Genomic DNA, 49,422 nt, shown 5'->3' on the forward strand with positions numbered 1-49,422 from the left:
AAATTTAATTTTCCTTCAAGGTATAAGGTAATGGAACAAAAAATATTAGTCGTTGAAGATAGCCGACCATTCCGACGAGTTATCGAAAACGAGCTAAGAAAAGCGGGTTATACCCCAGTTCTAACCGATACGATTGCGGGAGCAGAAAGAATTTTAGACGAAGGAACTGATTTTCTATGCGCGATTCTTGATTACTGTTTACCCGACGGTCAAGATGGCGAAATTATAGATCTTTGCCTTTCTGTTGACGTTAAAGTGATAGTCTTAACCGCTTTAATGGATGAAATAACACGTGAACGCGTGCTCGCTAAAACGGTTATTGATTACATCCCAAAAGACAGCCCAAGCTGTATTACTAGCATCATCCCTATATTGAAGCGACTCGAAAATAACGGTGATCACAAAGCACTCGTGGTTGATGACTCGATAACGGCTCGTAAGTATATTCGTAGCTTACTTGAGCGCCAATATCTTACCGTCATTGAAGCCAGTAATGGTAACCAAGCTTTAGATATTATAACGAAAGAAAAAGATATCTCTTTAGTGATCACAGACTACTCGATGCCTGAGCGTGACGGTGTTAGCTTAATTAAAGAACTCAGAAAGCGCTTTCGTCCAGGTCAACTCGCGGTTATTGGCCTATCGGCGAGTGACGAAGCTTCGCTAACAGCTCGGTTCTTAAAAGCAGGTGCAAACGATTTTTTAAAAAAGCCATTCAACCAAGAAGAGTTCTACTGTCGTCTACACAGTACCTTGAATATTCTGGATTCTGAACGCAACCTTTACCTGCTCGCCAATAAAGATTATCTCACCCAATCTTGGAACCGCCGCTATTTCTTCGAGCAGCCACTGGTAAAAACGTATAAAGGCCCGCGATGTTTAGCATTAATTGATATTGATAACTTCAAGCTACTCAATGATACATATGGCCACCATATTGGTGACATCGTGCTGATCGAGTTATCAAACACGTTAAAACGTTACTTTCCAGATGCATTGGTTGCTCGATTTGGCGGCGAAGAGTTTTGTATTCTTTATGGCAATTCATTCCCCATTTTTAACCAACGCTTACAAGCACTGCTTAACGATATTGCCGAGACTGAATTAACCATACTCAGTAACAAAATAAAATACACCATTAGCCTTGGTGTGGTGAATGCCGATGCCAACATTCATGAAATGATCCGTCGTGCCGATGCATGCCTTTATCAAGCCAAAGCCAAAGGCCGAAATTGCCTCGTTGGGGAAAATGAATAGATTCATTCGTTGCTTGCTAACTTAATACGCCAGCAAGCAACCTTTTATTTTCAACGAACCCTATATTTTCAACGAACCCTGGCTAGATAATAGTCACTAGCGGCTCTTCTAGACCTTGCCACTCTACATCTGCAATAAATACTTGGGCGGCTGCATCAGCACTTTCAGCAGTTGTTATAACCATTTGTTTACCGTCTTCACCACCAAATGCCACCATCGTTGGGCTTTCTGCTGGTACAGGTACTTTATGCGTCACTTTGCCTTCTGGACTGATCCGTAAAACAGAACGTCCACCATACATTGCCACCCAATAGCCCCCTTCGCTGTCAACACTGGCACCGTCTGGACGGCCATCGCTTTCGGTCAAATCACAGAAAACCTGACTTTCGCCATATTCCCCTGTTTGAGGATTATAGTCTGCTCGGTATACCAAGCTTGTCCCGGTATCAGCCCAGTATAAATAATGCCCACAAGGTGAAAATGCCAGACCATTACACGTCCATGCATACATCGGCATCGGCTGAATTTGGCGATCCGCAGTCAATTGATAAAATTGCCCTTGATCGCCGACTTTGGCACCGTTACGCGTTCCAGCAACAAAATGTCCACTTGGTGCAGCACGACCATCATTAAAACGCATACGTGGATATTCAGAAATAAGTGGTGCCACCAGCTGACGTTCACCTTCCCAGCAATCGAGACTATATACCCCTGATTTTGCAGCAAGGATAAAACCCTCATCACGCCACATAGCGAAACAACCTAGCTGCTCATCCCAACCACGAACGTCTAACTGATTGTCGCGGTAACGCCACAGCTCTCCATTCGCAATATCTACCCATAGCCATGCCTTATTTCGCCAATCCCAGCGCGGACACTCCGCCAACTTGAACGGCTTATCACTGATAGGTGTCAAATTTACTGATAACAGCTGAACAGATTCCATGATTAATCCTTTTATATCGACTTTCCGTAATCCTCTTGAGCATAAGAGGAATTATACTATGGCTATTTAAACAAAGGTTACCCGTAACATCCAGCCAAACATGCGGTGAATAATGATAAAGAAGCAACTCACGATAAAGACAGCTCTACCGACATTTTGAAATAAGCAACGTCACCTTTATAGAAGCGATCTCCTTGGGGCTTCATACCAAAGCGAGAATAAAAACTTAACGCTGATTCTCGTGCATCACACCAGAAATACGTAACATTACTCTTCGTCAGCTGTTGTACGATTTCCGTAATTAGTGCAGTTCCTATACCTTGTTGCTGATAATTTACTAAGGTCGCGAACTTTCTCAACCTCGCAGCCTGACCTTCAATAAACACTGATGCCACGCACACTAACTGTTCATCGATATACACACCGTAGTGTTGACCGTTATCATCGCCTGATACTCGGCAAAAATCCTCATCATGATTTGGCCAAAGTACCTGGTGACGAATGGGCAATGTCTGTTCTGATTCTATTTGTACAATCTTCACCGTCTCTAACGCTCCTCTGTGTTCTGGTGCAAGCTAACAAGCAGTATTAGGCATAAATAAAAAAGAAATAGGTCTTAACCAACTCTCTGTAGAAATGTACAATTGTTATTCAATAGTGAGACTCAAACACTGTGGTTAAAACTAGAAACCGCTGCTTCTGACAACAGCTAGCTCAAAACAACATCATTCCTCTTTTATTTACCATGGTGCTGATACCCGCAAAGTATTGGCTATTTTGCCAAAAACATTAGTTCGACTGGAACCATCATTTTATGTACAAACGTTTCGAAAAGCTGTCATCAGCATTTCCCCCCCATGAACCTGAACAGCCGCCAAAAGGCTTATTTGCTTTTTGTCGCTACTATACCCGCGGCTTTGAGTTGCCGTTAATCGCGATGTCGATCCTCAGTGCGCTTATTGCCATTGTCGAAGTCGCCTTATTTGGTTTTATGGGACAACTCGTTGATTGGTTAAGCGTTCATAACCCCGAGACCTTCTGGGCTGAAGAAGGGGGCAAGTTAATCGGCATGGGCTTACTGGTCGTCATTGTTGTCCCAATACTGATCACGCTACATTCACTGATTGTTCACCAGACGCTATTGGGGAATTACCCCATGTCGATTCGTTGGATGGCTCACCGCTACCTGTTACGTCAAAGTGTTTCGTTCTATCAAGATGAATTTGCTGGCCGAATTGCCACCAAAGTGATGCAAACAGCACTCTCAGTACGTGAAACCGTGATGAAATTACTCGACGTATTGGTCTACATCATCGTGTATTTCACCTCAATGGTGGTGATGATTGGTCAGTCTGATTCTCGGTTGATGATCCCTATGCTGCTTTGGCTTGCCGCTTATATTGGTATCCAACTCTACTTCGTACCTAAGCTGAAGCATGTCGCAACAGAGCAAGCAGATGCACGTTCAACGATGACTGGCCGCATTGTCGACAGCTACACCAATATTTCAACAGTAAAACTGTTTTCTCATACTAACCGCGAAACCGAATATGCCGAGCAAGGTATGTCGGGATTTATGAATACCGTCTACCGCCAAATGCGCCTAGTCACCGGATTTAATATCTCGGTAGAAGCCATTAACTACCTTTTGGTCTTTGCCATTGCGGGCTTATCTATTTGGCTTTGGTCAAGTGCAGCCATAACCATTGGCTCGATTGCCATTGCCGTTAGCCTTGCATTACGTATCAACGGTATGTCGAAATGGATCATGTGGGAAGTGGGCGGTTTATTCGAAAATCTTGGTACTGTTGTTGATGGCATGAAGACCCTGTCTCAACCGGTTGCGATTAAAGATAAGCCCAATGCGCCAACACTTAATGTAACCCAAGGTGGCATTGAATTTGATAATGTCAGCTTCCATTACGGTGAAGGTAAAGGCGTTATCGAAAAGCTTAACCTCAATATTAAACCGGGTGAAAAAGTCGGATTAGTGGGTCGCTCTGGCGCGGGTAAATCCACCTTGGTTAACTTGTTAATGCGTTTCCACGATGTTGAATCTGGTGCGATTAAAATTGACGGTCAGACCATTTCAGACGTTAAGCAAGATTCTCTTCGTGGTCAAATCGGTATGGTGACACAAGATACTTCCCTGCTTCATCGCTCTATTCGTGAGAATATTTTATACGGCCGGCCTGATGCATCAGAAGAAGAATTACTAACCGCAACCAAGCAGGCGCACGCTCATGAGTTTATTGAAACCTTAACCGACCCCTATGGTAACTCGGGTTATGATGCCCAAGTGGGTGAACGAGGCGTAAAACTGTCTGGTGGACAACGCCAGAGGGTTGCCATTTCCCGTGTGCTGCTTAAAGATGCACCGCTGCTTATTCTCGATGAAGCTACTTCCGCGTTGGATTCAGAAGTTGAAGCCGCTATTCAGGAGAGTTTATATGAGCTAATGGAAGGTAAAACGGTTATCGCTATCGCGCACCGTCTATCGACTATTGCCGCAATGGACCGCCTGATCGTGTTAGATCAAGGCCAAGTCGTCGAGCAAGGCTCACATCAAGAGCTACTCGAACACAACGGTATTTATGCTCAGCTATGGGATCACCAAACCGGTGGATTTATTGCGAGTGAGGTTGAGGCACAAGAAGCTTAAACCCAAGGCCCGATAATATATTGAGTAACAAAGGCTTCTGCATGTACCTATACTGGTCAGCAGAAGCCTTTTTCTATCGTTTCGCCCGTCTTTCGCTTCAATTTAACGCACAGCCTTCTGTTCGATCTCCAGAGTACCTTCAGCAGCGTTTACAGCGGCATGATACAAAAACTGCTGATCGCCATAATGTTTGAAAGTAAAATGATACTGCCTAACTGATTCTAGTATCACTTCATTCTCGACAGACATAAGCTCATAGCCATCTTGCTGATAAAGCTCAGACGCCATAACTTTACCCATCGCACGACGTTGCTCACTCTCACGCTCAAACACAGGTTGTACTGACGGGTTGGATGGGTACGCATTACCATCATGCATTAATTGACGATATGCGCCATTACTCCACACTATAATATCGCGCCAACCGTTTTGTTCTGTATCTGCGACAAGAATAGGCATTTTGGTCACACTCATCTGTGATAACACATTACCGTCACCATCAAAAATATAGGCAGTACAGCCACCGCTACCGCAGAAGTAACGATCTTGCATCAAGACAAAAGCTTCATGTTGACCATCACCATTTAAGTCTGCTTTGCCCTGTTGATAACCAATATTATCTTTTGCAAGAGATAACCCTTCCGGCTGTAGAATCTTTTCATCGACCAATTCGGCAATACTTACATCACTTAACCCAGTGCTAGACAACGGCATAGTGAGATTAAGGTAGTTGTTGTCAGGGGTAAATTCTGACGAACTTTCGCACCCAGTAAGCATTAATATTCCGACACCTGAACATGCGTATAATAATGACGCCTTGTAATTCATTCCCTCTCCTAAAAGTGCGCTAAAACTATCAATATATAGCCATATTAAACACAGCTACCGCATTTTTGACAGCATGTGCCACTGTTTTGACTCACTTATGATACCGATCAACAAAAAGACAACAATAGAGGTGGGGAAGTAGTCATTTAACAACAACAGTGTTATTACATTAGCCGTGTTTTATTTCCTTACCGTGCTTAATTATTCAAGCCAAACCTAAATGGATACACAGCAAGAAAATGAAACATCTGTAAAAACAATTGCATAGATGATTTTCTAGAATGCTAATTGATACAAAAAGCAGTACCGCTGACAAGGGGTCGGCGGATTAACAAGGAGTAATTACAATGCTTTGCCCTGATTGCAAACAGCCAATGATTAAAACTAACACCAACGATAATCATTGTGTCGACATTAATTGCCCACCTACTCGCACTCAATGCCCAAAGTGTGAATCAGACAAGACTCAAATCACCAGTAAGAGTATTAGTGACGTAGCGCTAACCTGCGATGACTGTCACGAAGAGTGGGTCGTTTCACGTAGCTAGATATTCGCCCTAAACGATAGCGGCCATGCCGTGAGTGATGATGACTGTTTATTACATCACAAGGTTCTATAAAAAACCCCTGTTCAGGAAAGAACAGGGGTGAAATTTGATGATTTACTCAGTTACACCGCTTTAGCGTCAGGCCAGTGTTCGAAGTAAATATGCTTCGCTTGCCAGTCTACTTTATCAGGGTTATCAGCAAGTAGCATTTTAGCCACAGTGAAAGAAAACTCGAAACTTACACCAAGCCCCCTTCCGGTAATAAACTGATCAGACACTACCACCTTACGCTCAACATATTCGCCATCGTCGAATTTCTCGGCCAATTTGTCACCAGTGGTATAAAGACGACCTTCTAACAAGCCATGTGCAGCAAGTACTTTTGCGCCTGATGAACACAATGCACAGATATATTTCCCATCGCTAATATGTTGCTTTAGGAACTCAATCACCATTGGGTTGGCAGTAAGGTTATCAGTACCTTGCGGACCTCCCGGCATCATGACAGCGTCATAACGCTTATCTAAACAGTTGATAAGTGTATCGTCAGCCGTAATCCGTGTTTCAAAGTAGGTCTTTAATGCCGTTGTCTCCATGCACGAAAGTACGTCGACCTTGATATCTAGGCGGCGCATGATATCAATAAATACAACAGCTTCACCTTCTTCAAAGCCATCAGCTAGTAGCACAGCAACATGTTTTTCTGTCATCACTTCAGTCTCATCACTTGATTCAAAATGGAACGCATAAAACGCTGCACCTGCTACTTGGGGGGAATCGCGCAGGTGCAGCGAAGGTAAGGCACAGAGAGGACACCTTACCCATAATCATGTGCAACGTTATAGCTGACCAGCACTGCCACAAACGGTAATTTTTTCCATCACTACTTTCTTCATCGCTTCTTTACCAGGAACAATATAGTGGCGAGGGTCGTTAGCGTTCGGGTTTTCAATGAAGTACTGTTTTACGGCATCTGAAAAGGCAATTTTCAGCTCTGTAGCAACATTCACTTTGGTAATACCAAGTTCGATACAACGGCGTACATCTTCATCTGGCACACCAGAAGCGCCATGTAGTACCAATGGCACATCTGTTTTGCTACGAATCAAACCTAGGCGATCGAAATCTAAGCGAGGCTCTTCTTTGTACATACCATGTGCAGTACCAATAGCGATAGCAAGCGAATCAATACCAGTACGGGTAACAAATTCAAGCGCAGCATCAGGATCGGTATACAAAGCGTCTTTGGCATCCACAATCAGATCATCTTCTTGCCCGCCTAGACGACCAAGTTCTGCTTCCACCGAACAATCCCAGCGATGACAGAAACTCACCACTTTCTTAACTAACTCGATATTTTCTTCGAAACTAAAGTGTGAGCCGTCAATCATGGCCGATTTGATCCCGGTCTCCACTTTCTGCTGAATATCAGAAAATGATTCATGGTGATCTAAATGCAATGAAATAGGTGTTTTGTATCGCTTGGCCGCTTCCTTACAAATACCAACCAAATAGTCAGTTCCTGCATATGAATACGTGCCAGGTGTACCAGCAAGAATAACCGGAGAGGCCATTTCAGCCGCCGTTTCAAGTACCACTTGAACTGTTTCCAAGTTATGAATATTAAAAGCAGGGACAGCGTAACCGCCTAGCTGCGCTTTATGGAGCATTTCGCGAGAAGAAACCAGAAACATATAAAACCTCAAAACCTTCGTTAGCTTTCGGTTTAATCATATTCGAAAACAAAAACAAAAGAAAAGATCTAGATCACATAAACACTTTCAAAGCGAAAGATTATGAAATCAAAAGAAATGATACATTTTCGATGTGTAACATGTGATTCCCTTCCTAAGCAGGTTATTCTTTGGCCTTTCCGCTCTACCAAGTAACACTTCCAGCGTTTTATGCCGAATAGTTTGTTTTTCCAGCCTTCTAGATAGTGGGGTTTGCTCTTGGGTATAATCTGAATGGAAAATAACCACAACCTCTTTCGTTTTGAAAGTGCCTAATACGCTGGCATCAATCGAAGGGATCGAAACGGAAAAATCTCCGAATTCTACTTCAAAAGGCTGGCATTCAGTGTCCCATAGCCCAGTTCGTTCACCGCAAAATAGTGCAATATTCAAAGCTCGTAATGACCAAAAGCTACTCGCAGGCCCACTGTAGTTATCAATAAGACGAGGATCTTCAGCAAACACCCCCTGAGTTGGTGCGCCATTTTTTAATGCACCTTGCGAAATGAAATAGCGGAGGCTACTTTGCAATGCATGTTTCGCTTCGCCGACGGTCAACTGCGATGGGTATGCTTCATCAACCCCTATGCCCAAATCAACCGCTGCCAATTGTGGCGCAGATACCGCCAAGCGATAACATGCACTACGACCAAAGAAAGGCAGACCTTGCGGGGTAAAGAAGTAGCGATAGCCATGAATGAACTCAGATAAGCTCTGGCGGATAAACTGAGGATCAAATTCAGGATCAATTTGCTCAATCCAATACAGGGAATAGAAGAAACCCCACGCATTATAATAGTCATAATTGCCTTTCGCCCCGTCGCGAAACCAACCATTGCCGACATAAAACTCTTTGATCCGCGCGTAGCGGTCTAACTCTACGGTATCTTCCCCTGTTAATGCCTTTACCACGAGTTGAACCGTTAACGGAAACAGGTGCCAATTATTATCGACCGTTTGGCAGTGATTAACTTGCTTGAACCAAGTGATCACTTGTTGTTGCTGGGCGGCTGAAAATTTCTGCCAGACCCAATCTCGACTCAGCCACAATGCCAGGGCCAAATCGGCACTTTCGCAAATACGCTGATCATAGTCGTGCAGCTCCCCCCAATAACCTCGGTGAGAAGGATCGGTTCCTGCAACAAAAGCCTTCGCTAAAATATCAGCAACATCGATAGTATTACCATTTAGCCCTGTTAGATCTGATCTACCTTTCTGCTGATATAGCCAAGCGCCCAGTGTTGGCAGCACCCGACTGCACCCTTCCATGGCATCGGTTCTAGCACTCTGCTGGCTAGGACGGCCCGGATAATAGGCATGGGTATAATCCCACACTGCATAATGGTCGAACGCCTCAGCAACATACTGAACCAATAAATCACATTGTTGACGTATTGAGTATTCGGAGGTTGAGAATGCCTGTTTGATCCGTTCATCATGCTGTTGATAGGCGCCTTTTTTATGGCGTAGACGAATAAAGTTTTCCTTGCACAATTTAAGATACATCGCTGCATCTGGGTGTTCATAGGGGATTTTCGGACGCGGCTTGGCTGTAATAGTCTTTTGCATGTGGTTAACTCAACTTAAAACAGAAAGGCCTCCGAAGAGGCCAATATGGAAGGTTATTTTGCTGACTCCGTTATGATTTCATAACGATCCTGCCCCCATGCAATTGGCGCAGGCTTATCTTTAACCCAGTTATAGAAAGCGGTTCTCAGCTCTTTCACTTTCTCAGGGTGTTTATCAGCTAAGTTAATTGATTCTGCAGGATCTTCTGCGTAGTGGTACAGTTCGAATTCTGCATTGCCATCATCGTAATAGTGCAGTGACCAGTTTTGATCTTTAATTGCCCACTCACCTTTAGAGTGGCGCTCGATGTACGGGCTAGGAATGAATTCCTCTTCTTCGAAGGTGATCCACTTCCAGTAATGATTCCAGAAATCACCACTTTCTGGTGAATAGTGCAACGCTCGAGGGCCTGCCCAGTAAAGGTACTTATGCGGTTCCTGCTCTTCACCCATAAACAGCGGCATAATGTTCTGGCCATTTACATTCATTTCAGTTGGGACGTCAATGTTCGCGGCTTCTAGCGCCGTTGGCAGGATATCCATCGCTGAGATCATCGTATTATTTACTTGACCTTCAGGGAGCTGTCCCTTCCAGTGAGCAATAAACGGTACGTGAACACCACCACGGTAACGAGTTCCCTTAAACGCACGATCCATGCCGTTCATCGGCATTGGCGACTCAAATACTGCTCCGTTGTCCGATAGGAAGAAAATAAGGGTATTTTCATACTCGCCCATCTCTTTGAGCTTATCGACAATTTTACCGATACCTTCGTCCGATGCGTTTACATGGGCGTAATACTTATCGACTTCAACATTTCCGGTATTGAAGCGATCCATATACTTGGCTGGTGCCGGATCTTCTAATGGAATGTGCGGCACACTATAGGCAAGGTTAACAAAGAAAGGCTTATCATCTTTATTTGCCTGCTCAATAAACTTCACCGTTTCATCGGTAAGATTGTGAGTAATATAACCAGGTGCAGGAACATTTTCGCCATTGCGGAATATCGCCGGAGAATCATATAAGGCAACACCAGAAGCGTAGAAGCTGTAAGAGTAATCAAAACCACGCTCTTCTGCGCCAAAACCTTTTTCAGCAAATGGGATCTCATTCTCATGGTAGTCACGAGTACGTACATCTTCAGGGACTAATTTTTTAGTCACTGGCGCATTGTGCCATTTACCAATATTAGCCGTTGCATAACCGTTGTTGGTAAATAGCTCCGGTAGCAAAGTGATGTCCTGAGGGATACCAAATTTCGCATCGTCGTTACTGTATGTACCAAAACTATGTGGGTTACGACCAGTCATCATTCCCGCACGAGAAGGGCCACACACAGGTGTCGCTACATAGGCGTTGGTCATTCGCACGCCTTCGTTTGCTAACTGGGTAATATTAGGCATTGATCGCTTGGCTGCATCATACAGCTTGTCAAAGTCGCCATCATAACGTTCAGCAACAGGACGTTTTTGCAACTCTGCTTTATCAATGGTATCCATTGCAAAATCAAGCTGCGCTGTGCCGAGATCATCCATAACGATCAATAATACGTTTGGTTGCTCAGCTGCTTCAGCCGCAATAGAAATTGCAGGGGCTGCAGCACAAGCGGCTGCAACAAGACCAGCTAGTACCGTCTTCTTCGATGAGGACAGCTTCATGGTTTACTCCTTTACTCGTAGGGTCAGTTAGCCTTCATTCGGGCTAAAAGTGGCATTACATTAGCGGCATTGCCGCCTTGTTGTATTTCTTGAGCCATTAAGTGCATCGCTGGCGCTGTATGGCTAAAAATTCTTTGGTAAGAAGTACATAAGTAGTTATGCTTCTGACGTTCTCCCTCAACCGCTTGAATACGATGTTTCGGGCAGCCACCAAAACAAAGTGCTTGGTAGTCACACTGCTTGCATTGCTGGGTAAGCCTTGATGATTTGGCGCTACCAAAACGACGCTGCTGTTTACTGGTTGCCAGAGTTGCGATATTGGTTTGACTGATGTTGCCAAGCTTATTGGCAGGATAGACGTAATGATCGCAGGAATAGACATCGCCATTGGCTTCAATCACCATTGCTTGCCCACACTCACGCGACTGCACACACACTGAGGCTGGATAGCCCATCCACGTCGCTAGCATGCTGTCAAACATACGGACGTATACTTGACCAACGTCTTCTTTAATCCACTCATCAAACACATCCGCCATAAACTGACCGTAACCATGAGGTGGCACTGAAAACGGTGCGAGTGTATTTTCCTCACTACCCAGCTGGGTATAGTGACCTTTATTAATGGTTTGGCATTCGGGCTGTAGCTCTACAATGGGAATAAACTGCAGATGCTGCGAACCGAGGGCTTTCAAAGCGCGATAGGTTTCCCGGCCTTTGTGCCAGTTCTGGTCGTTAATTACGGTTAGGGTGTTGAATGGCACCCCGTTCTCTATAAGTAATTCAATGGCTCGCTTAACACGCTCAAAGGTAGGACGGCCATTGACTGAAATACGATATTTATCGTGCACTTCTGAAATGCCATCGATCGACACTCCAATTAAAAACTGATGGTCGGCAAAAAACTGTGCCCATTGCTTGTTGATAGCCACCGCATTGGTCTGGAAGCTATTAGTAATATTTTTTCCATCTGCATATTGCTGCTGGTACTTCACTGCTTGCTTATAGAAGTCAATGCCAGCAAGGGTCGGCTCACCGCCCTGCCACGCGAAATCGATATCATTGCTATCCTGCGAGCGGATGTAATCACGAATGTAGCGCTTAAGCATGCCGTCGGTCATATAATCCGACTTTGGCGCTGGTGCCACAGGCAAGGAGTTTTCTTTTTCAAGGTAGAAACAATAATCACACTTCAAGTTGCAGTGAAAACTGGTTGGCTTTGCCATCATATGGAAGCGTGCTTTTTGTGTTTGGCTCATTTTCTACCTTTCTTTTTCTCGAAGAACTACGAAAGATAATACGAAAGCAAACGAAGAAAACAAGTGATATAAATCACAGTAAAATAGAATAAAAAACAAACAAAAGGTAGTTTAATTGATTATCTTGAAGAAAAGCAAAAGTGAAAGTGGCGTCGAAAGATAAGTGAAAGAGTAAGTTACACCAGAAATAGTAGGTTACCATCTTCTTTCATTAGTCACTGTTCTACACAGATGGTTACAGGATTATTTTATATATTGTAGAAAGATTTTAATACAAAACTATAAAATAAATAGTGTTCATGAGGAAGTAACCATGTCTAGCTTTAAAATCACCCATAGGGCCGCAACAAAAATCTCCGAAAAGATCGCCTATAAAATTACTCAGCTACTCAAATTTATGCTCAATATATTCTACGGAAAAAAATATGCGAAACGAGCTGTGATACTCGAAACCATTGCCGCGGTTCCTGGCATGGTGGCAGGTATGTTCAACCACCTGAAGTCACTGCGCAGAATGAAGGATGATGAAGGTTGGATTCGAGAGTTGCTCGACGAGGCTGAGAATGAGCGTATGCACCTTATGATTTTCCTCGATATTGCTAAGCCAAGCTGGGCTGAAAGAATGCTCGTTTTACTGGGGCAAGGCGTATTCCTTGTTGTGTACAGCTTAATTTACTTACTTTCTTCAAGAACAGCCCATCGAGTCGTGGGTTATTTCGAAGAAGAAGCATGTAAAAGCTACACCGAATACCTTGAGAAAGTGGACTCGGGCGAGGTCGAAAATACGGAAGCACCCGAAATTGCGATTAACTACTACAATCTACCAGCGAATGCGAAGTTAAGAGATGTCATTCTTCGTATACGTGAAGATGAAGCTGGCCACAGAGATCGAAACCATGCCTTTGCTGATGCCTACGAAAGCAAAACGTTACCTGCTCATCAAAATTAATTGATAACTGAATAAAAGCAGTAAGCTCCCCCCAATAATAGAGAATAGATTATTGGGGGGATATCAAAGCAGTAAAGCCCAACAAGCATAGGGCAATTCAAGCTCTACCAGTCGAATTACTTAACGCTCGATTCTCGGATCTTTAATTCTGTACGAACAATAACTTGTGCGTACTCATCACTTTTTAACAACGATTGAACGGTATCATTTGCCATTTGTTGATAGTTTATCGCGACAGATGACAGGCTAGGATGTTGATAGTCGTTAAAGGAAATATTTTCAAAACCAATCAGTCCAATATTATTTAACCTTACGTTATCGGTTTCCCTCATTCTTCCGATAAAGCCATGTGCAATGGCATCTGACGCACACACTACAGCATCAATTTCAGGCAATTCAATAAACTTATTGACCGCCAGAGAACCTAGCTTTTCAGAGTAGCCGCAACCTATGACTATAGGCGTCATACCATTCTCTAAGATGGCTCTTCTGTACCCTACCTCGCGATTTCTGGCCGATAACTTTGTTTCATCGCCACCAATGAAAGCGATGTGAGAAAACCCAGAATCAGCCAAATGTTTCGTTGCCTCATAAGAGCCACCTTCATCATCTGTCGTTACATTAATGGCTAAATAATCTTCCGAAACACACCTGTCTATTGAAGCAATGTTGTAGCCAGATTCGACCAAACTATCGATAAATACAGAATTATCAGTTAAGCCAACAAAAACGGCCGCACATATCGACTTCGAATTGAAATTGTCTCTTATCCGCGCTTCAGCTTCTGCTAAATCTTCATCCTCATGGAGCATCTCCACCAGCAAGGAGTGGTCGTGCAGTTTAGTGGCCATTATGAAATTAGACACCACCCCCATCACATAAGACGAGTCCAGATTATTCATATGACCATCGGCGGTATCGTTAGTTGTCGTATGAATATATAAAGCAATAACTTTCTGCGGGATCCCCTTTAGGACTGAAGCAAAACGGTTAGGCTTGTAGTTATGGTCAGATATCGCATCCAGCACCTTTTTTCGGGTCTTTTCGGGGATATCAGGGTAATTATTGATGACTTTAGAGACGGTGCTTCTCGAAACCCCAGCAATTTTCGCAATCTCACTACTATTGATGTTTCTATTACTGCTCATGGTCGATCTTTTTGTGAAGTGTGCCAGTAGAATACCGAAATTATCCCCTATTTAAAATTCAAATTATCGAATTGATCACAAATCACGAACAGCTGTTAGTGATAACCTTAACCCCAACGAACAGCTGTTAGTGAATTTTTAAGTGTTTACGAACAGCTGTTCGAAATAATAATATTTCAACTCCAATAACGTAGGTTCTCAATGAACAAGCAATTTAGTGTCGATAGCTGCAAGGTTTCTTTTGATGTCTCTAAGCCGACAGAAAATCTAATGTGTGAAGTATCCCACCAACAGATAGAAGATGCTGTTTTCATCCATCTAACGATGAAATCAGAAACACCGATCGAATTCCCTGAATGCCAGTTAGATATCACCTTTCCTTTAGATGATATGCACTCCTTGTGGACCCCTTGCGTACACGGTCATCCAAAATCGCTTAGAAACAAAGGGATCCCAGAAATATGGACCAGCTTTTCTAGTCATATAAGCCATGTATCGCCTGTCGGTTGTTTCTATAACCTTAATGGTAAAAACAAAGTTGCGTTTGCGTTCTCTGACATCAAGAATATTGTCAAAGTCCAAGCAGGGGCATATGAAGAAGAGAAAGCTGCGAAAATAATCATGAGCCTGTTCACGGTCAAAGCAGAACCAATGACCGAATACACAGCCACGCTTCGGTTAGACCGAAGCGATATTGGGTATCATGACGCGATTTCACGTATGACCAAATGGCACGAGGATCTCCTCGATAATAGCCAAATGCCAGTTCCACCAGCAGCATTAGAGCCGGTCTATTCAACCTGGTATTCCTTCCACCAAAATCTTGATCAAAAAGAGATTGAAGACCAGTGTGAAGTTGCCTCTAGCCTAGGGTGTAAAACGATCATTTTGGATGACGGCTGGCAAACTGATGACAACAACCGCGGTTACATGTTTTGTGGCGACTGGGATGTATCCAATAAACGATTTCCTGATATGGCTGAGCACGTCGCAAAAGTTCAGTCGATGGGCATGAAATACATGCTTTGGCTAAGCGTCCCATTCGTTGGCAAAGGCTGCAAAGTATGGGATGAATTTGAAACAAGCCTGCTTTTTTATAGWGAACAAAATGCCACGGGAACCCTTGATCCAAGATACCCAAAGGTTCGAGAGTTTCTTGTTTCAACGTACTGCCGAGTCGTCTCAGATTATGGCTTAGATGGCCTTAAATTAGATTTTATCGATGAGTTCGATATGACCTACGCAACAGGCAAAGCGCTGCTACCTGATCCCGACAGAGATACGGAATCGCTACCAGAAGCAGTCGATCGCCTAATGATGAGCGTGCGCGAAGAGCTCACAAAAATCAACAGCGACATCTTAATCGAATTCAGACAACGCTATATTGGTTCAATGATCCGCAAGTACGGCAATATATTCCGCGTTCATGACTGCCCACATGATTCGATTACCAACCGCGCAGGCATCATGGATCTTCGCTTGTTCTCTGGTAATACCGCTATTCATTCTGACATGTTCATCTGGTCAGAATCGGATAGTGTCGAAAGTGCAAGCCTACAGTTCATCAACACGCTGTTTTCAGTGCCACAAATATCACCAAACCTGAAGACATTGCCGCCTGAGCATCTGGCAATGACCAAACATTGGTTGTCTTTCTGGAATGAACACAAGCAAATTCTATTGAACGGCGAACTTCATTCCCATTACCCAGAAATGCATTACCCCGTCATTGAATCAAAACTTGATAACGAAAAACTCATCTCTATACACGCAACCATGATTTGCGACGTTTTTAGTGACGGAGAAGACAAAGTCACCATCGTAAACGGCGCGATGGAAGAGTCATTGGTATTACGTTGTGAAGAACCGACCAAGGTTGCACTGTCTGTCTATGACTGCCTAGGGAATAGAGTCAGTTACACCCCGAGCCATACCATTGAGAGATTAGACACGATAGAAGTGCCAAAATCTGGATACGTCACACTAGACACGGTAGCCGCTGAAAAATAACGACAAGGAATAGTACATTATGAGTAATGCATTAACGAAGAAGGTCAATTTAGGCACCAAGATAAGTTTTGGCTTGGGTGGTTTTGGAAAAGACTTTGGTTTAAACGTAATTAATGTCTTTCTATTCTTTTACTACACTGACGTAGTTGGTGTTTCAGCAGCGTTCATTGGTACCGTTTTCTTGATTGCCCGTATTTGGGATACCGTCAATGACCCTATGCTTGGCTATATTGTTGCTAAAACCAAATCAAAATGGGGGCGCTATAAACCGTGGATTTTGATTGGCAATATATTAAACGCAATTGCCATTGTTTCATTGTTCTCAGCCCATCTATTTGATGGCACAACACAGCTAATATTCATTGCCATCACCTACATCTTTTGGGGCATGACCTACACCATGCTTGATGCTCCTTTCTGGTCATTAGTTCCAACTATTACACTCGATAAGAAAGAGCGCGAAGGCTTGATGCCTTATCCACGCTTATTTGCTACTGCAGCAAGTTATATCGCGGGCGGTGCCGGTGTTTATCTAGTCACGATGCTTGGCGATGGTGATGACGGTAAAGGCTACCTCATGTTTGGTGTCATTGCGGCGGTGTTAGCAATAGTCAGTGCGGTTATAACCTGTATTTGGACTAAACAAAACTTTGAGGAAGACCCTAAAGCGGCAGAAGCATTTAATATTACGGCAGCTCGTAAGGCGATCTTCAAGAACGAACAGTTTCTAGCCCTTGTTATTATGTCACTATTCTACAACGTGGCAGTGAACTTTATGGGCGGCCTGAACCTGTACTACTTTACGTATGTACTGGGTGACGCGAAGCTGTTTGCAACATCAATGATGTTTGGCGGGATTGTCGGTGTAGGCTCCCTGATAGTATTTAAGCCGCTTGTGATGAAAGTTGGCCGCAAAACACTATTCAATGCCGCTTTGATCATGCCGCTGCTTGGTGCAATCACCCTGTTTTGTGCAGCCAGCGTTTCGGCTGATTTTAAGGTTATTCTTGCTAGCTTAGCAGGCATATTCCATGGTTTATCTTCGGCTATGTTCTGGCTGATCCTGTTAATCATGGTGGCTGATACGGTTGACTATGGCGATGCAAAAAACAACGTGCGTTCTGAGAGTATTCTTTACTCAGTAAACACGTTGGTCAGTAAATGCTCTGGTGCATTAACCGGTTTCCTCGTTGGTATTTCGCTTACTGCGATTAACTACATGCCAAACCAAGAACAAACGGCTGAAACCTTGACTGGACTACAGTTCATCTATGTTGCCCCAGCATTCCTATGCCTCATTGCTTACTTTATCTATAACAGAAAATATAAGCTGAATGATTCCGAGCTAGATAATATTCAAGAAAACTTGAAGCTTAAATACAGCTAGCAAACAACCATATACGAGCAAGCCTCTTCGGAGGCTTTTTTTATAAAGGCTACATAATGAAAAGCAAATCAATTACCGCATTATCGTTATTGAGTTGTGTGTTTTTTTTCTGGGGTTTTTTAACCGCAATTAATACTGTTTTGGTCCCATATGCAAAACAAGCATTTGAGCTGTCTATAACGCAATCGATGCTGATTCAAACAGTCTTTTTCTCAAGTCCTCTTTTAGTATGCTTACCAACAGTGAGATTAATCAGGCTGGTTGGCTATAAACGCTCGTTGATTGCAGGGCTCGGTTTAATTTCTATTGGGGCGCTATGCGTTATTCCTGCTTTATTTGCAAAATCGTTCTTTGCTCTGCTCGGAGCAATATTAGTGATTGCGAGCGGTGTGGCGATGCTACAAGTTATCGCTAACCCCTATGTTGTCGCTATTGGCCCGGTAAGATCAGCACCGCAACGCCTGACTGTCGCATCCACAATTAATTCACTCGGTACGACAGCTGGCCCTTATATTGGTGCCTACGCACTCTTTTCCTCTTCATCAGTCGCTCTGCCAACAGTGATGTATATCTCTGTCGCCTCTGTGATCATTATGGTCGCTTTTGCTATCGCGATAATAAACATGGAAGAGCCAAAAGTTAGCGCAGAACCTGTTGCACAAAACAGTGAAAGTATATTAAGTCACCGTCATTTGGTCTTTGGTATCGTGGCGATATTTTGTTATACCGGCGCAGAAACAAGCATTGGCAGCTTTCTCGTTAGTTACCTAACAAACTATGCCGGTTACCCCCAAATAGCGGCAGCTAAGATGGTTACCCTCTACTGGGGTGGCGCAATGATTGGCAGAATAATAGGAAGCCTCGTGTTTGGTAAGATCAGCCCACGAAAAACATTGGCGACAAATACAATATTCGCCATGTTCGTAACGGCCATTGCTATCGTCTATCCAGGCTCAACCAGCGCAATGGCTCTGGTTGCTTTGGGCCTGTTGAACTCAATTATGTATCCCGTTATCTTCTCGCTTGCCCTTGCCAAAGTTGGCCATTTAAAAGAACGAGCTTCTGGTATGTTGGTTATGGCAGGTGTTGGTGGTGCAACTATTCCGCTGATACAAACCTATATTTCAGGCACGACCAATATGGCCCATTCATTTTTAATTCCAGCGTTTTGCTACCTGTTTATCCTTATATATTCCGTTGTTCTTTATCGGCCAAATTCGAAACAGAAGAGTCAGAACCAGAAACAACCTATATCGAACCTAGCTTAATAGGGAGTACATAGGCTCAACTCTCAGAGTATATTATTCGGCGGCCATCGAGAAGATGGCCGCCAGAGCAGGTTAAAACTTTCCGCTATACATCAGCACACTTTACTTCACCGTAAACTGATAACTCATACCTTTTAGATCAGACACATCAACCACCAACTCTTTAGCTGATCGTTGCTGGACACGTCCCTGCGGATCAGAAATCAGTTTCACTTTTTTATCTAACTTAAAACGCACAGATGTTTGAGTTTGCAACGGGTCAGTGACAGCGATTTGCTGTTTACCGCCTTTATCTTTTTGGATCATAATCGCCATTGGACTATATGTAGTTAGCGACTTATTGATCTCCACCTTTTGCTCTGTCCATACATTAGCTGCGAGCAGCTTTAATGACTTATCAAAAATTGCATGCGCTTGGTCATCATTACGTAAGATGTCTAGCTTAGGATTTTTAGTAAATCGCTTAACCGTTTTGCTGTCAGCATTTGGCAATAAGGCATAAGCGTAACTGTTTTGCTGCGCATCATGTTTTTGTTCCGCAGAAATGAACGAGGCTTCGACTTCCCCCTCACGAGTACCAATTTCAGACCAATCGCCAATACGCTGCTCACGCTTTAACTCAATATCCGTTGGTGCTAAGAAAACATAACTTACATCGCTATTATTCAGCGCCGAGTTACGGACACTTACGCTAGATACGTCTTCTACGGTACCCTGACTATTATCCCAGCTTTTTCCATTAACATAGATGCTCGTTTGCCCTTCACCAGCAACCTTGCGATTCGCCACAACCGTTGCTAATTCTGCACCTATGCTCGATTGAATATCGGAACCCAGCATGACAACTTCGTTATCTAACATAAACCACGACTTCTTCGCAGTCAGTGTTTCATCCCAGTTATAGAAATCCATACCTGCGATACCGAAATCGCCCAACTTCAGGGTAGCAACCCAATCCATCTCAGATTTTCGGCCCCCTCTGATATCATTTCGCTGACCTTCGCATTCCTGCATTAGCTGATTATCGACAGTCGTTCCTTCCAGCTTGTAACTGTCTATTGCAGGCCAAAAATCAGTATAGTGATCGAGTTGACCGTTATAGAGATACGACATGCCGTCACCGGTATACCAACCTTTACGGTTTTCTTCATTCATGCATTCAAAGTTTCCTAAACGGCTTGAATGCATCGCAACACTAAATAGCCAGCCATCTCGCCGGTGTATCGCTCGATCCATGGTCGGATAGCTGTAATGCCCTACTAACTCACCTCGCTCAGGAATGGTTTCGTCATTCACTAATACCACTGACTTTTGGTAGTTCACTACATTACTGGTTGATGAAAAGAAATCTTGGAAAGTATCACCATTTATCAAGGTCTTAAGCATCGATTCGAGACGAGATTGATCTTCAGGTGTCGCGCCATCGATATAATGCAATATCGAGCGCATTACTTGGTGTCCCACATCATGACCTTGCTCTTTAGGTCTGGAGATCGCACGGCCATTAACAAACTCAAGCATTGTCCCTTTATAAAGGAATGGTTCAAAGCTCTTGTAAATAATCGGGTATATTTCTTGTAGTGTAGGATCTGTCGCTTCCCAAGGAGATCCTGCAACCAGATTAATCTGTAGCCCTAGCCCATTGAGAAGAACATTGCCGTACGTACCGTTGTAAGCAATATCGTAATGTTGAACAAATGAGCCATCTTGATAGAAGCCATCACTGATGGTGACATACTCAAGTACCGGTGGTAAGGCGGCAATGGATTCTTCTATTTCTACAGTGTTGTTACCAAGTATCCCACGAAGTAAAACAACCTGCGTATTATCGGTTCGATTACCGCCAGTTGATTCCCGATAATTCGGATTACTCGACCACGCGGCACCAGGGCCCGCGCCCAAATGTGTTGCCTCTGGCGTAAAGTACTCTGTCGCTGCTAGATGGTTCGTTACAAGAGCTTGCGGGACATCGTCATAAATCAAACTGAGAATATTGTGAACATCACGCGGTGTACCCAGCTCCCAATTCCACCAATTACCCCACTCCTTCGCCCCTACCTTGTAATAATGCGTATTTATGAAGTCCATGCCGTCAATAATTGCCGCTAGCAGCTCTGGGTTGTTTTGATATTGCCCATCTCTTAAGCGGTAAGCTTTGGCCATGGTAAATATTCGCTGGTAAGAGGCCCGAATGTTTTGCCCTAAAACGGCTCGCCCCTCTTCAGTATCTTCATTTAGCCAAAGATCGTCCCATAAACTGTGGCGATCAGTCTCAGTATTCATTGATAGCCATTGCTTCTCGGCATTGTTGTTAGTGCTAACAACCATGCTTTTCAATCTATCGTCGAAAGGGATCTCGGGATCGCCTAGGTAATTTTCTGCCCAACGCACTCTTAACTGATGAAACTCCTGCTGATCTACACTACTCAATTCTGTCTTGATTAGGTTGTTTGGCTCTACAGGCGTTATCGCCCAAGATGAAAATGAGACAGTCGCTAAGGCTGCTGATATGGAAAGGATTAGGGGGAGCTTTTTCATTGTTACCTCCGTCATTGCACAATAATTAGGCATTAACGTTAGCAAAAGAATACAAATGAAAAATAATGAAGATCACAATGCAATAATATGAAAGAAAACAAAACCATTTTACGCCAAGAGCATCACCAACGAAAGTAAAAAAGATTACAATATGAAAGCGAGTTAATAAAAAAGCCCCCTCCGAAGGAGGGGGCTAATTATTTAAACATCACAAGGTTAACTGTCGTCTGTCTAAGTAATAATTACTTATCGAAATGAAGTACGGTACGAATACTTTCGCCTTTGTGCATCAGATCAAACGCTTCGTTAACGTCTTCCAGTGCCATGGTGTGAGTAATGAAGTCGTCTAGCTTAAACTCACCTTGCATGTAACGCTCTACGTACTCAGGTAGTTCAGAGCGGCCTTTAACGCCACCGAATGCAGAACCACGCCATACACGGCCAGTCACTAACTGGAATGGACGAGTTGAAATCTCTTGGCCAGCGCCAGCAACGCCGATAACAACAGACTCACCCCAACCTTTATGGCAGCACTCTAGGGCCGAACGCATAACGTGTACATTACCGATACATTCAAACGAGTAGTCAACGCCGCCGTCGGTCATTTCAACGATCACATCTTGAATTGGCTTATCGAAGTCTTTCGGGTTCACGCAATCTGTTGCGCCTAACTTACGCGCTAGTTCGAACTTGCTCTCGTTAATGTCGATAGCAATGATGCGTGATGCTTTCGCCATCTGCGCGCCGATAATAGCAGACAGACCAATACCACCAAGACCGAAGACAGCAACAGTATCGCCTTCTTCCACTTTGGCTGTATTCATTACCGCACCCATACCCGTCGTGACACCGCAACCTAGTAGACACACTTCTTCAAGTGGTGCATCTGGGTTTACTTTCGCCAATGAGATTTCTGGTAATACCGTATACTCAGAGAACGTCGATGTACCCATGTAGTGGAAAATTGGCTCACCGTTAATAGAGAAACGGGTTGTGCCGTCTGGCATCAAGCCTTTACCTTGCGTTTCGCGAATTTTCTGACACAGGTTCGTTTTGCCCGACTTACAGAACTTACACTCACCACACTCTGGTGTATAAAGAGGGATTACGTGGTCGCCAACCTGAACACTTGTCACGCCTTCGCCGATAGACTCAACGATACCGCCACCTTCGTGACCCAAGATACATGGGAAGATCCCTTCAGGATCGTCACCTGATAGAGTAAATGCGTCTGTGTGACAAACACCGGTTGCAATCATGCGGATGCGGACTTCACCTTTTTGCGGTGGCATCACATCCACTTCTTCCATTGATAGTTTTTGGCCTGGGCCCCAAGCAACAGCAGCACGAGATTTAATTGTCTGAGCAGTCATTCTTTTATCCTTTCATCAAAATCAAATTCTGTGGAAACGAACTGTTCCGTTTCGATGGGTGCCATTATATTGATCGATGAAAGAATGATAATCCGCTAAAAACACAAATGACTATTACCATACTGTAACAATGAAGCCTGAGTGTGCGTTATAAATAAGCCGAGATATAATTTGCGACCGCTTCATCAGCACAACTGCCAATTACCTCATGACGGTGCAAACATTGTTTCAGCCGATCCTGCGCTGTTGCCATAATCAGCCCCTTACCTGCATACTCCAGCATCTCTTTATCATTCATTGCATCACCAAATGCGAGGGTATGCTCCCTTGCCACCCCAAGATGAGCAGCAACAACTTCCAATGCATTGCCTTTGGTTGCTTTCAGTGCCGTCACTTCTAAGCAATAAGGGCTGGAGAACATCACATTTGCTCGTCCCGACAGCATGACAGAAAGCTGTTGTTCATACTGAACCAGATACTGGTGTTCGTGATGACTCATCGATAACTTGGCGATGTTTTCAGACGGCATATTTGATTGATGAAGCAAGGAGTAACCAAACCCACTTATGCGGTGATATTTTTCAATGTCGTCATTTCTTTTACTCGATAGCCAACCTTCATCGCTAAACAGGTGAATATTGAGTGCCTCATCATGCCCAACCCTTGCCAACACTTCTTCAATAACATCGCATTGAACATCATGGCCTAGTACGAGCTTGCCATCAGTATCATGCACTCGGGCACCATTGGCACTAATGATGTAGGCTGGAAGCCCTAGGTATTCACGGATCCCGAACACATCTAAGTGATGTCGTCCAGACGCAAAGACAAAGTGGTAGCCTTTAGCAACCCACTGTTCAAGAATGCTTTTGGTATAACGGCCAATAACATGGTCGGGCGTCAGCAATGTTCCGTCTAAATCTGATACAACTAATTTATACATCCCACTCTCCTTATGATAAAAAAATACCCAGCAAGGCTGGGCATTGTCTTGATCGGTTCTTCAGCTCTATAGCCTTAGTTTAGTCGGCTAGTTTGGCAATTTCTGTGGCAGCCAACATAAAGGCACCCGCGCCATAATCGATATTGTGCTCAAACTTCACATCTCTTGGATTAAATGCTGGAAGCTGAACCCAACCAATCATGCCGTTTTCATGAATGCAGCCTTGTAGTGCTTGCCATGCTTTTTCGACGACGGGTAGATAGATTTCACGCTCAAGATGACCCGTATTGATGCCCCATGCCAAGCCATAACAGAACAGCGATGTGGCACTACTTTCCGGTGCCGGGAAGTTTTCAGGATCAAGCAAGCTTGTGCGCCAGAAGCCATCACTTTGCTGGTACTTGATCACTTCTGCTGCCAAGTTGTTGAACAACTCAAGGTATGGCTGTTGTTGTTCAAAGTCATCTGGGAAGCGTGCCATCAATCTTGGTACAGCCGCCAGCATCCAGCCTATTCCGCGCGACCAAAACACCTTCTCACCGTTGGCTTCACGAAATTCTGACCCACCATCACCGAATTCATCACGGTATTTCTGACCCACTTCTGTAGGCATGTAACGGTAGTCACGGTAAAACAACTTTGTGTCAGGATCGTAAAGGTGCTCAACCGAATCCCAGAACGCCGTATGCATGTAATCGACATACTTACGTTCACCGGTCACTTTCGACAATGCAGCAAAAGCAGGAGGGGCCATGAACAGTGAGTCCACCCACCACCAGTCGCGATGGCCTGGTTTTGGCTCATCAAGCATAATATCGAACGCCATAATGGTCGATTCCAGCGCTTCAGGGATATTTATTTCTGGGTAAACATCCAGATAAGCTTGGGCGCACACATGGTCATCAGCAAAACGGGGGAATGCGCCCGTTCTAAAACCAGTGTGTAAGGTGTAGTTCATCACCCCATCAAGGTATTCTTTGTCTTCTGTTGCTTTCCATGCTGCGGCGGCGCAAGACCAAAATACACCACGTTCCCAGTCGGTATCTTTAATAAATCGAGTCTTACCACTACGACGTACCACACTGCGTGTTTGGTTTGCTGCCTGATAGCGATATACACGTTTCATTACATCAAGGGCTTGTTGCTTGGTTCCTAATGCCATCTCCTTATCTCCTTAACGTGCAAGCCAACCGCCATCGACCGCGATGGTATAACCATTAACATAATCACTTGCAGAAGACGCGAGGAATACGGCAGGGCCTTCAAGATCTGCAGGCAAGCCCCAACGGTTAGCTGGAATACGCTCAAGGATTGCGGCATTACGCGCTTCATCCGCACGCAGTGCCTCGGTGTTATCCGTTGCCATATAGCCAGGGGCAATCGCATTTACATTGATGTTATGTTCAGCCAACTCGGTAGCCAATGCGCGTGTTAAGCCCATAACCGCAGATTTACTTGCCGTATAAGAAGGAACACGGATACCACCTTGGAAAGACAGCATTGAAGCAATATTAATGATTTTTCCGCCATTACCTTGTTTAACAAACTGCTTAGCAACAGCCTGAGATAAAAAGAATAATGTTTTCTGGTTAATATTAATAACGTCGTCCCAATTTTCTTTTGAGAATTCTAAAACATCTTCACGACGAATAATCCCAGCATTATTTACCAGAATATCAACCTGCCCCATCACTTCAGTCGCTTCAGCAACCAGTACTTCAAGGTTGTCTTGCTCCATTAAATTCGCGGTAATGTAATGGAATTTACGACCCAGTGCTTCAACTTGTTTTTGAGTGTCTGCGGCCTCAACATGGCCAATACCCACTATATCTGCCCCGGCTTTTGCCAAACCTAAAGCCATACCTTGACCAAGGCCAGTATTACAACCAGTAACAATGGCAACTTTATTAGTTAAATCGAATTTGTTCATTTTAATTCCTGATAATCATTCATGACGATACGGCAGGCTCGTAAAAAATAGAGCCTAATCTCTTTGCCGTATCATTAATTAATAAGAGGTGGGGTTATTTCAGATCGCTCATGGCGATGTGGTCCATATCATGGAAGGTTTGATTCTCACCTACCATGCTCCAAATAAAGGTATATGCCGCAGTACCGACACCAGAATGAATCGACCAACTCGGACTGATCACCGCTTGTTCGTTGCGCATCACGATATGACGAGTTTCCTGAGGTTCACCCATATAATGGAAGACGATATTGTCTTCTTTCATATTGAAATACAGATACACTTCCATACGACGCTCATGGGTATGGCACGGCATGGTGTTCCACAAACTTCCCAGCGCAAGTTCAGTTAACCCCATCGTCAACTGACAGGTAGGCAATACTGCTGGGTGTAGATATTTATTGATGGTGCGAACGTTGCAATTCTCTTGATTACCTAAAGTCTCAGGAGATGCATCTTCACGGGTAATTTTACGTGTTGGGTATGTCATATGAGCAGGGGCGCTATTGACATAGAAGCGCGCAGGCTTCTCTTCAGATACGCTGGTAAACAGCACTTCTTTCGCCCCCTTACCCACATAGATAGCTTCGCGGTGGCCAATTTCAAATACTTTGCCATCAACCGTTACGAGGCCAGCTTCACCAATGTTAATGGCGCCCATTTCCCGACGTTCAAGAAAGAAGTCGACCCCGAGCTCTTTACCACCTTCAAGCGTCAGCGCTTCTGTTGTTGGTACCGCCCCACCGACAATAATTCGGTCAATGTGACTATAAGTAAGGTTAATCTGACCTTCTTGGAACATATTCTCAATTAAGAATTGCTCACGTAAGCCAGCAGTATCTAGCTGCTTAGCATGTTCACTATGAATAGGTTGGCGAATTTCCATTTTTAACCTCGTAACAATTATTTGGGCGAATGGTAAAGAATACGGCTCAGTGATATTTACACTGCTTTATAAGCCCACTCGCCATTAATTAAAGTGCCTTGAACTTGTAATTCGTTGTTCATTATTGTCAGGCTTGCATCCATCCCCTTAGCAATACTGCCAAGCCGATGTTCAACACCTAAATATTTTGCAGGTACTGACGATGCCATTTGTACCGCGTCCCATTCTGGAACTTGGCTTTCAAAAATCATGTTTCGTAATGCTTGATCTAAACTGCATGTACTGCCAGCCAATGAACCGCATGGACTACGTGCCTCACCATTAGTTACGGTGATAGTTTGTGCACCTAGTTGGTACTCACCATCACTAAGGCCACCAGCACGCATACAGTCTGTAATAAGTGCAATGCCTTGATACCCTTTCATGCGATAAGCAAGTTGCATCATCACAGGATTAACATGAATGCCATCAGCAATCAGTTCAGCAAGCATATCGTGGTATAAAACCGCACCACAGCAACCCGGCTCACGGTGATGAAGCCCGCGCATGCCATTGAATAAATGCACTCCGCAGTCAGCTCCGCGCTGATGAGCTTCTGTCACTTGATCAAACGTGGCATCCGTATGGGCCACCGACGTTTTAATTCCGTGTTCTGTTAGCCAGCTGATAGCTTCCATTGCACCATCCGCTTCTGGTGCAACAGCAGCACGAATTAAAGTACTCGCTGCAGCTTCTTTCAATTGCTCTAACTCTTGAGTCGTTGGCGACTTCAAAAAAGCGGGAGGATGAGAGCCTCGATGTGGCTCGGTAAAATAAGGGCCTTCTAAAAAGCTCCCTAATAACATTGCACCTTGAGCCTGTTCATTTTCAATAAAGGTACGAACACGCTTTAATGCGTTTAATATGTCATTCCATGGAGCGGTAACTGTTGTACCAACCCAACCTACAACGCCGGTCTTTGGTAGAGCATCAGCGATGCTTTGCAATGCTTCGTCTGTTGCATCCATGACGTCTGCCCCTTGTCGGCCATGGATATGGATATCAACAAAGCCAGGCATGATAGACTGACCATCTAAATGAATGACTTCACAGTCAGTTGGTGCCGTTGACGTCACAGCTTCAATCTTGCCATTCGCCACCACGACAACAGTATCTGTCTTGATGCCTTCTGGGGTAAAAACACGATCTGCGAGTAAGGCGTAACGCATATTTATAGTCCGTCTTCACATTCTAGTTCTGGCTCTGGTGCCATCACCGCTTCTAACTCTTTACGCATGTCTTGCATGCATGAACCGCCAATTTCAAGTAGCGTTTCAACTAATTCTTTTAGCTCGGCACCATCACGTTCGAACGCTGCGTTAGCAATCATTGGAAGGTTAGCACCTGCAATTAACTCAACATTACCAGTGTCCATCATGATGGCTAAGGCACGGTTACAAGGAGAACCACCAGGAATATCGGTTAGGAACAACACGCCTTCTCCACCATCAACACGCTTCGCTGCTTGGCGAAGCTCTGCTTCTAGCTCGTCAGTCGACATTGATTCAACAAAATCAATAAACTCAAGTTGATCTTGTTCACCAGCAATGGCTTTTACTGCCGATCCCATACCTGATGCGAAGTTGATGTGACCTGAAACTACAATACCAATCATTTGAAAATCCTTACTAAGGGGGCAGCTCGTGCCCCCTTTATTTATTGCTTAATTGTTTGATTGCTTAAAATGTGTTTATTACAGAATGCCTAAGGCATGTCCGACAACACCACCAGCCAAAGTTGCGAAGATCAGTACCGGTGGTTTAGCCCAGAAGCCAGTGCCCTTCACCATCTTGAACATAAAGAACACTAAACACAGCGGTAACAGGTTGGGCATAATCTTATCGAACAAGTCGGTTTGTAAATTAACCGTTGCCCCCCCTAACTCAAGGGATGCCGCGGTCTGAACCCGTATAAAGGTGGCCGACAATGCCCCAATAACAAAGATACCCATGATATTGGCTGCTTTTGCCAATTTCTCAGTCGTATCCCCCATGTTCACCATGGCAGCGGTACCCGCTTTATAACCCATAAACATCAGGCCAAAGTACGCTAAAAAGTGAGCAGTTTGATACAGCAAGAAGAACACGAACGGGCCTGCAATCGAACCTTCTAGTGCAATAGATGCACCGAGTGCCAACGTTAACGGCATTAAAGTCATGTGGTCGATAGCATCACCGATGCCACCCGTTGGTCCCATACCTGCAACCTTCATTACGTTTACTGTCGAAGGTTTTTCTTTCTTCTCCTCCATCGCAATTGCAGTGCCAAGCAGGAAAGTGAACAGTTTCGGGCTTGCATTAAAGAACTGAAGGTGGTTTTTTAACGACTTTGCAAARTCACGTTTGTTATCACCGTGAATTTTTTTCAATGCCGGGATAATGGAGTAAGCAAAACCACCAGCCTGCATACGTTCAAAGTTAAAGTTACCTTCCATGAATAGCCCGCGTATCGAACRAATCCATAGATCTCTCTTCGAGACTTTACGCGGCGTGGTATCTTCATAAGCGTCGATATCATCAACCAAGTTTTCGTGAACTTTCGTGTTTGTCTCGTTTAGCGTGCCTGCTGTGATATCAGATGCCATCTTCAAATTCCTCTGCTTGTTGATTATTTGAATTACCGTTACCGCTAAAGAAGAAGTACAGTGCGGCTGCTGAAGCGCCCAATACTGCAACTGCCATAATTGGCAAATGTAAGTACGTTGTCATCACGAAACCAATGAAGAACACACCCGCCACTTCTTTTGACCACATAATTTTAAGCAGCATTGCAAAACCAATCGCAGGTACCATACGGGCACCAATGCCTAGACCTTCTAGCAGTACTGTTGGCGCATTCTCATCAATCCACGTTGCCGCGTGCTCACCAAAGTAAACAGTGAAGAAAGCAACGACTGCGAATAGGAGACCACGCAATGTAATGGTGATGAGCAGGTACCTATCTATGCCATTTGAGTCGCCTCGCTCTGCAAAACGGTCAAGTTTACCCATAGAGAATGATGTTACGGCGAAGAAACCAATCGTAAGCATCTGCATAAGTACGGCAATTGGCATACCAACACCCATTGCCACTTCTGCTGACTGACCAGTCATTACCGCAAATGAAACAGCAGCAATCGTACCAAGAGTTACATCAGGCGGCTGAGCACCTGCGTTAGGCACTAGACCCAACCAAGCTAGTTCAAGTGTTGCACCAGCAATCAAACCAATTTGCATGTCGCCCATAATTAGGCCAACGATAGGACCGGTGATCAATGGACGGTGAATGTTCAACGCAACATCGTATTTATCGATACCACATAAGAACGCCCATATCGCAACCAGCGCAGCTTCAAAAAACATGATTTATTCCTTGTCTAAATCTCTGTTTGTAGGGAAATAAGGGTTTAAAATTAAGCAGACTCTTTTGCCAGCTCTAAAACATCAATCGGAGTTTGATCCGGTGTGTTTTGAATCGTACATGTCACACCTTTAGCAACAATACGTTTAAAAGCGTCGATATCTTTATCATCGACAGATACCGTTTTAGTGATTTGACGCTTACCTTCATGGAAATGCATGTTACCGACATTACAATGTGGTAAAGGAACTCCCCCTTCGACAAGGCGAGCAACGTCTGTTGGGTTATTACACAAGATGAAGATCTGTTGTTTCGGTGAAGCTTTATGGATCACATCTATCGTCTTCTGAATAGAGAAGAAGCGAACAGCGTATTCACCACCAGCAGACGCTTTCATGCCTGCTTGCATAAATGCCGCATTAGGCCCTTCTGCTGCTTCGTCGTTAGCAACAAGAATAAGGTTTGCTTCTGTGTGTTTTCCCCACGTAATACGGATTTGGCCGTGAAGTAAACGCTCGTCGATACGGGTCCAGACAATGTTGGGTGCAGTCATAATTTTCTACCTTTATTTCTTATTATTTAAATAATCATATGAATAATAGATACTTACCCCTTGCACAACGCGGTTTACCTCACCGGTTGGACATGGGTTATCAGGCGTATTGCCCAGTGCTAGTGCACGGTGGAAAGAATAAATTTGAGCGAAAAGAATGTATGGAAATAACAGTTCAGCGTCAGTAGCCGTGTCCATCATAGGTACATGGCAGTAGTGACCTTCTGTAACACATTCATCAAGTTGCGCCGCTATTGCAATAACCTTACCGGCATTATTATCACGACGAAGCTCATCGAGCAGGTCAAGATCATATTTACGGGTATGCGGGTCATTAGAAATGTAAACGACGATCATTGTTTTAGGATCAACAATCGATTTTGGACCGTGGCGGAAGCCCAATGGCGAATCAAATGCAGCCACAACCTTGCCTGCGGTAAGTTCTAGTAACTTCAATGCTGATTCCTGTGCAAGCCCTTGTAAACCACCACTGCCTAGGTAAATAACCCTATCAATATCATGGGATGCAATATCGCAGATTTTTGCATTAAATTCCTTGACCAACGCCTCAGAACAGCGGCATATGTTTTCAATTGCTTTCGTGTAATCGTTATTACCATCCAAAATCGAAAGTGCTGACAGCATCATTGAAGAAAAACTTGAGGTCATCGCAAATGATTGATCATTGGTCTCTTCTGGCATCAATACTGAAAGTGCCTTTGCATCATTCAAGCTATTTTTATACAGCTGGCCATCGGCATTACATGTCAGTACTAAGTGGTAACAATTTGTTAGAAACTGATTGCCTAACTCAACCGCAGCCACGCTTTCAGGGCTGTTGCCCGAACGTGCAAACGACACCAACAATGTTGGAATATCTTCAGCAAAATACTGAGCAGGATTCGAAACAATATCTGTCGTGGCAATTGCTTCAACTCGGCGTTCTAGTTTTTCTGACAACAACGGTGCGAGTGCACGACCTGCGAATGCTGATGTACCAGCACCTGTCATAATGATCCGCAGTTCCGGTTGTGCCAACACCACATTCATAAATTCACTGATTGTTGTAGAACACTCTTTCAGAATTGCGTCAGTCTTACGCCAACAGCTTGGTTGCTGTTCAATTTCTTTAGCAGTCCAAAAGCCTTTTAAGCTTTCTAGATCTTGCTCTGAGTAGCCCAGATAATGATTCATACTTTTCCTCTTAACCTTTATTTGTTTTGCAAGCCTTCGCGTAGCTACGAAGTACCTGACGAATTTTGTCTAACACCAACGCTTTGGGTGCCGATTCAACGTTGCCTTCACGAACAGCATGAAACTGTTCAGGCAAGTACTGACTAAGCAACGGCAGTGGCATACCCGAGCGAGAAAGGTTGCCGAAGAGTTTTTCTTGGGCTTGATTAATCTGTTGATCAGGCCAGTAATAGCGAATGCGATCACTGAAGCTGTAGCAGCGAGCAAAGCGCTGTTGTGACTCATCGCCCTGATAATATTTGTTCCAATATTCAGGGGCTTCACACATTTGCTTCTCAATCATTTCACGCAAGTTCGAACAATGTGCTTTTGCGGTAATTTGCTCTTCAATGTCACACAAGTTAAACAAGGCTTCGCGCATAGCAAACGTTAGCGCTGGGCCAACTTTCAAGATGGCAAAATGATCTTGTACCAAGGCGTGATAGGCTTTATCTGTTTGGTAATCGGTTGAATGCGCTTCAAAGATAAGGTGTTGATAATCATCAACAACACGGCTAAGCGCTTGGGCTTTTTCTGGGCGGTAATCAATAACACCAGTGTGGTCAAACTCAACACCAGGTTGAACAACCAAACCAATAACCCGCTCCCAGCAGTTGATCACACCTGCGGTTTCGAATGCTTCGCGGTGACAATTAATGGTTTTTCGCGCGGCTTCTGGCGAGGTCACTTCTAACTCATCAAGCTCTTCAGCTGCACCACCCGGTACCGGTACTTCAGTACCAATAACGTAAGTAATATCGCTATAACCAAAAGTCTCTACTGCCGTTTTCTCCGCAATGACAGCTAATCGGGCAGCACGCTCGGCAACCACTTCATCCGTAAGTGGTACCGGCTCACCTTTACAAGACATGCTGCAATCAAGGTGAATTTTCTTAAACCCAGCGGCAACATAAGCAGCAATTAAGTCATCAGCTTTTACCATTGCTTCTTCAGCAGGCAAGTTTTGCCAGCGGTTGGGACCAAGGTGGTCGCCACCTAAAATAAGCTTTTCAGTTGGAAATTGAAGGCGCTCGGCCTTATTGAGAACGAAGTTACGGAAATCAACAGGCGTCATGCCTGTGTAACCGCCAAATTGATCGACCTGATTGGAGGTAGCTTCGATTAATAATAAAGAATCATCGTTCAACGCTTGCATCAGTGCAGCTTCAATCACCAAAGGGTGCGCCGAACAAACAGAATAAATTCCAATTTGTTCGCCCGCTTTATGGCGTTGAACGAGGTTAAGAAGGGTGTTCATGTACTAACTCCACAATCAACATCTGATATGCTGCTATGGAGTCAGTAGTTAGTAATCTTTCTCTACGATAATAACGTCAACCTTCATTTCACGAAGACCTTGTAAGTAGTCTTCAGGAAGATCAGAATCCGTTACTAAGATATCAATATTTCCAAACTCACGAATCATATGACAGCTACGTTTACCAAACTTAGTTGAATCCGCAACTGCAATTACTTGTTCAGAAATTTCACACATTAAGCGGTTTAGACTAGCTTCCTGCTCGTTATGTGTTGTGATACCTGCTCGCAAATCAAAGCCATCAACCCCAAGAAAAACCTTGTCAAAACGGTAATTCTTCAAGCTACCCTCGGCTTGCGAGCCAGAAAAAGACAATGCGTTCTTACGAAGCACACCACCAGACATCAATACCTCTATACCAGGTGCCGATGCTAACTCCATTGCAACATCCAGACCATTGGTCATTACCACTACATCTTCCAGCGACTTAAGGCTAGAGGCGATTTCTCGCGTAGTAGTACCCGAATCTAGAATAACGGTGTCACCACTTTCTATTAGCTTTGCTGCAGCCTGACCGATTAAAGATTTTATGCCTGCATTTTGGCGGCGTTTCTCTTGAACCGTAAGCTCTGCAATTACCCCTGTATTTGGAATGGCCGCGCCATGCGAACGTACGACATAACCATTTTTTTCCAAAAAACTCAGGTCGCTACGAATAGTGACACTTGAGACATCAAACTGTGCAGCAAGGTCCTCGACACGGGCTTTACCATCTCGGTTAACCACATTTACGATTTCCATGCGCCTTTCGACTGCACTTTTCACTTTACTCGTCTCCTTACGAAACCAGCAAAATCTCTTTCGCTTGATTTCGAATACAGCTTACACCTAAAAACGAAAGCAACAATACGGAAGTTAAAAACTTTTGATCTCTTTCACACTCTTTCGTATTATTGCGTTTCTCTTGCGTAACCTTACGCATTGAGTCCTATAATAACCTTCGAAAAGCCGAAAGCCAAACCAAAAACCGTAATAGCCCATCACTAATCACCTTTCTTTTCTTTTTTTAAGTCTTTTATTACTTTCGTAACAAACCTTTTTTTCTTTCGATTTACTTTTTGTGATCAATTACACAGCCAACACACTTTCGATAACTTACGATCCACAGCAATTCGCAGAACAACAAAAGCAAACGAATGAAAAGCATAACTAAATGACGCACGAGTACTTTCATTTAGTTAGCACGGAATATCGAAACCTCAGGAGCTTTACATGTCCATAACACGACGAAATCTATTGAAAGGAATGGCGGCAACCAGTGCTGTTGCCGCTACAGCAGCCACCACCGGTTGTAGTTCGGTTCAATCTTCTTTGGCAACAGCAGAATCTGAAGGTCAACAAAAGAAGAAACCCAACCTATTGATCGTATTCCCTGATGAAATGCGTACCCAGTCTTTAGGCTTTATGAACCAAGACCGATCTGATACGCCAAACATTAACCGTTTTGCTAAACAAGGTGTGTTCTTACGCCAAGCGGTCTCAAACTTTCCTTTGTGTACACCATTTCGTGGCATGTTAATGACAGGGCAATACCCTTACCGTAACGGTATTCAAGGTAATAGCCATACCGCGATGCCGGGGAACTTTGGCGGTAAAGACTTTGGTATTGAACTGAAAAAAAGCACTGTTACATGGTCAGATATTCTGAAGCGCAATGGCTACAACATGGGCTATATCGGGAAATGGCACCTTGATACGCCTGAAGCTCCCTTCGTACCTAGCTATAACAACCCAATGGAAGGCCGTTATTGGAATGATTGGACGGCGCCAGATCGCCGTCATGGATTTGATTTTTGGTACGCCTATGGCACCTATGATCTACATATGAAGCCTATCTATTGGACCAACGATACACCACGGGATAAACCGCTGGTGATCGACCAGTGGAGCCCAGAGCACGAAGCCGATATAGCCATAAAGTACCTACGCAATGAAGGGGGTAATTACCGCGACAACGATAAGCCGTTCACACTTGTCGTATCAATGAATCCGCCGCACTCACCTTATGATCAGGTACCGCAAAAATACCTAGATCGTTATGAAGACGAAACATCTGAAAGCCTAAACACTCGCCCGAACGTAAATTGGGACAAAGAATACCTTGATGGTTATGGCCCGAAATACTTCAAAGAGTATATGGCTATGGTAAACGGCGTTGACGAACAGTTTGGTCGAATCATCGATGAGCTAGAACGCCTTAACCTTGAAGAAGATACATTAGTGGTCTTTTTCTCCGATCACGGCTGCTGCATGGGTTCAAATGGTAATCCAACCAAGAATGTTCACTATGAAGAGTCTATGCGCATTCCAATGATCTTCCGCTGGCCTGGCACGTTATCACCAAATACTGACGATTTGCTGTTCTCTGCACCGGATATCTACCCAACCATTTTTGGCTTAATGGGTATATCAGATCAAATTCCAGACACGGTTGAGGGCTTCAACTATGCCAATACCGTGTCAGGCATTGAAGGCGATAAAAAACCGACCTCGCAAATTTATACCTTTATGCCTTATGGCGGCCAGTCTTACGGGCGACGTGGTGTACGTACTGATCGCTACACCCTGATGATTGACAGAAAAATTGGTAAACCGCTCACTTTCGTTCTCCATGACAACGTCAGCGATCCATACCAAATGCAAAACATTGCAGAGCAAAACGAAAGCCTAATTAAAAAATTAGTCGAGGAAGAGCTACTTCCATGGCTTGAACATACTGGTGACCCATGGCGACCAACAGAAGTGCCAGCCAGTAGCGCAAATGCTTACACCTAATTATTTACACAATCCTATTACAGTTAGAAAGGTAATTATGAAAACAACAATTAAATTCGTTGCTGCTTCGATGCTTTTAGCAACGGCTTCTCACGCTGTCGCCAACGACTACAAAACAACGGTTGAATACCGTCATCAATACTCTGATGAATCTAAGAGTCACGGCGACCGTTTCAAGGTATTTCTCGATACCGGCAAAAATATTGGTTTTGAGCTTGATGCGCGTTACTCAAACGAAGATGGCGCTTTCGACTCTATGACGATGGGCGGCTCGGAATTTTCCGCTTTCTACTACGACAAACTGAACGATAACACCGTTTACTTACTAGGTTCATCCCTTGATTTCACATCAGCAGGTATTGTTTACGTCCCTTATGCGCGTTTGAATTACGCCTTCGACAATGGCTTCCGAGTTCAAGGTCGATATAAGTGGAAGCTATGGGATTATGGCCAAACAGGTGTTAACGGCGATAGCTATCACTCGAAGATCCAACAATTTGATACCTGGCTCGGTTACAACACCGGTAACTGGGATTTCCAATACGAGTTCAATATTTGGCGCGAGATGGAAAGCAACGGTCAAAACCTGTTTGACGATGGTAAAACAGATTACCTACACAACTTCCGCCTGCTTTACGCTTACAAAGCCGCTAATGGTGACTTATGGCGTCCATTCGTTGAATTCGGTAATGTGAAAGTGAATAGCACTAGCGATGAACGTCAAAACCGCTACCGTGTTGGGATCAAATATACTTGGTAATTTCACCACGAATTAAATAAACAAATCCCCCAATGATTAAGCGTCACTGGGGGATTTTTCATTTAGCAAACCAGAAATGCAGGCAAAAGCGCGTCTATTCTTAACCAATTACATTCTGTCGCCTTAGCGTAAAACGATTAACAGTGATGGGGAAAGAATCGAAATAGATACTCAGCAAGGATCAGATCACGAGTATTCTCTAATTAATAACTCATAAACTCTTACCACCAACTTAAACTAAAAGTCACAACCAACCACAAGCTTATGTTGGCATAATCAAGAGAACACTATGAATATAGAGGTTATGGTAATAGGCGGGTACTTTATGCTGATGATATTCATTAGCCTCGCCTTTAAGAAAATGGCCACTAACTCTTCCAGTGACTACTTCCGTGGTGGTGGACGAATGCTATGGTGGATGGTTGGTTCTACCGCATTCATGACCCAGTTCAGTGCTTGGACATTTACAGGTGCTGCTGGTAAAGGTTTTAATGATGGCATGCTTGCAGCAGCTATCTTCGTAGGCAATATATTAGCATATGGTGCATCGTACCTATGGTTTGCTAAACGCTTTCGCCAAACACGTGTCGATACTCCTACTCAGGCGATTCGTAATCGGTTTGGTAGTACCAACGAACAATTTTTTACTTGGGCGATCATTCCATTAAGCATCTTAAATGCTGCTGTGTGGCTGAACGGGCTATCTGTCTTTGTAGGAGCCGCTTTTGGCTTCGATATGACAACGACCATATGGCTAACAGGCCTTGCGGTGCTTACTATATCACTGCTTAGTGGCGCATGGGGGGTCGTAGCATCTGACTTTGTACAAACACTTGTTGTCGCTGTTATTTCTGTTGCATGTGCGATAGTTGCACTTATCGCTGTGGGTGGACCTGCCGAGATCGTCACCAACTTCCCGTCTGGATTCGTTATGGGTCCTGATATGAACTACCCACTAATTATTGTTGGTACTTTTCTGTTTTTCTTTGTCAAACAGGTACAGAACATCAATAACATGCAGGACTCATATCGGTTTTTGAATGCGAAAGATTCTAAAAATGCTAGTAAAGCAGCCCTCATGGCAATGGGCCTTATGGCTGTCGGTAGCTTAATTTGGTTCATCCCACCATGGGCATCTGCAATCCTATACCCGGAAGCTGCAACTCAATATGCAGCACTTGGTAGTAAAGCATCCGATGCGGTATACCTTGTGTTTGCTGAAAATACGATGCCGACTGGCACTGTTGGCTTACTGGTTGCCGGTATCTTCGCGGCAACTATGTCATCGATGGATTCAGCACTAAATCGTAACTCTGGTATTTTTGTTCGTAGTTTCTGGACCCCTATTGTTTGCAAGAACAAGCCAGGTAATGAGAAGTCACAACTTCGTGTTGGCCAAATCACCTGTATCGTAAATGGTATTATCGTCATTCTGGTTGCTCAACTGTTCGCTAATCTGAAAGAGCTTAGCCTATTCGAGCTGATGATGACGGTCTCTACACTAGCTTCATCACCAATCCTTGTACCGCTATTCATGGGTATGTTCATTAAGAAAACACCGCGCTGGGCAGCGTGGGGAACTGTTGTTTTCGGTATGTTCGTTTCTTGGTTATGTGTCAATGTCTTTACGCCAGCTGCACTTGGTAATTTGCTGGATATCGAATTTACTCGCCGTGAAGTTTCGGAACTACGGAATATGATTGCAATAGCAGCTCACCTATTCCTTACTACTGGTTTCTTCTGGGCAACTACGCTGTTATACAAAGAAGAATCCCTTACAAAGGAAGAAAAGCACGAGGTCGATACTTTCTTTAAGAATATTAATACAGAATGCATTGCTGGAGATTCACAGGAGCAATTCGATAGGATGCAACGTGAGAAGCTGGGGACGATTACCATAATAATGGGAACAGGTTTACTTGCAATGATGCTTTTACCCAACCCACTATGGGGACGAGTAATGTTCCTTGGTTGCGCAGCAGTTATCCTCAGCATTGGTTATCTATTAAAACAGAGCGCCAACAGTAGCCCGATAGAAAAAACTGGCATGGCAACCAAACCCTAACAAAAATGTAGATGTTCGATTTCCTTCCAAAAGACATCAGCTAAGCCCTACTACATCTATTCCTATTTACCTTAACCTTCTGAATATGAAGAATGTGTAGTTCCAACTCAGACATCAACAACAAAAATGAAACGCAATTCCTTTTTTGTTGAAATGACACGACATAATGATATTATAACGTCAGGCGCTACTCTCAATCATTCACCGATACCCAACAGCTATTCATTAGGAAGTTTTATGATACTAAATACATTTAACCTTGAAGGTAAAGTTGCCATCATTACTGGCTGCAACCGAGGCTTAGGGCAAGGGATTGCAATTGGTCTTGCACAAGCAGGGTGTAATATTGTTGGGGTGAGCTCTTCAGGGAGTGAAGTAACAAAAACGAAAGTAGAAGCACTCGGACGTCAATTTATTGATATTCGAGCAAATTTAATGGTGTTAGATGATATCCCAACCATTATCAAAAGTACGCTAGAGCAATTTGGTCAGGTCGATATCTTAGTAAATAATGCGGGCATCATTCGTCGTGATGATGCAATTGACTTCAGTGAGTCCGATTGGGACGATGTTATGAACATCAACCTTAAAACGACCTTTTTCCTTTGCCAGGCAGTCGCTAAACAATTCATTGCCCAAGGTAATGGCGGTAAAATTATTAATATTGCCTCTATGCTTTCTTTCCAAGGCGGAATAAGAGTGCCGTCATATACAGCCTCAAAAAGTGGTGTTGCAGGCCTAACCAAATTAATGGCTAATGAATGGGCTAAACACGGTATCAATGTCAATGCTATTGCCCCTGGCTATATGGCAACCGACAACACTAAACAACTACGTAGCGATGAGAAAAGAAACCAAGAAATTCTTGATCGTATTCCAGCCGATCGCTGGGGTACACCATCAGATCTCGCAGGCCCTTCAGTATTTCTAGCCTCTGAAGCATCAAATTACATTAACGGTTTCACAATGGCTGTCGATGGAGGCTGGTTAGCTCGATAACCGAATATCCACACACATTGAGTATGCCCCGTAAAAGGGGCTTTTTCACCAGCAAAGAAACAAGAATAATAACTACCTGATATCGTTAGTAGCTCTAAGACTAAAAAAGCCTGAACATCATATCTGTTCAGGCTTTATTCAATGCTTTCCTTATACGTAGCAAAGACTACGTACAAAAAACTATCTTACTTATGCTTCAACAAAATCTTTACGCATTGGTGTAAAAGTATCGATCAAAATGCCAGCTTTCAAACAACGGCAGCCATGCAAAATCTCAGGCTCTTTATACATTGTGTCGCCAGCTTTAACGATTCTAGTATCGTTACCGATGGTGAATTCAAACTCACCAGACAGTACATAGGTTAGCTGCTCATGTGGGTGAGTATGAAGAGCGCCAATAGCACCGTCTTCAAAGTGAACTTCAACCGACATCATGTTATCACTATGAGCTAGGATTTTACGGCTAACGCCTTCGCCTAAATCTTCAATCGAAATTTCATTATTAAATACAAACATTTCTGAACCTTCTCTATGAGTCTTGTTTATTCGCTTCAATGTAATGCGCTAACTTTACCTTAAACAACAGGGAAATTAAATAAATGAAATCACGTTTCAATAATAAATCATTTCATTTTGTAAACGCCTGCTTCATGATCAACATAGTCTGATAAGTGTTGTTTTTTGTCAAACCACCTTTTCACTCGGCATTCCTTTTGAGGAAAATAATTAATAACAAGCAAAAATAACCAATAAAACTAATTTAAAACAGTCACTTACAAATATCGCCACTATAATTTAAAGACATTCTAAACTGATAAGTAGCGATTCTGGGTAAAAAGCCTAAGACTAGAGAACCAACTCAGAATCAGCGCAAGATCACACTTTAGAAATAACAATACAACCTTTGATTTTTATTTTTTTGAAAAGCCTTTTCATTTTTATGCTCTCGTATATAATTAGCACATCAACGATAGAGAGAGATTGTTATGAAAATCGCACTAATGATGGAAAACAGCCAAGCAGGCAAGAACGCGGCTGTTCTTAACGAATTAAATTCTGTTGCTTCAGCGCAAGATTACCCAGTATTCAATGTTGGCATGAGTGATGAAAACGATCATCACCTGACTTACATCCACTTAGGTATCATGGCAAGCATTCTTATCAACTCAAAAGCTGTTGATTTCGTTGTAACAGGCTGTGGTACAGGCCAAGGTGCGATGATGTCTCTAAACATCCACCCAGGGGTTGTGTGCGGTTACTGCCTAGATCCTTCTGATGCTTTCCTATTCAACCAAATCAACAACGGTAACGCGCTAGCACTAGCGTTTGCTAAAGGTTATGGTTGGGGGGCAGAGCTTAACGTTCGCTATATCTTTGAAAAAGCATTCACTACAGGTGTACGTGGCCAAGGCTACCCACTTGAGCGTGCAGAACCACAGCAACGTAACGCTGGTATTCTTAACGATGTTAAAGCTGCTGTAGTAAAAGAAAACTACCTAGATACGCTAAAAGCGATTGACCCTGAATTGGTTAAAACAGCCGTCAGCGGTGAGCGCTTCCAAAAATGTTTCTTCGATAACTGCCAAGACGAAGACATTAAAGCATTCGTACTCGCTGTATTAGAAAAATAAGTTTCATTTCAAACTTAGAAAGCCAGACTATACAACCGCCCTCTTCTGGGCGGTTTTTTTATCCCTCATATTTCATCTTCACTCATTCCCTGCTTCGTTCTTCGTTCTTCGTTCTTCGTTAGTAATCATTGAAAAATATTTTCCAAAATGGTCATAAATAGATCTAGATAACGAAAAATAAATTTCACGCAGGTAATATGCTTATCGTATGCAAACAATATTCAAACCATAACAATTTTACTCTGGAAAGGAAGCGCCATGAAATTTGCTCTGCACGGTATGATTTCTCTGCACAATAACATTGTCAGTGATATTCGATTAGCAAAAGAAACGGGTTACCAAGGACTTGAGATTCATACAGAAAAGCTTTGGCGTTATATCAATGCAGGGCTAACCAGTGAAGCTTTTAAAGCTCGCCTTAATGCAGCAGGGCTCAAGCCAACCGCTATCGATATCATCGGCTCGGTTGAAGCAGCCGATAGAGACACACAACAGAAAGTCTTTAAAGAGGCTGAAACACTGTGCAAATTCGCCCATGAAATTGGCTGCGATACCATCCAGCTCAATGCGTTTGAGTCTCTGAACGCCCTATCAGTCAAAGATAATATTCGCTTAACTGCAGAGAATATTCGCAGTATTGCTGATATTGGTCGTGAATGGGGTATACGCTTCCAATATGAAGGCGCTGCTTGGACGCCCATTGCGAGCCTCGATGACTACTACCGCCTGCATGATGCAGTCAATCGTGAAAACTTTGGCTTTGTACTCGATACTTGGCACTTCTGGGCATGCCGCGGTGCAATACCTGAAACGATTAGCAAAATCGATAAAGAGCTGATTTACAATGTTCACTTGTCAGATGGTAAACGACCTGATGTCGGCCAACCATGGGTTGACGAAACACTGCTTCGTGGCTGCCTGCTTGGTGAAGGGGATATTCCACTGCATGAGTGGGTAAGTGCGATACAAGCGACAGGTTATGACGGTTTCTATTCCGGTGAATTCCTTAACCCTCAGCTGTGGGAAGGCGACCATTATGAAACCGCTGAAACCATGTTAAGACAGATGAGAAGTTTAGTCGGCTAACAGTATTATTCATCTTCAAAACACACAAAGGCCCGAATTATCGGGCCTTTGTTATACGTTTAATAATACTTGAACAAATTACAAACCATACCCAAACAAGTTAGGCAGCCACATCGTAACCCATGGTACATAAGTGATCAGCATTAGCACCGCAATTTGCGCAATCCACAATGGAATCAGTGGTTTAATCACACTTGCAACTGGTACATCACCAATCTTACACCCTGCAAACAGTGCAGTACCAACAGGAGGAGTACATAAGCCAATACAAAGGTTAAACGTAATTAAGATACCAAATTGAATTGGATCCATACCAAATTGGGTCACAATCGGTAACAGGATAGGAATGAAGATAAGTTTAGCTGGTGCTCCATCCATGAAGACACCAATAAACAGCAGCATAAGGTTGATAAGCAACAGAACTACAATAGGGTTATCTGAAAAACCTAGCATTGCACTGCCAACCATGTATGGAATATCAGCAATAGACATAGTCCAAGACATTGAACTTGAAATACCAATAAGGATCAGAATAACAGTAGCCGATAGCATCGCCTCACCAAACACCTTCGGGATATCACGGAAAGACATCTGCTTGTAGTAAAACATTGCCAAGCCTAACGAATAGACTACTGCAATAGCAGAGGCTTCTGTTGCAGTGAAAATTCCGCCAATAATCCCACCGAGAATAATCACCACCAGCCCCAGAGCAGGTAGTGCCTCAATAAGTGTGCGCTTAACAATTTTAAAAGTAATGCGGTCTTCTTTTGGATAACCTTTTCGTTTTGTCCAGAAATAAGTCACAAACATTAGAGAAAGAGCAATCAGCAAGCCTGGAATATAACCAGCAAGGAACAGGCCGGCAATAGAGGTACCACCACTTAGCAAGGAGTATGTAATTAAAGCCCCTGACGGCGGAATGATCATACCTATTGGACATGATGCGATATTTACTGCTGTAGCAAAAGCTGGATCATATCCCTTAGCTTTTTGCGCCGGTACCATTACACCACCAACAGCCGCTGCTGAACCAATTGCCGAGCCAGAAACAGTACCAAACATCGTATTAGCAACAATGTTAGTATGAGATAGCGCACCAGGTAATCGGCCAACCAACAACAAAGCGACATTGATCAGCTTATCTGCTATTCCGCCAACACGCATAATATTACCTGCCAACATAAAGAATGGCAGAGCAAGGAAGGCAAAGTTATCAACCCCTGTGATCATTTTTTGGGCAACGATTAAAATCGACTGCTCCAATGGGTACATCATTAACGTTGCTGCGATCGTCGATAGTCCAATCGAGAAAGCAATCGGTACACCAATTCCGAATGACGTAATTACAAAAGTCAATAACATGACCAACATCATTTGTATTTCAAGACTCATAACAGATTCTCCCTTACGCCTTCGATGGCACAAAGCCAGATTTAATACTCATGATTTTGCTTACATATTCTGCAATATTTAAAATGTTATAAATCAATATGATAAAGCCTGAAATTGGCACAACCACATAGATATACGACATAGGCATACCAAGCGATGGCGTTAACTGACCAGTCATCGAGATATTTTGATACTGAACTATCCCTCCATAGATCATTACCATGACTGAAAACTTAGCGATAAATAGCTGAACGACAATGTTCAAAGAAAGCTTTTTCACTCCGCTTAATCGTGCACCTAATACTTCAATAGCAAGGTGCTGATTTTGGCCAACCATATAAGCTGACCCCGTTAAGCCACACCACATCAAAAGAAACCTGGCAATTTCATCAGTCGAGGTACTCGGCGAATGTAATACAAAGCGAGAAAATACTTGCCAAACGACACAAGCAACTAAGCCTATAGTGAGAGTACTGACCCCAGTACCTATCACTTTGTCGAAGAGCTTTCTTATAAAGATCAACATTGGTAATGCTCCAAAGAAAAGGAATAACTGGGTACATTGTCAACAATTAAAACGGAGTTTCAATCTGAAATATCCAAATATTAGATCGCTGTCTTAATAAAAATGAAAAGGCGTTCCGAAAAAATTAATTTGTGATTTCGATCTCTACCATTCCTATAGATTATCTTTATGATTAATGCCAGTCCCATAAGTTACATAATCCAGATGGAATAAATAATGAAAGTATCTAAAATCAATATGGCCATTATCGCAGGCTTAACTTTAAGTGCTTTTTCTGTTAGTGCCACGACCCTACGCCTTGGCCACAACACGAACCCAGATGGCCCTACTGGCCAATACTTTGAAATGTTCAAACAATCGGTAGAAGAAAAATCGGATGGTAAAATTCGTGTTCGCATCTTCCCGAATTCTCAGCTTGGTACACAGCGTGAGATGCTCGAGCAAGTAAGTAACGGATTACTCGACATGACTAAAGTCGACACGTCTATGCTTGAAAATATTGAACCAATGTACAAAGCACTTAATTACCCGTTTGTTTTTGAAAATAATGAAAAAATGCATGAAGTGTTAACGGGTGATATTGGTCAAGAGTTACTTGCTTCAACGTCAGATCGTGGCTTCTTTGGCTTAGGCTACATCATGATGACGCCTCGAGGTTATTACTCAAATAAACCAATCAACGGCCCTGAAGACCTAAAAGGAATGAAGCTTCGCGTTCAAGAATCAAACACAATGATCCGTTTGATTGAGAGCATTGGTGCTATCCCTACACCAACACCTTACGGTGAAGTCTTCTCAGCGTTACAACAAGGTATGGTTGATGGTGTTGAAGGTGCAGGTCCAACGCTGTATACCGCTCGTCACGGTGAAATCGCTAAATACTTCTATGAAGATAACCATGTTCAAATGGCTAACGTAATTACTATTAGTAACCGTGCATGGGATCGTTTATCTGAAGAAGAGCAATCAATTATTAGTGAAGCTGCAACCTATGCAATGAACTATAGCTATACAACTGGCTGGGGCATGGAAATGGCACTGCAACAAAAAGCGGTTGATACGATGGGAGTGACGATTGTTCAGCCTACTGAAGAACAACGCGCCCAAATGATCGAATCGATTGAGCCAATGTATCAAGAGTTGTCGCAAAGCGAACCAGAAGTTTATGAGTTCATAAATAAATTAAAAACTGCACAGCAATAAATAACGATTTAAAAGCTACCTTCGCACTTGCGCAGGTAGCTGAAACTTTCACAGAGAAAATATCATGAACAAACGCTTCCTTGACGACAATTTTTTGCTACAGAATGAAACCGCTAAGCAGCTTTTTCATACTTATGCTAAACAGCTGCCAATTATTGATTACCACAATCATTTAAGCGCTAAAGAGATTCATGACGACATTCAATTTTCATCAATTTCTGATGCTTGGCTAGGTCATGACCATTACAAGTGGAGAGCCATGCGTGCCAACGGCATTGAAGAGCAATTCATTACTGGTGAAGCTGATGCACGCGACAAATTTGAAAAGTGGTGTGAAAGTGTTCCTTATTTGATTGGCAATCCACTATACCACTGGAATCATCTTGAATTACAAAGGTATTTCGATGTCGACGTATTAATCAATAAAGAGAATAGTGAAGCTATTTGGGAAGCTTGTAATAGTCAATTATCACAACCTACTCATAGTGCAAGAAACCTACTTCGAATGATGAATGTAGAATCATTGTGTACAACAGATGATCCTCTAAGTGATCTGGAATATCACAAAACGCTGGCTGCAGATGGCTTTGAAATTAAAGTACTGCCAACCTTCCGTTCAGATGACCTTTTCTATATTGAGAATACAAACAAGTTTTTATCCTGGGTAGATCGTCTAGCTGGAAAAACTAATATCAATATTGATTCTCTTGATTCTTTATTCTCAGCTCTATCTCAGCGCTTTGCTTACTTCCACCAAGTAGGCTGTCGCTTGTCTGACATGGGAATAAAAACAGTTCCTTATGCAGAATCAACAATAGAAGATGCGGATTTAGTACTTAAAAAAGTGCTTGCTGGTAATGATATTGACCAACATGAAGTTGATGTATTTAAAACACAGATTTTCCATTATATCGGACAGATGAACCATGAACTTGGTTGGACGATGCAACTTCATATTGGTGTACTACAAGACCCAAATCAACGCCGTGTTGAAGAGTTAGGTGGGGCAACTGGTTTTAGTTCAATGGACGATACCATTTTTGCCAACAACTTAAGTAAATTACTAAGTGATTTAGACTACCGTCGCCAATTAACCAAAACCATTATTTACAGCCTTAACCCTCGTGATAATGCAGTTATAGCAACACTCGTCGGCGCATATCAAGATAGCGATTTTGGCCCAGGGAAAATTCAATTCGGTTCGGCATGGTGGTTTAACGATCAAAAAGAAGGCATGGTTGATCAACTTAAGACACTAGGGAATATTGGTGTACTAGGTCGCTTTGTTGGCATGTTAACAGACTCGCGCAGCCTACTTTCGATGCCTCGCCATGAATACTTCCGCCGTATTCTCTGCAACCTGCTTGGTCAATGGGTAGAAGACGGTGAACTTCCTAACGATGAAGCACTATTAAAGCAAACGGTAGAAGGCATCTGTTACTACAATGCCAAACAATATTTCAATTTATAAGCCTATCGATAAGGTGAATAGCACCTTATCGAATATTTCGTATCAAAATCTAACGAATAATAATCGCTTAGTGACCCACTATTTTTCAGTTTTAAGCTAGGGTTTAATTAATGTTACAGTTTAGCCAACAACAACTCTCTTCCATTCGCCAACGCGCAACAAAACAGATCGTTCAACAAATCGTTGATGATAATGATGTTGTCTTGTCATCAGATACCTTAGTACCGCCCGATAATCGCGCGACATGGAATCTGTATTACTTCTGTCCTGAACACGGTGTTCGCCTTACGTGGGATCGAAACAAACCAGAAGAGCACTGCTGCCCTATTGATGGTAAAACCTTTACTGGTGAACCATATGATGGCGCTTGGTGGCGTTGGTTAAATGGCCTAAATGCAAAAGCGTGTAACCAACTAGGTCTACTGTGGCAAATAACGGGAGAGCAACACTACCTTGAGAAAGTGCGCGATATTTTGATGCAATATTCTCAATATTACCCTGATTATGAACCACATGGCGGCATCCCATATAACGGCCCAGGGAAAGCCAATGCCCAAACCTTATGTGAAGCAAATTGCCACCTCGATTTTGCCCTTGGCTATGACTTTGTAAAAGAAGCATTAACTGCTGAAGAACGTAATAACATTGAAGTTCGCTTGCTTAGAGAAGGGGCTGACTTTCTAATGCAGCACCGTAGCGCGCAACTTCATAACCATGAAATGAAAATCAATGCGACCATTGGTGTTATTGGCCTTCTTCTTGATGAACCGCGTTATATTGAGTTTGCTTTGAATTCTGAATACGGTATCCATTATCAATTAAATCACGGCCTTGTTGGCGAGGGCATGTGGTTCGAAGGTTCTATTCATTACCACTATTACGCATTACAAGCGTTAATGGCATATGAAAAGTTGGCCCGTGGAACTCCGCATTCAGTAAGAAGTAACCCTCATTACCACACCATGCTAGCTTTTCCTTTGAAGTTGGTACTTAACACAGGTAGCTTCCCGCGGCTCAATGACGTTATCGCAGGGCAAGAAAGACTAACTCATACGCATTTGTTTGAGTTCGCTTATAGTGAATTCAAAGAGCCATTATTCGCATCTGCTCTAGCTAGTATTTACCAAAATGTCAGCCGTGATAATATGGATGCCTTACTGTATGGTGTAGACACTTTGCCTGACGTTGAGCCACTAAAAGCACAAGACATACATGCTGCTGAAGCTGGTATTACTCTGCTTAACAATGACAAAACAAATAATGCAATGCTTCTAAAGCACTCGCCATATGGCGGTGAACACGATCACTACGATCGACTTGGCCTTCTTTTAATTAAAGAAGGAAAAGAAATTCTTCCTGACTTAGGTACGACCGGTTATGGTGCTGAATTGCATTATGGCTACTACAAAAATACCGCGACTCATAACACACTTGTCGTAAACCAAAAAAACCAAACACCTGCAAACCCTATTTTGCTCAATTTCAAACAACAGGAATCGTTAACGTTTATTGACACCCTTGTTGATTGGTCTCTACCAGCGGCAGAGGTTGACAGCCACACCCTTGTGCATTGGGATGAACAATCCTATAAAGATATTAAATTTCGTCGAAGTGTGATCTGGCTTGGTGATGCGGCAATTGAAATTAACCAAATTGAAAACCCGCACCAGCAACAGCTCGATTTAACGTGGCATGCTCGTGGCAAGATGGTATCGAATATCTCGGGGGAAGATTTGAGTTCATCACCACTAGAAGGCCCGCTTGCCCGTATGAACCAATGTCGAATAACCGACATCGCAAATGGTGTAACACACTTTGAATATGATGTTGGCCAAGAAACACCTTATCGTCAGCAGCTATGTACAGAAGGTGGGGAACACTGGCTGACCGGTTTGGCCCCTGATAATCCCGCTACATCAGAATTAGCCTATCTACTACTGCGAAGCAGCCAGCAACACTTAAAGAATGTCGTCCTTCATGATTTGGTTGGTCAATACCAACTTGAGTCAGCAAACTGGGAAGATAACTCAATAAACATTGTATTTAGTTTATCTGGCCATACGAAGGAAATAGAAGTTAACTTTGATAATGGCAAGAT

41 protein-coding genes are annotated in these 49,422 nt (G+C 43.4%); 15 read left to right on the forward strand and 26 right to left on the reverse strand.

What is annotated here, in order from left to right; translation table 11 throughout:
* Nucleotides 1–30 precede the first annotated feature (30 nt).
* Nucleotides 31–1,257 carry a response regulator gene (locus L4D09_RS21480; RefSeq protein WP_428459575.1) on the forward strand — a complete coding sequence of 409 codons (1,227 nt, stop codon included), beginning with the start codon at nt 31–33 and terminating at the stop codon, nt 1,255–1,257.
* An 82-nt stretch (nt 1,258–1,339) separates the two neighbouring features.
* On the opposite strand, the gene L4D09_RS21485 is transcribed toward L4D09_RS21480, so the two are convergent.
* Nucleotides 1,340–2,203: an SMP-30/gluconolactonase/LRE family protein gene (locus tag L4D09_RS21485; protein WP_428459576.1), complete on the reverse strand. Its 864-nt coding sequence runs from the start codon at nt 2,201–2,203 to the stop codon at nt 1,340–1,342.
* Between the two features lie 128 nt (nt 2,204–2,331).
* The gene (locus L4D09_RS21490; protein WP_428459577.1) at nt 2,332–2,745 is read right to left on the reverse strand and encodes a GNAT family N-acetyltransferase; all 414 of its coding nucleotides are present in this window, start codon (nt 2,743–2,745) and stop codon (nt 2,332–2,334) included.
* Between the two features lie 272 nt (nt 2,746–3,017).
* Here L4D09_RS21490 and L4D09_RS21495 point away from each other — a divergent pair, with 272 nt between their 5' ends.
* Nucleotides 3,018–4,865 (forward strand): ABC transporter ATP-binding protein, encoded by a 1,848-nt coding sequence (locus L4D09_RS21495; protein WP_428459578.1) that lies wholly within the window; start codon nt 3,018–3,020, stop codon nt 4,863–4,865.
* Nucleotides 4,866–4,967: 102 nt separating this feature from the next.
* Here the strand turns inward: L4D09_RS21495 and L4D09_RS21500 are convergent, their stop codons facing one another.
* The 6 genes from L4D09_RS21500 to L4D09_RS21525 form a co-directional block, all read right to left on the reverse strand.
* On the reverse strand, nt 4,968–5,693 hold the full coding sequence (locus L4D09_RS21500) for a hypothetical protein (RefSeq protein WP_428459579.1): 726 nt from the start codon (nt 5,691–5,693) through the stop codon (nt 4,968–4,970).
* A 670-nt stretch (nt 5,694–6,363) separates the two neighbouring features.
* A complete protein-coding gene (locus tag L4D09_RS21505; RefSeq protein WP_428459580.1) occupies nt 6,364–6,951 on the reverse strand; it encodes a DJ-1/PfpI family protein in 588 nt (195 codons plus the stop codon).
* Nucleotides 6,952–7,080: 129 nt separating this feature from the next.
* Nucleotides 7,081–7,935: a tagatose bisphosphate family class II aldolase gene (locus L4D09_RS21510; protein ID WP_428459581.1), complete on the reverse strand. Its 855-nt coding sequence runs from the start codon at nt 7,933–7,935 to the stop codon at nt 7,081–7,083.
* A 108-nt stretch (nt 7,936–8,043) separates the two neighbouring features.
* Entirely contained in the window at nt 8,044–9,543 is a 1,500-nt protein-coding gene (locus L4D09_RS21515) for a DUF2264 domain-containing protein (RefSeq protein WP_428459582.1), read from the reverse strand.
* A gap of 53 nt (nt 9,544–9,596) precedes the next feature.
* Entirely contained in the window at nt 9,597–11,204 is a 1,608-nt protein-coding gene (locus L4D09_RS21520) for a sulfatase family protein (protein ID WP_428459583.1), read from the reverse strand.
* 23 nt (nt 11,205–11,227) lie between these two features.
* Nucleotides 11,228–12,463 (reverse strand): anaerobic sulfatase maturase, encoded by a 1,236-nt coding sequence (locus L4D09_RS21525; RefSeq protein WP_428459584.1) that lies wholly within the window; start codon nt 12,461–12,463, stop codon nt 11,228–11,230.
* 313 nt (nt 12,464–12,776) lie between these two features.
* Here L4D09_RS21525 and L4D09_RS21530 point away from each other — a divergent pair, with 313 nt between their 5' ends.
* Nucleotides 12,777–13,412: an alternative oxidase gene (locus L4D09_RS21530; RefSeq protein ID WP_428459585.1), complete on the forward strand. Its 636-nt coding sequence runs from the start codon at nt 12,777–12,779 to the stop codon at nt 13,410–13,412.
* 116 nt (nt 13,413–13,528) lie between these two features.
* Here the strand turns inward: L4D09_RS21530 and L4D09_RS21535 are convergent, their stop codons facing one another.
* A complete protein-coding gene (locus L4D09_RS21535) occupies nt 13,529–14,560 on the reverse strand; it encodes a LacI family DNA-binding transcriptional regulator (RefSeq protein WP_428459586.1) in 1,032 nt (343 codons plus the stop codon).
* A gap of 201 nt (nt 14,561–14,761) precedes the next feature.
* Here L4D09_RS21535 and L4D09_RS21540 point away from each other — a divergent pair, with 201 nt between their 5' ends.
* Genes L4D09_RS21540 through gluP form a run of 3 tightly spaced genes read left to right on the forward strand, consistent with a single transcriptional unit; the run spans nt 14,762 to nt 19,225 of the window.
* A complete protein-coding gene (locus tag L4D09_RS21540) occupies nt 14,762–16,570 on the forward strand; it encodes a glycoside hydrolase family 36 protein (protein ID WP_428459587.1) in 1,809 nt (602 codons plus the stop codon).
* Nucleotides 16,571–16,589: 19 nt separating this feature from the next.
* The gene (gene melB, locus L4D09_RS21545) at nt 16,590–17,957 is read left to right on the forward strand and encodes a melibiose:sodium transporter MelB (RefSeq protein ID WP_428459588.1); all 1,368 of its coding nucleotides are present in this window, start codon (nt 16,590–16,592) and stop codon (nt 17,955–17,957) included.
* 56 nt (nt 17,958–18,013) lie between these two features.
* Nucleotides 18,014–19,225, forward strand: coding sequence for a glucose/galactose MFS transporter (gluP, locus tag L4D09_RS21550; protein ID WP_428459589.1), 1,212 nt, complete (start codon nt 18,014–18,016; stop codon nt 19,223–19,225).
* 102 nt (nt 19,226–19,327) lie between these two features.
* Here the strand turns inward: gluP and L4D09_RS21555 are convergent, their stop codons facing one another.
* From L4D09_RS21555 to agaR, 14 genes are all read right to left on the reverse strand, one after another.
* Nucleotides 19,328–21,763 carry a polysaccharide lyase 8 family protein gene (locus L4D09_RS21555; protein WP_428459590.1) on the reverse strand — a complete coding sequence of 812 codons (2,436 nt, stop codon included), beginning with the start codon at nt 21,761–21,763 and terminating at the stop codon, nt 19,328–19,330.
* Nucleotides 21,764–22,005: 242 nt separating this feature from the next.
* Complete coding sequence (locus L4D09_RS21560; protein ID WP_428459591.1) at nt 22,006–23,136, reverse strand: S-(hydroxymethyl)glutathione dehydrogenase/class III alcohol dehydrogenase; 1,131 nt, start codon at nt 23,134–23,136, stop codon at nt 22,006–22,008.
* Between the two features lie 148 nt (nt 23,137–23,284).
* On the reverse strand, nt 23,285–24,079 hold the full coding sequence (locus L4D09_RS21565) for a Cof-type HAD-IIB family hydrolase (protein ID WP_428459592.1): 795 nt from the start codon (nt 24,077–24,079) through the stop codon (nt 23,285–23,287).
* Between the two features lie 79 nt (nt 24,080–24,158).
* The gene (locus tag L4D09_RS21570; RefSeq protein ID WP_428459593.1) at nt 24,159–25,241 is read right to left on the reverse strand and encodes a glycoside hydrolase family 88/105 protein; all 1,083 of its coding nucleotides are present in this window, start codon (nt 25,239–25,241) and stop codon (nt 24,159–24,161) included.
* A 12-nt stretch (nt 25,242–25,253) separates the two neighbouring features.
* Entirely contained in the window at nt 25,254–26,009 is a 756-nt protein-coding gene (gene kduD, locus L4D09_RS21575; protein ID WP_428459594.1) for a 2-dehydro-3-deoxy-D-gluconate 5-dehydrogenase KduD, read from the reverse strand.
* A gap of 94 nt (nt 26,010–26,103) precedes the next feature.
* Complete coding sequence (gene kduI / locus L4D09_RS21580) at nt 26,104–26,934, reverse strand: 5-dehydro-4-deoxy-D-glucuronate isomerase (protein WP_428459595.1); 831 nt, start codon at nt 26,932–26,934, stop codon at nt 26,104–26,106.
* A 56-nt stretch (nt 26,935–26,990) separates the two neighbouring features.
* Entirely contained in the window at nt 26,991–28,142 is a 1,152-nt protein-coding gene (nagA, locus tag L4D09_RS21585; protein WP_428459596.1) for an N-acetylglucosamine-6-phosphate deacetylase, read from the reverse strand.
* A gap of 2 nt (nt 28,143–28,144) precedes the next feature.
* Complete coding sequence (gene agaF, locus L4D09_RS21590; protein ID WP_428459597.1) at nt 28,145–28,588, reverse strand: PTS galactosamine/N-acetylgalactosamine transporter subunit IIA; 444 nt, start codon at nt 28,586–28,588, stop codon at nt 28,145–28,147.
* A 78-nt stretch (nt 28,589–28,666) separates the two neighbouring features.
* Nucleotides 28,667–29,557, reverse strand: a complete 891-nt coding sequence (locus tag L4D09_RS21595) for a PTS system mannose/fructose/sorbose family transporter subunit IID (protein ID WP_428459598.1) — start codon at nt 29,555–29,557, stop codon at nt 28,667–28,669.
* Nucleotides 29,547–30,314, reverse strand: coding sequence for a PTS N-acetylgalactosamine transporter subunit IIC (agaW, locus tag L4D09_RS21600; protein WP_428459599.1), 768 nt, complete (start codon nt 30,312–30,314; stop codon nt 29,547–29,549). Before agaW ends, L4D09_RS21595 begins: the two co-directional genes overlap by 11 nt.
* A 50-nt stretch (nt 30,315–30,364) precedes the next feature.
* Nucleotides 30,365–30,865 (reverse strand): PTS N-acetylgalactosamine transporter subunit IIB, encoded by a 501-nt coding sequence (gene agaV / locus L4D09_RS21605; protein ID WP_428459600.1) that lies wholly within the window; start codon nt 30,863–30,865, stop codon nt 30,365–30,367.
* A gap of 12 nt (nt 30,866–30,877) precedes the next feature.
* A complete protein-coding gene (locus L4D09_RS21610; RefSeq protein ID WP_428459601.1) occupies nt 30,878–32,059 on the reverse strand; it encodes an SIS domain-containing protein in 1,182 nt (393 codons plus the stop codon).
* A 10-nt stretch (nt 32,060–32,069) separates the two neighbouring features.
* Nucleotides 32,070–33,356, reverse strand: coding sequence for a tagatose-bisphosphate aldolase subunit KbaZ (gene kbaZ / locus L4D09_RS21615; RefSeq protein ID WP_428459602.1), 1,287 nt, complete (start codon nt 33,354–33,356; stop codon nt 32,070–32,072).
* Nucleotides 33,357–33,404: 48 nt separating this feature from the next.
* A complete protein-coding gene (gene agaR, locus L4D09_RS21620) occupies nt 33,405–34,181 on the reverse strand; it encodes a transcriptional repressor AgaR (RefSeq protein ID WP_428459603.1) in 777 nt (258 codons plus the stop codon).
* 447 nt (nt 34,182–34,628) lie between these two features.
* On the opposite strand from agaR, the gene L4D09_RS21625 reads away from it, so the two are divergent.
* The 4 genes from L4D09_RS21625 to kduD (L4D09_RS21640) all read left to right on the forward strand — a co-directional run bounded on the left by L4D09_RS21625 (nt 34,629) and on the right by kduD (L4D09_RS21640) (nt 40,015).
* Nucleotides 34,629–36,191, forward strand: coding sequence for a sulfatase family protein (locus tag L4D09_RS21625; protein WP_428459604.1), 1,563 nt, complete (start codon nt 34,629–34,631; stop codon nt 36,189–36,191).
* 37 nt (nt 36,192–36,228) lie between these two features.
* Nucleotides 36,229–36,951, forward strand: a complete 723-nt coding sequence (locus L4D09_RS21630; RefSeq protein ID WP_428459605.1) for an oligogalacturonate-specific porin KdgM family protein — start codon at nt 36,229–36,231, stop codon at nt 36,949–36,951.
* Between the two features lie 289 nt (nt 36,952–37,240).
* Entirely contained in the window at nt 37,241–39,016 is a 1,776-nt protein-coding gene (locus L4D09_RS21635; protein WP_428459606.1) for a sodium:solute symporter family transporter, read from the forward strand.
* A gap of 237 nt (nt 39,017–39,253) precedes the next feature.
* Nucleotides 39,254–40,015, forward strand: a complete 762-nt coding sequence (gene kduD / locus L4D09_RS21640; protein WP_428459607.1) for a 2-dehydro-3-deoxy-D-gluconate 5-dehydrogenase KduD — start codon at nt 39,254–39,256, stop codon at nt 40,013–40,015.
* Nucleotides 40,016–40,204: 189 nt separating this feature from the next.
* Here the strand turns inward: kduD (L4D09_RS21640) and L4D09_RS21645 are convergent, their stop codons facing one another.
* On the reverse strand, nt 40,205–40,531 hold the full coding sequence (locus tag L4D09_RS21645) for a cupin domain-containing protein (protein WP_428459608.1): 327 nt from the start codon (nt 40,529–40,531) through the stop codon (nt 40,205–40,207).
* Nucleotides 40,532–41,001: 470 nt separating this feature from the next.
* Between L4D09_RS21645 and L4D09_RS21650 the strand changes: the two genes are divergently transcribed.
* Nucleotides 41,002–41,646: an RpiB/LacA/LacB family sugar-phosphate isomerase gene (locus L4D09_RS21650; protein ID WP_428459609.1), complete on the forward strand. Its 645-nt coding sequence runs from the start codon at nt 41,002–41,004 to the stop codon at nt 41,644–41,646.
* A 258-nt stretch (nt 41,647–41,904) separates the two neighbouring features.
* Nucleotides 41,905–42,732 (forward strand): sugar phosphate isomerase/epimerase family protein, encoded by an 828-nt coding sequence (locus L4D09_RS21655; RefSeq protein WP_428459610.1) that lies wholly within the window; start codon nt 41,905–41,907, stop codon nt 42,730–42,732.
* A gap of 78 nt (nt 42,733–42,810) precedes the next feature.
* Here L4D09_RS21655 and L4D09_RS21660 read toward each other — a convergent pair whose 3' ends face one another.
* Nucleotides 42,811–44,124 (reverse strand): TRAP transporter large permease, encoded by a 1,314-nt coding sequence (locus L4D09_RS21660; protein WP_428459611.1) that lies wholly within the window; start codon nt 44,122–44,124, stop codon nt 42,811–42,813.
* A gap of 13 nt (nt 44,125–44,137) precedes the next feature.
* On the reverse strand, nt 44,138–44,650 hold the full coding sequence (locus L4D09_RS21665) for a TRAP transporter small permease (protein WP_428459612.1): 513 nt from the start codon (nt 44,648–44,650) through the stop codon (nt 44,138–44,140).
* A 216-nt stretch (nt 44,651–44,866) separates the two neighbouring features.
* On the opposite strand from L4D09_RS21665, the gene L4D09_RS21670 reads away from it, so the two are divergent.
* The 3 genes from L4D09_RS21670 to L4D09_RS21680 form a co-directional block, all read left to right on the forward strand.
* Nucleotides 44,867–45,853 carry a TRAP transporter substrate-binding protein gene (locus tag L4D09_RS21670; RefSeq protein ID WP_428459613.1) on the forward strand — a complete coding sequence of 329 codons (987 nt, stop codon included), beginning with the start codon at nt 44,867–44,869 and terminating at the stop codon, nt 45,851–45,853.
* A gap of 64 nt (nt 45,854–45,917) precedes the next feature.
* Nucleotides 45,918–47,324, forward strand: a complete 1,407-nt coding sequence (uxaC, locus tag L4D09_RS21675) for a glucuronate isomerase (RefSeq protein ID WP_428459614.1) — start codon at nt 45,918–45,920, stop codon at nt 47,322–47,324.
* 110 nt (nt 47,325–47,434) lie between these two features.
* On the forward strand, nt 47,435–49,422 hold a 1,988-nt coding region (locus L4D09_RS21680), incomplete at its 3' end, for a heparinase II/III domain-containing protein (protein WP_428459615.1).

Source organism: Photobacterium makurazakiensis, assembly GCF_050336715.1.
GTDB lineage: Bacteria > Pseudomonadota > Gammaproteobacteria > Enterobacterales > Vibrionaceae > Photobacterium > Photobacterium makurazakiensis.

Coding starts and splice junctions, on each gene's coding strand:
- kbaZ (WP_428459602.1), bottom strand. CDS start 33,356: ATGAACACCCTTCTTAACCTCGTTCAACGCCATAAAGCGGGCGAACAA.
- L4D09_RS21655 (WP_428459610.1), top strand. CDS start 41,905: ATGAAATTTGCTCTGCACGGTATGATTTCTCTGCACAATAACATTGTC.
- L4D09_RS21635 (WP_428459606.1), top strand. CDS start 37,241: ATGAATATAGAGGTTATGGTAATAGGCGGGTACTTTATGCTGATGATA.
- kduI (WP_428459595.1), bottom strand. CDS start 26,934: ATGGAAATTCGCCAACCTATTCATAGTGAACATGCTAAGCAGCTAGAT.
- L4D09_RS21650 (WP_428459609.1), top strand. CDS start 41,002: ATGAAAATCGCACTAATGATGGAAAACAGCCAAGCAGGCAAGAACGCG.
- L4D09_RS21505 (WP_428459580.1), bottom strand. CDS start 6,951: ATGACAGAAAAACATGTTGCTGTGCTACTAGCTGATGGCTTTGAAGAA.
- L4D09_RS21500 (WP_428459579.1), bottom strand. CDS start 5,693: ATGAATTACAAGGCGTCATTATTATACGCATGTTCAGGTGTCGGAATA.
- agaW (WP_428459599.1), bottom strand. CDS start 30,314: ATGTTTTTTGAAGCTGCGCTGGTTGCGATATGGGCGTTCTTATGTGGT.
- L4D09_RS21645 (WP_428459608.1), bottom strand. CDS start 40,531: ATGTTTGTATTTAATAATGAAATTTCGATTGAAGATTTAGGCGAAGGC.
- L4D09_RS21665 (WP_428459612.1), bottom strand. CDS start 44,650: ATGTTGATCTTTATAAGAAAGCTCTTCGACAAAGTGATAGGTACTGGG.
- agaF (WP_428459597.1), bottom strand. CDS start 28,588: ATGATTGGTATTGTAGTTTCAGGTCACATCAACTTCGCATCAGGTATG.
- L4D09_RS21535 (WP_428459586.1), bottom strand. CDS start 14,560: ATGAGCAGTAATAGAAACATCAATAGTAGTGAGATTGCGAAAATTGCT.
- agaV (WP_428459600.1), bottom strand. CDS start 30,865: ATGACTGCACCCAACATTGTCTGGACCCGTATCGACGAGCGTTTACTT.
- kduD (WP_428459607.1), top strand. CDS start 39,254: ATGATACTAAATACATTTAACCTTGAAGGTAAAGTTGCCATCATTACT.
- L4D09_RS21560 (WP_428459591.1), bottom strand. CDS start 23,136: ATGACTGCTCAGACAATTAAATCTCGTGCTGCTGTTGCTTGGGGCCCA.
- kduD (WP_428459594.1), bottom strand. CDS start 26,009: ATGAACAAATTCGATTTAACTAATAAAGTTGCCATTGTTACTGGTTGT.
- L4D09_RS21520 (WP_428459583.1), bottom strand. CDS start 11,204: ATGAAGCTGTCCTCATCGAAGAAGACGGTACTAGCTGGTCTTGTTGCA.
- L4D09_RS21625 (WP_428459604.1), top strand. CDS start 34,629: ATGTCCATAACACGACGAAATCTATTGAAAGGAATGGCGGCAACCAGT.
- melB (WP_428459588.1), top strand. CDS start 16,590: ATGAGTAATGCATTAACGAAGAAGGTCAATTTAGGCACCAAGATAAGT.
- L4D09_RS21555 (WP_428459590.1), bottom strand. CDS start 21,763: ATGAAAAAGCTCCCCCTAATCCTTTCCATATCAGCAGCCTTAGCGACT.
- nagA (WP_428459596.1), bottom strand. CDS start 28,142: ATGCGTTACGCCTTACTCGCAGATCGTGTTTTTACCCCAGAAGGCATC.
- L4D09_RS21530 (WP_428459585.1), top strand. CDS start 12,777: ATGTCTAGCTTTAAAATCACCCATAGGGCCGCAACAAAAATCTCCGAA.
- L4D09_RS21670 (WP_428459613.1), top strand. CDS start 44,867: ATGAAAGTATCTAAAATCAATATGGCCATTATCGCAGGCTTAACTTTA.
- L4D09_RS21510 (WP_428459581.1), bottom strand. CDS start 7,935: ATGTTTCTGGTTTCTTCTCGCGAAATGCTCCATAAAGCGCAGCTAGGC.
- L4D09_RS21515 (WP_428459582.1), bottom strand. CDS start 9,543: ATGCAAAAGACTATTACAGCCAAGCCGCGTCCGAAAATCCCCTATGAA.
- L4D09_RS21495 (WP_428459578.1), top strand. CDS start 3,018: ATGTACAAACGTTTCGAAAAGCTGTCATCAGCATTTCCCCCCCATGAA.
- L4D09_RS21610 (WP_428459601.1), bottom strand. CDS start 32,059: ATGAATCATTATCTGGGCTACTCAGAGCAAGATCTAGAAAGCTTAAAA.
- L4D09_RS21570 (WP_428459593.1), bottom strand. CDS start 25,241: ATGGCATTAGGAACCAAGCAACAAGCCCTTGATGTAATGAAACGTGTA.
- L4D09_RS21630 (WP_428459605.1), top strand. CDS start 36,229: ATGAAAACAACAATTAAATTCGTTGCTGCTTCGATGCTTTTAGCAACG.
- L4D09_RS21565 (WP_428459592.1), bottom strand. CDS start 24,079: ATGTATAAATTAGTTGTATCAGATTTAGACGGAACATTGCTGACGCCC.
- L4D09_RS21480 (WP_428459575.1), top strand. CDS start 31: ATGGAACAAAAAATATTAGTCGTTGAAGATAGCCGACCATTCCGACGA.
- uxaC (WP_428459614.1), top strand. CDS start 45,918: ATGAACAAACGCTTCCTTGACGACAATTTTTTGCTACAGAATGAAACC.
- L4D09_RS21660 (WP_428459611.1), bottom strand. CDS start 44,124: ATGAGTCTTGAAATACAAATGATGTTGGTCATGTTATTGACTTTTGTA.
- gluP (WP_428459589.1), top strand. CDS start 18,014: ATGAAAAGCAAATCAATTACCGCATTATCGTTATTGAGTTGTGTGTTT.
- L4D09_RS21525 (WP_428459584.1), bottom strand. CDS start 12,463: ATGAGCCAAACACAAAAAGCACGCTTCCATATGATGGCAAAGCCAACC.
- L4D09_RS21485 (WP_428459576.1), bottom strand. CDS start 2,203: ATGGAATCTGTTCAGCTGTTATCAGTAAATTTGACACCTATCAGTGAT.